This is a genomic window from Streptococcus sp. 68, assembly GCF_013277415.1.
Taxonomy (GTDB): Bacteria; Bacillota; Bacilli; order Lactobacillales; family Streptococcaceae; genus Streptococcus.
In genome coordinates this window covers 53,525-111,195 of the sequence record NZ_VMMX01000011.1, presented here as the reverse complement: position 1 = coordinate 111,195, position 57,671 = coordinate 53,525, and the positions used below count along the sequence as shown (strand labels likewise).

The following is a 57,671-nucleotide window of genomic DNA, read 5'->3' as shown; positions in this document are numbered from 1 at the left end:
GCTAGACTGACCAGCAGGGTCAAGGGACCAATTCGTCCGATAAACATGAGAACCATAATCACACTTAGAGCTAATTTCCCTAAATCTGGAGTTAAATTCGCCGTCACTCCGACTGTCCCAAGAGCAGAAATGGTTTCAAATATGAGGTGGATAAAGGGAGGATTGCCCTTGGCTGTCACCCCTAGTAAAATCAAGCCCAGCAAGAAGGTCATCAAAAAGATAATAAAGACACTAAAGGATTTTTGAACCGTTCGCGGCGCAATCGTCCGTCGAGCGACATTGGCATGAGGTAAGCCTAGAAGCTCACTTCGTGCAAAGACCAAGAGGACAAAAAATGTCGTGATCTTGAGTCCCCCAGCTGTTCCTCCTGGAGCTCCACCTAGAAACATCTGCAAGATATAAATCAATAAGGTAACAGGACGAGCCAGACTGTAATCAATTGTCCCAAAACCAGCCGTTCTCATGCTGACAGTTTGGAAAAAGCTGACCAAGACCTTATCTGCAACAGGGAGATTGCCAATCGTCCCTGCATTGTTCCATTCAAGAACGAGACTGCTCACCGTCCCAAAAGCTAGTAGCCCCACCGTTAGTAATAAAACCAGTTTGGTGTGAAAATGCAGGCGCCCTTTTTTCTTTTTCCCTATATGCGTAGCAAGGTCAAACCAGACCATAAATCCAAGACCACCTGTGATAATCAAGCCTGCGATGACCAGATTGACCAAGGGATCAGTCTGAAAAGCAATCAAGCTCGTACTTCCAAAATTATCAAAACCTGCATTACAGAAGGCGGATATAGCTAGAAAAATAGCACTAAAGAGACCGCGCCCCCAGCCAAGTTGAGGAACAAAACGAAAACTGAGGAATAGAGCTCCCAAACCCTCAACCAAAAAAGTCGTGAGAAAAATAGAATAGACAAACTTTCTCAAAGATCGAGTCTCTCCATAACTAAAACTATCCTGAATAGTTGCACGGCTACGAAGACTAAGCTTTTGCTTGCTCTGGATATAGAAAACTCCAATAAAGGTCATGAGCCCCAGACCACCAATCTGAATCAAGAACATACAAATGAGCTGACCCCAAATATTGTAGGTGGCAGCGACAGGCTGAGTAAAAAGACCTGTCACACAGACCATGGATACGGTTGTAAAGAGATGGTCGAAATAAGTCGCTCGTGAGCTTTCAACTTGGACAAAAGGCAAGCTCAAAAGAAGAGAGCCTAGTAAAATGACCAAGGCAAAACTCAAAAAAATACGACGGGCTGGCGATAAACGAGATAAGCCTAGCTCTATTTTTTCCTTAGATAATTTGAATAACATACATCCATTGTACCATAAAAAGTAGGAGAGTAGCTATATCTGAAAGGCTATTTCAAGACAGAGTTCCAAGGCCTTATCAAAAGCTTGCGAGCCCCAGTCACGACTATCGTACTGGTCCAAGTCAGCTAGGGAATCTGCTGTGAACAACAATTCTCCCCAGAGAACCCCACGCAGTTGGGCTACTGCCGCAAGCGCAGCACACTCCATCTCTACAACAGCACAGCCTTCTTCCTTACGATAAGCCACCTTTTCAGCCGTTTCTCGGTAAAAACCGTCTGTCGTCCAGGTCATGACTTCTTCATAAGGAATCTCTCTGGCTTCCAAAACTTGCTCAATAGCAGCAATAGCCTCTGGCTGCATTTCCATATAACGAGAAGGTGCCACATAGTGGTAACTGGCTCCTTCATCTCGCAGAGCGTGAACAGGGACTAGAAAGGCATTTTCCTCTATATCGGCTAGCACACCACAGGTACCTGTGGAAATAATCTGCTCCACACCATAGCCAATCAACCAATCCATAAACTGGGCTGCTGGAGCTGAACCAACAGGAGCCTGAGCCAGACAAATCTCCTCGCCTTTGTAGTTGATGACATAAACTGGATAGGTCTTGGTAGCAGAAACGAATTCGCCGACACAGTCTACCCCTACCTCCCTCGCATAGCGGTCAATCTCCTCACCTAAAAAAGCATAGACACACTTCTTTGGCAACTGCAAATCCAACCCCTCGTGATTGGGCATGATAACCGCCTGAGGATTATCATCAAACTCTAAAACGGGAATCGCATGTTTCTGAATCATAGCCTGCCTCCTCTAATTTTGTACTATTGTATCAAAAATTGACGGAGTGTCAAGGAGGAGGCTGAGAATAAAAACAATACAATAACAATATTTTTGACAGAGACTCTTTTTAATGGTACAATGGACTTGCTTAAAAGTTCGATGAAATAAGCATATAAGAAAACACCACCGGTTGCCGCCAGTGGTGTTTTTTTGCGCTTGCTCAAGGCGCTCAGGCTATTTCTTTTTCTTGTCGCATTTGCTTGCTACAAATCGGATAAGCCACTCCGATAAGACATTCGCTAGTGTACCAGCAAGAATAGGTAGCAAGACAAGTTCGATGAAAACGCACATAAGATCACCTCCTGCCTGCGCAGTCTAGTGTTTGCGACCTTACTATTGTATCATCTTTGACTGAAAATAAATAGAAAAATCATTGATATCATCTAGTCATCCACAAAAACTCTCTCCTACACTAATACTTCTTGTATCAAAAAGCATCCCAGTTACAAGATGATTTAAAATTGATCAATGAAGCAGACTTGCTAAGATATAGAGTAGGTAAATGTGGGTTGGGTAAAAAATATAGAAGAAGTTTTTATCTCCACTCCCTTTTTCTCCATTATAGAAGAACAAGGGAATGACAGAAAAGAAACAACACCCGCTGTTCCTTTTTACTTCTACTTCACAGGTATTTCCTTAATCACGCGCGCAGGATTGCCACCTAACACAACATTATCTCCAAAGGACTTGGTAATCACGGCTCCTGCTCCTGCGACGACATTATTTCCAAGTGTAACTCCAGGCAGGACAATGACGCCACCACCAGCCCAGAAATTATCTCCGATTGTGATAGGTTTACCGTACTCGATACCTGAATTGCGCTCATGTGGATCCAGCGGATGGAGGGGGGTCAAGAACTGACAGTTGGGACCAATCATGGCATTGTCTCCAATACGAATCGGACAAACATCCAGCATGGTCAAGTTCCAATTAGAATAAAAATTTTCCCCTAGATGGATATTGACTCCATAATCGACCACCAGACGTGGATTGACATATAGATTTTGCCCAGTCGAGCCAAACCAAGCCTTAATGATTTCAGCTCCCTTTAAGGGGTCTTCTTCCTTGTTAAAGGCAGCCTGCTTTTGGCGAGAAGCCTGAGCCAAGGCCCGCAATTCTGGGTCCGATGGACGGTAAACCTCTCCTGCTATCATTTTCTGGTATTCACTGGTCATTGCATTCTTCTCCTTATTCCCTGCTATCATATCAAATTTTCTACATATCTGACTAGGATAAGGAGCACTTCCTACAGTTTATGCTTTGATTTTCAACACATCTTGCCTATCTTGCTAAACGAATACGGGACACAATTCCATCTGGGTCTATGATTTCCAACTGAGTTGATGTCAGCCACTTGATAGGCGCCTCAACTTCTTGTCCTCTTTCGTCAATTGCTAGAAGTTCTTCTTTGCTTGCGACTTCAATGACATAGTAGGCCAAGCCGGGTAATCCTTGTTCATTTCTGAGTAGCCTTTTTCCTCCCCACTCGTTGACCGCTAAATGATGATGATAATCCCCAGATGCAATCCAACTAGCACTAGGTAGACTAAATTTATCCTCTAGTCCTAAAACTTTTTGATAAAACTGGCTTGCTACTTGACTATCCTTGACAGAAAGATGGATATGCCCCATGCGCGTAGTAGAGGCTATCTCAAAAGGTTCTACTTTACGTCCCATCTCATATATTTCTTGAGCAGATAAGGCTTCGGTCACTCCGACAATGCGCCCATCCTCACGAATATCCCAGTCCTCTACAGACTTATCCCGATAAATTTCAATCCCGTTCCCTTCTAAATCTTCCAGATAGATTGCTTCACTGTAGCCATGATCCGCCCCACCGACTAGCTGAATTTGCAGCTCTGCTATATGCTTAAACAGATTTGCCAAATCCTCACGACTTGGTAAAAGGATAGCTAGGTGATAGAGACCATAGTGATCTTGCACCTCCTCTAGCCTGTCTGTTTTCAGTAAATGAACCAAAGCCTTTCCACCAGCTCCTAAAATACTTTCAGATTCTGTCTGAGAAAGGATTCCCAAGCCTAGAATCTGATGATAGAAGGCAGTCTGACTTGCCAAATCCTTAACATTTAAAACTGCCTCTGCCAAATAAATCTTACTATTGTATGCGTAGGTCATCTATTTCTCCCTTGTTCTTTTTATTGTAACTTTATTTATTACAACATTATACTCCTTTTTTACTTGGAGTCAAGTAGAACAACTCAAATAGCAGGACAAAACGATGTTGGGTAAAAAGTCGACTTCAGGAGAAAATGAAGTAAATCTCCCCACAATAAAACGCATAGTACCAATGTTTCTCTGACCTGATACTATGCGCTTTTCTGATTTCAAAGACTTCTTGCCCAGCCTCGTTTCTGTTTATCCTCGTCCGCCAGGGGCTGGACCGCCAGGATCTCCATTCGGACCTCCGCCTCCAGGCATAGAATTGACAATATCAGTTTGTTTTTCATCATTGATGTAGATATCCCCACCTGTGTAGGTTGCTGTTCCATCAAAGTCAAAACCTGATTGTCCTATCAATTTAATGGTTCCACCTGTGACTGTGATATTCCCGTTTGAGTCAATCGGATCTGTGTCCCCTTGACCGACTTCTACAGTTAGATTTCCACCTGTCATAGTAAAGTAAATGTCACTTTGCTGGGCATTTTTATTGGCTGCATTGACCCCATCATCTGTCGAGTAGACATTGATATCTCCACCATTGATCGTAATGGCTTTCCCTTCAATTCCTTCAGTCGCATTCTTGACTGTGTAAGTACCGCTATCAATCACTAGGTTGCCAGAAGCGTGAATGCCGTCATCGCCTGCTGTGACTGTTATGGTATTGTTCGCCAAATACATATTTCCGACAGTCATATCATCATCATTGTCAACTTTGACACCATCTTCCTTAGCATCAATCGTCATGGTCGCACCAGTGATATTAAGTTCATCATTGACATTAAAGGCATCGCCAACTGATGTGATGTTAAAGGTTCCACCTGTGATGTGGAGGGTGTCGTTAGCCTTGATAGCATTGCTTTTCTTGCCATCCACATTGAGAATTCCTGAGCCATTGATGGTCAAATCAACCTTAGAAAAGAGAGCGGTATTTGCCTTTTCATCACTGTTAGAACTTGAGTCAGAGAGACTGTTGGTGGTTCCCTCTGCTAGAGTGAGGTAGACATGACCTGCGCTTGTAGCCGAAATAGCCGCATCTGTATTGGTCATGGTCGCGCCTTTTAGGACAAGTTTCACATCATCAGACTTATCAGCTGCAATTTGAATTTGCACTCCGTCAGACTGACCAGAGATGACATAGGTACCTGCTTTTGAGATAGTCACTGTTGAACCAGAAACTGTCACACCGTCTCCAGAGACACTTGCAGATGAGCCTGACAATTCAATCTTAGAGGCTGTATTTTCATCATAAGATGTATCGTAGTCCTTTTCTGTAAAATAAGAAGATTGACTATTTTTAGCTGAAGTTGTGATGGCAGTGGTATCTGCCGCTGCAGTTGTACTTGACTTGGTCGTTGACTGCCCACAAGCTGTCATCAAAGTCAAAGCTGTTAAACTGGTTAAGATTAGAGTCCATTTTTTTGATTTCATACTTTTTTCCTCGCCTTCATTTAGCTTGAGCTTAGTTTACAGGGAGAGTCTGAAAAAAATCTAAACTTTTTCTGAAAGTTTTCTTAAGTTCAGTTTCAGTTAAGTTATCTTTAACAAAAGTTTTAGGAAAATTCCCTAGACTAGTCACAAGCAAGTTCATACTCAATGAAAATCAAAGAGCAAACTAGGAAGCTAGCTACAGGCTACTCAAAATACTGTTTTGAGGTTGTAGATAAGACTGACGAAGTCAATCACATATATACGACAAAGTGAAGCTGACGTGATTTGAAGAGATTTTCGAAGAGTATCAGCTTACCCAGACACACCTATCTACTAATAAGATAGAGTGCTGAAACAGTTTGATAAAGGAGACAGGATTTATGAAACCAATTGAAACAAGCTTTAAACGAATTGAAACCAAATATGTCGTTGCCAAGACTGACTTGGCTAATTTAATAGAAGACTTAAAAACATACCTCGTCGAGGATGACTATCCAACATCTACCATTTCTAATATCTACTTTGATACAGAGCAATTTGATATGATTCAGGATGATAGCCAAGGTACTAAGCGTAAAGAAAAGATTCGGATGCGAACCTATCTCAGTCAAGTCCAGCCTGATAGTCAGGTATTTTTAGAAATCAAATCCAAGGACAGAACTGGTGTCGGACGAAAATATCGTCTCTTGTCGACTCTCCAGTCTATCACCCAGTTTATGACCAAAGGACAGCTGGATAGCAGCATCAAGGACCAAATGATGATTGAAAAAATCCAGCAACTCCAAGAGGAATATCAGCAAGCCATTATCCCTCGTATGTATATTTACTACGACCGTTTTTCTCTCAAGGAAAAGAAAGAAATTAGCGGATTTCCCTACAATAAAATTCGTATCACCATTGACCAAAATCTAACCTATCGTGATGAGAATGTCAGTTTATTCTCAGGAAAGGACGGTTTCCCTCTACTAAACGAGGACATTGTCATCATGGAAATTAAAGCACCTGGTAGAAAACCCCAATGGCTACAAGATATTCTCGACCAATATGGACTGGTAGAGCAGAAATTTTCAAAATACAGCTGCGCCTACCACAAGTCTCAAGGGCTGGACTATAGCCCACGACCAAGCACAGAAAGTGTAGGTACTACTTATGTCTAATCTTTTTAATTCTATTTTCAACGATACAACCGCCACTGCCAATCCTATCCAGCTCTTTCTGGCTCTCTTAGTCAGCCTGATTTTAGGTTTGGCGCTGACCTGGGCCTACAAACACCGTACCCTCTATACGCGGGAATTTGCGGTTAGTTTGACCCTACTCCCCTGCTTGATGACCTTGGTCATCTTTCTGGTAAATGGCAGCCTAGGAACCTCTATCGCCGTTGCAGGAACCTTTAGCCTCATTCGTTTCCGTTCAGCCACTAGTGGCTCACGGGAACTAATTGCTATCTTCCTTGCTATGATTATTGGGCTGGCAGCAGGGACAGGCTACCTAGCCTTAGCTGTTCTCTTCACCGTCTTTATCTTAGCAGTATGGCTTCTTTTAGAAAAGCAACAAAGCAAGAGCAATCACCAACGTCGCAGACTATTGACCATCACAATTGCGAACCAGGATAAGCAACTTCAAACTATCCAATCTGGGCTATCACAATTCTGTACTGAGTTAGACCTCATCTCGATTGATACTAGCAATGATGGAGAACAAGTCACCACTGTCTACGAAGTGGATTTCAAGGCTCAAACCGATGATTTTCAAATCATCCATTACCTCACTAAAGAACAAGATACTTATCAGGTTTCCCTGACCAAAAATGCCAAGAAGAGAAAGAATTTGTAATTTTCAAATCAAATAGCAAACTAAGAATCTATTGAGTACCACCATTCTTTACCAATCAAAAAAACTCCGTAGTCTCTGACACCATAAATCCGGCTAGAGATTACAGAGTTATTTTTTAATCTAAACTTCCTACAAGGGTATAGTATCTACTGAAAGGATATGGTATTTGTAGGGAATACTTTAAAGGATTCTTACAGGAAGTTAGTATTAACTAGTTACATTAGGTTTAGTTAACCCATTCACCATTGGCATTGACTCTATAGCCATCTACAGTTGTATTGACTGCAAGGGCACCTGAACCGTCAACATAGTACCATTTGTCTGATACTTTGAACCATTGGCTTGCTTTCATAGCACCTGATACTTCAAGATAGTACCATGTATCTCCATCTTTAACCCAACCTGTTGCCATTGAACCGTTAGCATTTAGGTAGTACCATGAGCCGTTGACTTTAGCCCAACCTGTCGCCATAGCGCCACTAGCGTTGAGGTAGTACCATGAACCATTGTATTGTAGCCAACCTGTTACCATAGCTCCATTAGCGTTGAGGTAGTACCATGAGCCATTGTTTTGGAGCCAACCTGTTACCATAGCTCCATTAGCATTGAGGTAGTACCATGAACCGTTGTCTTGTAGCCAACCTGTCGCCATTGAACCATCCGTATTGTAGAAGTACCACATACCATTTTCTTGTTTCCAGCCTGTTTTTGGAGCGGCTGGTTTAGCTGGTGCCACTACAGAATATGAGCTGTATGATGGAACATATGAAGGGTATGAAGGGACATATGTCGGATTAGATGGTCTTGCAGGAACAGAAGGTTGTGCTGGAGTTTCAGTTTTTGGCGGTTGCTGTTGAGTCAAGCGATTATATGCTTCTTCTGATTTACGAGCATAGTCTTCTTCAGCTTGTTGATCATCTGTTTTCTCTGGTTTTGGTTTTTCAGCTGGTTTTTCTTTAGCTTTATTTTCTTCTGCAGCTTTTTTATTAGCTTCATCTATTGCTTCTTCAGCATCTTCAGCAGTTAATCCATTTTTGAAACCTTCTACAATTTTAGCTCTCGTTTCAGCTGCTTCTTTCTTTAATGCTTCAATCGTTTTTTGTTTTTGTGCTTCTAGTTCTGGATCATTTTTCGTATCAGCTTTTTCTAGCTCTTTAATTGTAGCTTCTAAAGCTTTATCGTAATTGGCTAAAAATTCTTTTTGGGCAGCTGCTTCTTCCTTAGCTTCTTTTTCTTCTGCAACTTCCTCTTCTTTAGCTTTTTCTTCTATTTCTTTTTCAGCGGCTTCTGCAGTTAGACCTTCTTTGAAGCGTTTTTCATAATCAGCCTTCTTATCTGCAGCTCGTTTTTTTAATTCATCAATAAACCCTTGAATTTGTTTTTCTAATTCTGGATCATTTTTTGCATTTTTTAAATCTTCTTCTAATTCTTTAACTGTAGTTTCTAAAGCTTTATCAAAATTAGATAAGAATTCTTTTTGAGCAGCTGCTTCGGCTTCTTTCTCAGCCTTTTCAGCCGCCTCAAGTTGTCGCTTGGCAACTTCGAGGTTGCCTTTTTCGGTGTTTAATTCTTTCAACAGAGGGGTGACTTCAGGAATAGACTCATACATTTTTTTTGTATATTCTTCATCCTTAGCTTTCTGTTTTGTTGTTGTTTCATCTACTTTTTTATTCGCTTCATTAAATTTTTTAGTGTATTCCGGTTGGTTTGGATATTTATTTTTTTCTTCTTGTGCTTGTCTTAGTTCAAGATAAGCTTTCTGCAGCTCTCCATTAATTATTTGCCGTTCTTCATCTATTTTTCTAACGGCATTTGCCTTTTCTTCGGCTTTTTTCTGAGCTTCATCGTAATTTTTCTGAGCTTCGGCCACCTTTTTTTCTGCCTCAGCAACCTTGCTCTTTGCCTGTTCTACGGTAGATGAAGCAGATGCTGTAGATGCCACCTCCGCTTTCACAGTTACTGGCGGAGACGCAACAAAACCAGCCCCTAAGATAGAGACACTGGCTAGACTTGTTAAAATCATTTTTTTCTTATTCATCTAAATTTACCTCTTTTCTGATAATCATTTTCAGACTATACTATATTAAGTATACCCCCCCCCGTAAATACTTGTCAAGTGTTTTACATTACAATTGTGTTACATTTTCGTTCGGAATTTTATTTGTTTTATCAAAGTTTTTATGAAAATCGTTTTGAAAACTTTTGTATTTCTTTACATTCTCTTTCATAGAGTCTCTCTTTTATACTCCTTGACTTCAAAAACAGTGCTTGTATTTTCTTTTCGATTGCAGATGAAACTTACATTCCCATATATCAAAAGGTTGATTTTTGAATTAGGAATAGTCTAGCATATTTGCGATAGATGATGACTCGTCCTTGTTTTCAGTGAGTAGCAACTGACTCGAGACACTCCAAAAAAGAGGCCAATGTTCGCCATCAACCTCTTTCTTATCGTTCATTCTTGTTGCTAGTGAGACGGATAACTTACCTCTCAGCCGGCATGTTCAGCCTAGCTTACCCATTCACCATTAGCATTTACACGGTAACCATCTGGTGTTGTTGTGTTAACAGCCAAAGCGCCTGAACCATTTGCATAGTACCAGTGTTGACCTACTTTAAACCAACCCGTCTTCATGATCCCTTCTTCATCAAGGTAATACCAGGTACCATTTTCCTTGTACCAGCCTGTTTTCATAGCTCCTGAGCTATCAAAGTAGAACCATCTGCTACCATCTGTTCCCCAGCCTGTAAACATAGCGCCTGAGTTACTTAGATAATACACCGATCCGTCAACTTCTACAAATCCAGTCTGCATGACACCTAGGTCATTCAAGTAGTACCATTGACCACCTGTTTTCAACCAGCCTGTCTTCACATCACCAGACTCATAAAAATACCACTTGCCATTAGACTGCACCCAGCCAGACTGATCAGACGTAGATTTTCTGAAATCTTTCAGCGGTGTTTCTACAACTATGGCTTTACTTTTAACTGTTGAAAGGTTTGAGGCAGTCACTTCTGTATACTGAACAGCAGAACCATATCCACCAGCCAATTCCTCTGAAGAAGTCGTAGTGCCTAGAGCCAGAGCAACCGTTGCTGCCTTCTGAGGACTAGCTGCATTTTTAAAAGCAGCAAGACCCACATGGGTAAATTTAGGGTTAATCAAGTTCTCATAATAAGATGAAAATTCTTTTGATGTTTTATCTTTCTTTTTCGCCACATATTGCGCCTTTTCAGCATGCCAGTTTTCAATTGCTTTTAGAAATCCATCAGGATTCAAATCTAAAGCTTCTCCACTTAGGCTATTACCAGATGGAAAGGCAGTCCAGTTGTTTTTGCTGGAAAGACGTTCAGCCTTCAGCGCAACAGATACCTCAGCAGCGCGTACAAAAGCCGTTTTTTCATGGTCAACTGACCATTTGACAGGAACATACTTATCTACCAAACCTTCGTCGGCTGCTTCTTTACGAATTTTATTGATAGCATCTAAAATAGATTGTTGATGAGGAGGCAAAAATTCTCCCTTGATTCCAACCAAAACATTGCCACTAGAAGGTTTTAGCACCTCTGAGGTCAATACATTACCATCAGCAGATTGCGTTGCCACCAATCTGTCATTGGCAAAAACATCATTTGTCAAAACTGCTCCTGCCAAGGTCAAAGCCAAGGCACTAGCAAATACAATTTTCTTCATTGTTTACTCCTTATATCTTTTGAATCGTATCTTGATAAATACTTTTTAACACCTAATTATATCATATTTTCCTACTATTTGTCTTTGCTTACCTATTCCTAAATCCCAAAAGTAGGCGCAATAATTCTTTACTTCACAACAAGTTCATAACGTGTCTTACTGGTGAAGGTTTGACCAGCTTTAAGGATGATTTGGTCTTTGAGGTCACTGTGAATGGCATCTGGTAAAGCTTGCGCTTCAAGGGCAATCCCATTGTGCTGTACCATTGGCTGACCTCCTATGATGACACTCTCATCCACAAAGTTTGCTGTGTAGACTACAAAGCAAGGAGCCTCTGTCTTGAAGAGCAGGAAGCGACCTGAGTTTTGGTCATAAAGGAAACCAGCATTGTCATGACCTGCAGGAAGGGCAAATGGATGATCCAAACCAGATACCAGCTGGATTTGCTCATCATCCTCTGCAAAGATGTCTTTCAACAAGGCACCATTGTAGATGTGTTTAATCATATCGCGATCAGCATCTGGAGTTTTAGCAGGAACACCGTCGGGAGCAATTGGGTAAATGCCCTCTGTGTTTAGTTGAAAGACATGACGGTCAATGGTCTGCGTGAAATCACCAGACAAGTTGAAATAGCTGTGGTTGGTTGGATTGACCAGCGTATCCTGATCAGTTGTTACCTTGTAGCTGATTTCATAGGCACCAGTTTCTTCCAAGTGATAGCTGATCCAGATTTTGAGATTTCCAGGAAATCCCCCTGTCCCATCTGTACGCTCTGTGTAGAGGGTCAGACCATGGTCGCTCACTTCAACTAGTTCAAACAAGCTAGAATCCCAACCAGTTGAACCACTGTGGTTACAGTTGCTAGCATTGTTAACTTCAAGGTCATAGTTCTTGCCATTAAGCTCAAAGGTCGCACCTGCAATACGACCTGCCACAGGACCTACGCTAGCTCCATGCTTGGGGCTATTGCCTACATAGCTGTCAAAATCATCAAAGCCCAAAATAACGTTGGCAAAATTTCCAGCCTTATCAGGTGTGACATAGCGCAAGATGGTCGCACCATAAGTCATAACATCAAGCTGGTAGCCACCGTCCGTCTCAAAGCGATAGGCCAAGACATCCTTGCCCTCAACATTTCCAAATACACGCTCTGTGTATGCTTTCATTCTGTTCTCCTTTTACTATTTCTCTCAAGCAAACAAACCATAGAAAGCCTACTGACAATCTATGGTTTACTTGTATGATTTACAAACTCCTTTATCAAGAATTCATAAACACTGTCTTACTTTTGATATTCGTGGATGATAACACCTTGTACCACACGGTTTACTGTACCTGTAGGAGACGGTGTATCTGGTTTGTTTTCTACCTTGAGTGAGGTCAATAGGGCAAAGAGTTGGGCATAAACGATGTAAGGGAAGACACGGTAAATATCATTCAAGACACCGCCACAACCAAGTGCCACTTCTTTGACATTTTCAAGGCCAAAGGCTTGATCACTCAAAAGCACAACACGACGAGCAATCTGATCACCCGCAACTTCACGAACCAAGTCCAAGTCGTACTGACGAGTGTAGTCTGTCGTTGTACCAAAGACCAAAACAACTGTATCTTCGTTGATAAGAGATTTTGGACCGTGACGGAAGCCGACTGGGCTTTCATACATGGTCGCAACTTGGCCAGCTGTCAATTCCAAAATCTTGAGCTGAGCTTCATGAGCAAGTCCAAAGAAAGGACCAGCGCCTAGATAGATGACACGGTTAAAGTCTAAATCAACAAGCTCTTTGACATCTTCTGCCTTGTCTAGGATTTTACGGGCAAGACTAGATACAACTTCAAAACGTTCAGCTTTCACAGCAAATTCTGTAGGATCAAAGACCAAGAGAGCTGTCAACATCATAGACGTAAAGCTGGAAGTCATGGCAAATCCAGCATCATTAGAAGCAGCTGGTTGCAAAAGCAAAAGATTGCGGTCATCGCCATGGGCTTGAAGAGCCAATTTACCATCTGCTGCACAAGTAATCGTCACTTGATAAAGCTCATCCACCAAGGATTTGGCCAAATCAACAGTTGCCACACTTTCAGGTGAATTTCCACTACGAGCGAAAGATACAAGGACAGTTACCACATCTTTTTTCAAATAAGTTTCTGGATTGGCAACGATATCTGTGGTCGCAATAGCATTGAAATTCCATTTGCGTTCGTCATAGACTTCCTTAAAGTATGGTACCAAAGTATCTCCCACATAAGCAGAAGTCCCCGCACCTGTCAAGATAACCTTGATATAGTCATGTTTATCAGCAATCCCTTGTAGGAAGGCTGCAATTTCTTCACGTTGTTCTTGATAAGATTCAAAAGCTTCTTTCCATACATCAGGCTGTTGGTAGATTTCACGTGTAGTGATTTCTGCACCCAATTCGAGCAAGTCTTCTTTTGTATAATGTAGCATTGAGTTCCTCTTTTTCTATTAAATATGGGAATGGGAGTAAGCCCCATTCCCATGTATATTCTATATAAGTTGTTCTGACGATGTTCACGTTGTCACATCTTATTCATCTTCGTCATCATCGAAGCCCGCTAATAAATCATTGACTTTCACAATGCTTTCTGCAGCACGGCTCTTATAGTCCGCATCTGCGCCTGTAAGGCTCGCATTGATAAATTCAATCACCATTGGAAGATTCATCCCTGCATAAAGTTCGATGTCACGACCTTCCATAATCAAACGGCTTATCACGTTACATGGTGTTCCACCGAGAAGATCCGCAAAGACTAGGAAATCATCCAATCCTTCAATAGCAGCTTCAAATTTTGCAGTAAATTCTTCTGGTCCATCTTCTGGAAGAAGAGCCACTGCATGAATATTGTCTTGTGGACCCATGATCATTTCAGTGCTACCTTTAAGTTCTTCACAGAAGCGACCATGACTCACCAAAATTAATGATTTAGCCATAAATTATGCGCCCATTCCAAGTACAAATTTACCAAAGGCAGAAAGAGCCAAAGCAAGTACGATAATAATACCGATAGCTTTAGTAGAGTTCATACCTTTCTTACCAAGCAACCAGAAGATAAAGGCTGTAAAGATTGCTGGAAGCAAACGTGGGAAGATTTGGTTCAAGATGTCTTGGAAGTCAATCATCTTTTCACCGATTGCCCATTTGTAAGAAATTTCAAAGTTAATCATTGTTGCTACAAGAGCACCCATCATGAAGACACCAAGTACAGATGCAGCGTCAATCAAAGCTGTCAAGGTACTTTGCATGTTGTTGATAAGGTTAACCCCTTCTTTGTAAGCAAATTCCAACTGTTTCCAACGGAAGATATCATACGCTACTGCAACTGCAATCCAAAGGAAGATACCCCAAGGTTGACCAGCGATAGCCATAGTTGCTGCGATAGATCCCATGATCGCAGGTACAAGTGAACCAAAGATTGTATCTCCAAGAGGAGCGAATGGTCCCATCAAACCTGTCTTGATACCATTAACGGCGTCTTTTGAACCCACACCATCTTTTTCTTCCATGGCAAGGTCAAAACCAGCGATAATGGTGTGGAAGAATGGTGAAGTATTGAAGAATTGAGTATGAACTTTCATCATTTCTTTCAATTCAGGAGTTCCATCCCCATACATTTTACGCAATTGAGGCAAGATCATGTAAAGGTAACCAGAAGCTTGCATACGTTCGTAGTTCCAACCTAATTGGAAAGTAAACAAGCTACGTTTGTTGATTTGATTAAAATCTTCTTTTGTAAGTTTGTAATTAGAATTCGTCATCTTCGATTTCCCCACTTTCTGATGGTGTAGAAGGTGCTGCTACAGCTACTTTTTGGCTATTTTTGAAGTGAAGCACTGCAAGGAAAATACCTACGATAGAAATACCAATCATAGACAAACCTTTGAAGTTGTTCACGAAACCAATTTTTTCAGCAACTTCAGCAGGTAGAGTACCTACGATACCAGCAACAGCGCCACCAAGACCAGTTACATATGAGTAAAGAACAGTCAACATAGCTGTCAAACCAAATCCCATAGCAAGGTAGTGAAGGTTACGTTTAACTGGAAGGTAACGAAGCAAGATTGCAAATCCAAGACCTGGAAGCATACGTCCTGCGAGTGTCAAACCATCTGCAACCCATTGGTATTTTGTAACGAAATCTACTACGTGTTGTACAAATTCACCACCAAAAGCAAGCGCAAAGAAGACTGGAAGGGCACGAGATAGAGCCCAAGGAATCGCACCAAGTAGGTAGTTGCGTTCAATACCTTTATAGTCAAAGCGTTCGATTGCAGCATCCACACGGTGAGCAAAGAAAGTAGTTGTCATACGTCCAAGAACGTCGAAGTAAGTCAAGAGAGTTGCTACTGGCACAGCGATTGTTGTAATCGCAAGTGCTGTATCAATTCCTTGTGAAACAGAGAAGGCTGTCGCAAGAACCGCACCAGAAGTTGCATCGATGCGAGAGGCACCACCGAAGGTACCAACCCCAAGAACGAATAGTTGCAAGTTACCACCGATAAGCAAACCAGTAGTCACATCTCCCATGATTAAACCAGTAATGAAACCAGCAAATACAGGGGAACCTGCAGATGAAACGATCGTCAACTCATCACAGATTTGATAAGCTGAGTACAAAGTGAGAAGTAAAATTTGCCACCATTGTATCATAACAATGACCTCCTAAAAAATTTTTTCCTATTTTAATAAGCTCAAAAAGTCTGAAATTGGATCATTTGGAACCATTTGAGCAGTAAGTTTAACACCTTTTTCTGCCAGTTTGTGGAAATCTTCCACATCCTTGTCTACTACGTTGATAGAACGTGTGATGGAGCGAGTTTCTGGTGTTTGAGACATATTCCCAACATTAAGGGTTTCAAGTGGTACACCTGCTTCAACCAAACCAAGGAAGCGGTCTGGTTTACGAGCCACGATAAAGAGACGTTGGCTATCGTATTTTCCAGCAAGAATATTGGCTGCCGCTTTTTCAATTGGCAAAATACTCAATTTTACACCTGGTGGTGTCGCAAGTTTCAAACCACTCTTTTCAACATCGTTGTTGACAACTTCGTCGTCTACAACCATAATGCGTGAAACATTTAGTTTTCCAGCCCAAAGATTGGCTACTTGTCCGTGGATCAAACGTCCATCGATACGGCATCCTACAATTGTCATAAGTTTTCCCCCTTTATGTGTTTTAGTGTAGGTTTACGAGTTAAATGAATCTCTTCTTTATATTGACCTTCTGTTTCAAAGATGATGATGCGGTTATCACCTTCCTTGAGATAGCTATGAGGGATATAAAGCGAGAGGGTCGGGCCGACGTTCCAAAAACGTCCTAGATTCTGCCCATTGACAAAGGCAACTCCCTTACCAAACTCAGACAAGTCTAGGTAAGTATCTTTTGGCTCTTGAACTGTAAAGTCATAAGCGTAAAAGGCTGGTTGTCCTTCTGTCCATCCTTTTGAAAAATCAATTTTATCAGGATTATCTAGTGGAAGTGGATAGTGTTTCCAGTTTAGTAAGAAATGCAAATCCTTACAAACCCCTGTCCGAATTCCCTTACGTTGCGTATCCGCTAAGAACTTGTGTCCATAGTTGACACGCCCCATATTTTCTATCAAGACATCAATCCTAGACAGCGCTTTCTTTTCACCTTGATAAAAAATATCTTCCCCAATCTCAGTCTGATATTGGGTTTTAACCCACTGACCATCGACATACAGCTGGGCCCTATCTCGACCATCAATGATACGAATTCTTTCTTCTTCTGCATCCCAGCTTGTCTCTGTTCGATAGAGTAGGTAGCCATAGCTTTGTCCCAACTCCTCCATCTTTTGAGGATAGAGACTTTCTATCGGACTCGACAAGCTATCTAAGGTTTCAAACAAGGAAACTTTTTCAGCAAGTGGAATAGCATCCAACTCCATACTCTCTTTGTAGAGTGGTTCCAACTGCGGATACTCTGGGAAATGTGTTGCCATCATCTTCTTGACTGCCAGATATTTGGCAGTTGGATTTCCTTCTTCATCCAGAAGGGCATCGTAATCATAAGACGTAACTTGTGGCAGGTCCAAAGTCCCTCGAGCTGAGCAACCATTCATGAAACCAAAGTTTGTCCCACCGTGGAACATGTAAAGATTGATGGAACCTTGCTCCAAAACCTCTCGAACTGCATCTGCCAATTCTTTTGGATCCCGTGTGATAATCGGTTCTTTCCAACGATTGAACCAGCCATCCCAGAACTCCATACACATGAGCGGCCATTTCTTACCATGCTCATCAAAGAATTCCTGCATCTGTGAAAAGTTGTAAGGTGCCTTAGAACCAAAGTTTCCTGTTACAAAAAGGTCATCTTCGATTAAGGTTCCAGCTTGCAGAGTAGCTCGCCATGGACCATCTGATGTAAAGAGAGGACAGGTTACGCCACGCTCTTCCATCGACTGTCGAATTGCTCTCAGATAAGCCTTATCTTCTCCATAAGAACCATACTCATTTTCAACCTGCATCATGAGGATATTGCCACCATTGTCCAACAGATGTGGAACCAGTCGTGGCAAGAGCTGATCATAATAGCGACCGACAGCTCCAATATAGGCTGGGTCAGATGAGCGGATTCTCATATCTTTGGTTAAGAGCCAAGCCGGTAAACCACCGAATTCCCATTCCGCACAGATGAAGGGTGACGGACGAACGATAGCGTAGAGACCCAAGTCTTGCGCTGTCTGTAGAAATCGCTCCAAATCCAGAGCTCCTTCAAAATGAAACTCACCCTCACGAGGCTCGTGTAAATTCCAAGCCACATAAGTCTCTACCGTATTAAAACCAAGAGCCTTCAAGTTATAGAGCGAATGATACCAATCCTCTGGAGGAATCCTAAAATAATGAATGGCGCCGGACAAAATCTTGAACGGTTTCCCATCTAAATAGAAATCGTCTCGTATCTCAAATCGTGTCATAAAACTACCTTTTGATTGCAAAGTTTGCGCTTTCACTCGTTGTTATAGTAATTATAAACCAATCTGTTTGAATTGTCAATAGAAATTGTCGGAATATTTGCTAGAATTTCACTATTATACACACGTTCAATTAGTTTCAAACATTTTCAGACCCATTTCAAACGCTCTTTAAATTCGGAATAGAGAACCTAAAATAATTTTGTATAAAATACATTTATAAAATATGAGCAATGCTTATGTAGCTTAATTTTTCAAACTATTTTTCTAATTTTTTATTCAAAAGACTACTATTTTTTTCGCTTTTATGGTAAAATTTTCTGTGGAGAAGGAAAATAGAGGTAAAAATATGGCAATTCCCAAATATCAATACATAAAAGACGAATTAAAAAATAAAATCATCTCTGGGCAGTTTAGCAGTGGAGATAAATTTTACACTGAAGCAGAGCTCATTTCAATGTACGATGTCAGTTCTATCACAGTTGTCCGCGCCTTAAACGACCTTGCTAAAGATGGCTATATTGTCCGCCAACAAGGAAAAGGAACCTTCGTTTCACGTGCACGCAAACACAAGCTTGTAGAGTTTTCAGATGTAGAAGTTTTTGAAACTAAAGATGATAAAGTTACCGTCCTTTCTATTGAGCGCGGAAACAAATTAAACTACTTAGAAAAACTTGGACTACGCGGTGACCAGTTCTACTACAAGATTGAACGTATACGTGAAACAAATGGTGTCGTATACATCTACCACACATCTTACATTCCAGAACAATACATCAACGCAAATTATCCAAATCTTGAATATTATAGCTCTATCTATAACCGTTTCAAATTGGATTACCACATTCATATGAATGATGAACATTTTGAAGAAATCAATGAAATAACATTTCCAACTCCAGAACATGCGGCTTCGGTCCTCGGAGTCGATGAGCAATTCCCAACCGTTTTACAAACCAAGACTACTAAGTTAGAGTCCACTGGCCAAGTTCTCGCATACAGCGAAACTTATAAACGAGCGGATTACTACAAGATTAAATTCATCTCATGTGACCGTGATCACTAAGAAGAAAGCCTGAGCCTAATCGCTTGGGCTTTTTCTATGCTTATTATATAACATAGTAGATTGAAATAGAATATGGACAAATCGATTAGGAAATTCAAATCAATTTCTAGTAATATTTTAGAAGTCATAGTATACTATTCTATATTCAACATATTATAAATATTGGTTATTTTTTTCAAAAGCACTTTAATAAACAAGAAAAACCGAAGTTCTTCTACTCCAGTAAATAGAGTAATAGAACTTCGATTTTATTTTAATTATCCTAAACCAAGACGTTCAAAGATATCATCCACTCGTTTAGTGTAATAAAGAGGGTTGAAGATTTCGTCGATTTCTTCTTGAGTGAGGCGTGATGTTACTTCTGGATCTGCTTCAAGAAGTGGTTTAAAATCTACTTGATTGTCCCAAGAGTAGGCTGTTTTTGGTTGTACCAAGTCATAGGCTTGCTCACGGATCATCCCTTTTTCAATCAAGGTCAACATGGCACGTTGGCTAAAGATAAGACCAAACGTAGAATTCATATTGCGGATCATATTTTCTGGGAAGACTGTCAAGTTCTTGACGATATTTCCAAAACGGTTGAGCATGTAGTCAATCAAAATGGTCGTATCTGGTGTGATGATACGCTCAGCTGATGAGTGTGAAATGTCACGTTCATGCCAGAGAGCGACGTTTTCATAGGCTGTAATCATGTGACCACGGATAACACGCGCAAGACCTGTCATGTTTTCAGAACCGATAGGGTTGCGTTTGTGAGGCATTGCTGAAGAACCTTTTTGCCCTTTGGCAAAGAATTCTTCCACTTCGCGTTGCTCAGACTTTTGCAAACCACGAATCTCAGTCGCCATGCGTTCGATTGAAGTCGCGATACTAGCAAGGACTGCAAAATACTCAGCGTGAAGGTCGCGAGGAAGCACCTGTGTAGAGATTTCTTGAGCACGGATACCAAGCTTGTCGCAGACGTATTGCTCCACAAATGGTGGGATATTTGCAAAGTTACCAACCGCACCAGAAATCTTACCAGCCTCAACACCAGCAGCCGCATGCTCGAAACGCTCGATATTGCGCTTCATTTCGCTGTACCAAGTCGCCAATTTAAGACCAAAGGTTGTCGGTTCAGCGTGCACACCGTGGGTACGCCCCATCATGATGGTGAACTTGTGCTCCTTGGCCTTGTCAGCGATGATGTTGGTGAAGTTTTCAAGGTCACGACGTATGATGTCGTTGGCCTGCTTGTAGAGGTAACCGTAGGCCGTGTCCACCACGTCGGTAGAAGTCAAACCATAGTGGACCCACTTGCGCTCTTCGCCAAGCGTTTCAGAAACCGCACGCGTGAAAGCCACCACATCGTGGCGAGTCTCCTGCTCAATTTCCAAAATACGGTCAATGTCAAAGTCCGCCTTCTCGCGAATCAAAGCCACATCTTCCTTAGGGATTTCCCCCAACTCAGCCCATGCCTCGTCAGCCAAGATTTCCACCTCAAGCCAAGCACGGTATTTATTTTCTTCACTCCAAATGTTCGCCATCTCAGGGCGAGAGTAACGGTTGATCATGTTGTTTCTCCTTAAAAATCTTTTTTATCTATGAGGCTCAGGAAACTTTGCATTATTAGATGCTAAATTAGGGTTTGTAGAAAATAAAATTAGGAAGTAATAATCCTTTGATTACTCTAATCAGCTATCATGCAAACTTCAACCATTGCAATAAGTCAAATGGTATGATTCTCTTATTCTAAAATCTCACACTTCCATTGTTCAAGTCTATTTTCCGCATTTGATACACCCTCTAAATGTTTTAAAACATGTAAATCATCTAAAAGATAAAGCAAAACTAGTAAATCTCTAGCTGTTTTTTTTCGTTCTTCATCAGAAATGGTATCAAAGAAATCAATACTCAAAGTTTTAACCGGATCCTTAAAATGACTTTCACCGTTTAAAACCAGTCTATACATAAGATTCTCAAAATAAGTTCTGTATTCTTTATCAATTTTTTCAACAATTAAAGGATCTGTTGTTAGCTCGGCAATTCCCTTCTTATAATTAAAACTACCATAGGCTTCTAAAATTTTTCTCATTGCATTCCCAACAAAACTTTCCGAAGTAGGTGTACTATTTCCCAATGCATAACCGAAGACTATTTCAAGTAGTTCTGTATAATCGTGAGTACTAGTTTTGAATTCTTGTAATTTACCAGAAACCAATTCTAACTTCTTGTATTTAGATTTTTGTCCACCTTCCTCTTCTTTACAGGATTCCATTATCTCTTTCAAAAAGATATCAAAGTCATATATTGTTTGTTTATCATGGGTCATTAGTAAAACTCTAGTATTACTATTCCCCTTAAAAAATCTAGTTAAACAGTATTTTAAATACGAGGTTATTCCAACTTTATTTTCCATATCAAAACTAGAAATTGGATCGTCAATAACAATAAAATATTCATGACTATAAGCATCTGCTAACTCTCTCTGTTGAATTATCTCAGTAAAGAAATAACATAATGCCAGCGCATTTCGTTCCCCTACGGAAACCCTACTGGGGACCACAGACTTACCTCTTGATAACAGATAGTATTTTCCGTTTTGATTCTGTATAGCTAACCGATTTTTTGAAAAAAATATGTAATTTAAACTTTTATTAATTTCATCAACTGCAATATCTATATTAAGTTTCTTGTCTTCTAAATCAGAAATCTGCTTTTCATAATCCTTTACTCGTTTACTACTGCTATTATAATTATTTTCACAAATTGCTTTTTTATTTGTTTTCTCTTGAAACTTTTTGTATGCATCTTGAATTTCATAAAAAGCTAATTCATTATTTATTTGAAGGAGATCTACTTTTAACTTTTGAATATCCGAGATTTCTGAATTATGTTTGATAATTGCTTGGTTAATTTTTTCAATATCATGCTCTGCTTGACTTAATTCTTGAGAAAAGCTTATATTAGGTAACTCAACTATATTATATGGATTATCAATCTTCTTATCGATTATTGAGTTAATTTCGTTAAATTTAGCATTCAAAGCATTAATACTATTTTGATAAGACTGAATTAATATTGGATCTATCTGTTCATAACCAGAAAAATCTTGATTAATCTCATCAATTTTTTTACCTCTCAATGCGGATTGGTGTTCTTCGACTGCTCTTGATAGTAGTTTAGTTATGCCATTCGTGAGTTCAACTTTAACATCTTCTGATACTGATTGAGTACAGAAAGGACATTTTTTTTGATGTTCATCTTCAAAGAAATCTTTAACTTCTCTCAAATGACGTTCACCTTTTGTGGAATCAGATAATAATGTCAGTAAATACTTATCCCTAGAATTCAACTCAGGTTCTTCGATTTTTTCAGACAATAAAGTTGATAATTCATTGCTATCAAAATTAATATCAGGTAAAGATAGTTCATTATTTATAGTAACTGCGGAATCTCTTATTGAAAAATATCTAGCTTTTTTATTGTTGAATTCAACCTCTAACTCATTTTTATCTAAGATTGGTTGTAAATCAACAAAATTTTGAAAGGTATTATTATGAACGGGAGATGCAGCTCGATTTCCTTTTATCTCCCTATCTCTTTCGGCCCAGTTGCCTACTCCTTTCAAAGAATCTGTCATTTCCTTTTTCCAAAAGTCTGGAGATTTTTCATTTTTTTCATCTAAATATTCTTCATATTCAGCATAATAATCTTGAGATTCAATTTGTGATTCTGATAACTGCGTTCTTAATCTATCCAGTTCCTCATCGATATCAACCTGTTCACCTAAAATTACAATTGTATCTAACCCTTCTTGAGCAATTTTGACTTTCTGATCAACATAGTGTTCATTGAAAACAAATATCGATTTTCGTTCAGTATCACTAAGTACAATATTATTATTATTTTTATCAATAAATGATACTCTATCTGTTCCAAACTCACCATTTTTTAATTGATTTATTCCTCGAGCAATGGTACTTTTCCCTGAACCATTCCTTCCAAACAATAAACTTGCCCTATCGTTTTGTACTGGATTTGTTCCCTCAAAATTTCCTTCAAAGAGTTCTAATTTTGTTTCATCTTCAAAAATACCTGATTTTATATTAATTCCTTTAATTTTTTCAAACATTTTTTCTTTAGACCCCTCTCCCCTAAAACTCTCCCACACTATCTGGTTCATCACTAAATAAAGTCACATGTCCCATCTTGCGGTTGTGCTTCGCTTCTATTTTACCATACATGTGGAGGTGGGCGCTTGGATTTTCTGTGACATATTTTTCAGCAGCTTCGACATGCTGGCCGAGGACATTGAGCATGACGACTGGAGCATGCAGTTTGATAGCTGGCAATGGTGCCCCCAGAACACCCAGAATATGGGCATCAAACTGGGAGAAGTCGCAAGCTTCAATAGAGTAGTGCCCAGAGTTGTGTGGTCGTGGGGCAATCTCGTTGACAATGATATCATCAGCTGTCGCAAACATTTCCACGCAAAGGGTTCCAGACAAGTTGAGTTGCTCAGCGATTCTCACTGCCATAGCTTTGGCTTTCTCGGCTAAACTTTCAGAAATGCGAGCAGGCACAATAGTTTTTGAAAGGATATTGTTTCGGTGGATATTTTCCTGAACTGGGAAAACCGTCACGTCCTTGCCATTTCCTGATACAATGACAGAAATTTCAAGGTCAAAATTGACAAATTCTTCCAAAACACAGTCTGCTGAATCGGCTAGTGCATTGGCTTCTTCCAAGTCTTCTGCCGAGCGAATGACCTTTTGTCCATGGCCATCATAACCACCTGTTGCCGTCTTGAGGACATAGTTTTTCGACAGGTCGATATCTGCCAAGTCTTGGCTAGAAGTCACAACCTTGTAAGGTGCTACAGTGACTTGAGCCTTGTTTGAGAGGAAGTCTTTCTCAAAGATCCGGTTTTGGGAGATGCGAAGCAGGTCGGTCCCTTGAGGGAGTTGCCCATCCTTGATAACAGCATCAAGACCGTCAGCATCTACATTCTCAAATTCATAAGTCAGGACATCGCAACGCTCAGCTAGCTGACGAAGGGCATCCACATCGTTATAAGGCGCCACAATGATTTCCGCCACACGAGAGGCTGGGCAATCCGCAGCAGGATCCAGCGCAATGACCTTGTGCCCCATATAGATAGTTGAGATCGCCATCATCTGACCCAGCTGACCGCCACCGATAATTCCGATTGTTTTAGATGAGCTCATTGGTAGACTCCTCTGCGATTTTTCCTTGTTCTTCTGCAAAATCTGCCAAAGCTGTCGCGATAGCTTGATCCTCTACTGAAAGAAGACGGAGGGCGAAGAGAGCCGCATTTGTCGCACCAGCTTCACCGATAGCCATTGTCGCAACAGGCACCCCACCCGGCATCTGAACGATAGAATAGAGTGAATCCACTCCACTAAGAGCACGAGATTTGACTGGCACACCAATGACTGGAAGGGTTGTTTTAGCAGCGACCATACCTGGCAAATGGGCTGCACCTCCAGCACCTGCGATGATAACCTTGATGCCACGACTACGAGCTTCTTCGGCATGTTGGAACATGAGGTCTGGTGTACGGTGGGCAGAGACAACTTTCTTTTCGTAGGCTACACCGAAGCGGTCTAAGACTTCTGCTGTTTTTTGCATGGTTGCCCAATCGGATTTTGAGCCCATGATGATGGAAATTACTGGTTTAGTCATAATTTTTCCTTTTTTCTTCTTTTTTGATAATGGTCTTAGGTGGTGGGGACGGAAACAAACCTTCGGTTTCATTTCTACAATTTGAACCTAAGTTCTCAAATTTTCCCCGACCAGAACAGATACTGTTCATACTGTTCTGGTCTTTTCACCACGGCGACCATTATCGTACTTGGCGACTACGTCGCTTTTTCTTACATCTTTATCTAATTGCCTTGCTTCCGATATCGGTTCGGTAAAAGAGGCCTTCTGTTTTTTGTTGGGCGAGTTCTTGGTAGATGGTGTCTTGGGCTTCTTTAACGGTGTCTGCTGTGGTGACGAGCATATAGACACGTCCGCCGTTTGATAGCAGTGCTCTGCTATTTTCCGCAAACTTAGCCCCTGCATAGTAGGTGATGATGTCGCCTTCTGTCTTGGCTGGCAACTTGACACCTTTTTCATAGTCTAGCGGATAACCGTTGGATGCGACAACCACACCCAGAGTCACACCCTTGTCCGTCCAGGTGATGTTTGGCTCCTTGCCATCGATGATATCCGTAATATTTTGTGCAAAGTCAGATGTTAAACGAGGCAAGATGATTTGCGTTTCAGGATCTCCAAAACGAGCGTTGAACTCGATGACCTTAGGTCCATCAGCTGTCAGAATAAGCCCTGCGTAAAGGACACCAAGATACGGACGACCTTCTTTGATCATCCCTTCAAGAACTGGCTTGACAATAGTCTCGACCGCTGTGTCAACCACGCTCTGTGGCAAGTGAGGAACTGGCGCATAGGCACCCATCCCACCAGTATTAGGCCCCTTATCGCCATCGTAGGCACGTTTGTGATCCTGAGCCGTTGGCATGATGTAGAATTTGTCCCCATTGACAAAGGCAAAGAGAGAGAACTCTTCTCCTTCAAGGAATTCCTCAATAACCACACGCGCACCTGAGTCCCCGAATTTATTGTCCAAAAGCATGTCGTGAGTTGCTTCGATGGCTTGCTCGACTGTTTCAGCAACGACGACACCTTTCCCAAGAGCCAAACCGTCTGCCTTGACTACGATAGGCGCACCCTGCTTTTCGATATAGGCCTTGGCTTCCTCAAAGTCTGAGAATGTGCCATAGGCTGCTGTCGGAACGCCGTACTTGACCATGACTTCCTTAGCAAAATCCTTGGACCACTCCAGCTCCGCCGCCAATCTTGTCGGACCAAAAGCCTTAAGCCCTGCCTGGTTAAAATCATCTACAATTCCAGCAGCAAGGGCATCATCTGGCCCGATAAAGCTCCAAGCAATATCGTTGTCTTTTGCAAACTCAATCAATTTAGAATGTTCGGAAATAGAGATATTTACCAATTCCAGACCATCCAGAGTCATACCGTCATTCCCAGGAGCTACAAAGACTTTTTCAACGCCTTTTGATTCAAGTAACTTTTTAGCAATCGCATGCTCACGACCACCCGAACCGACAACAAGCAGTTTCATTTCTCAACCTCTTTTGCGAATTATTTACTAATATTATATCATAAACGTTCGTTTTAATCTTATTTCACTCAGCATTTTTACGCAAAAAAGGAAAGAAACTGTTTTCTTCCCTTTACCTTCTTAATGTCTAAAATGTCTCACACCTGTAAAGACCATTGTCAAGCCATATTTGTCAGCAGCTTCGATAGACTCTTGGTCACGGACGGATCCACCCGGCTGGATGATAACCCTGATCCCTGCTTTGGCGATTTCTTCCACATTATCCGCAAATGGGAAGAAGGCATCCGAAGCAAGCACAGCGCCGTCAAGACGGTCTTTAGCTTGGTCAATAGCGATGCGAACAGAAGCCACACGGTTAGTCTGACCTGGACCAACACCCAGTGTCATGTGATCGTTGGTTACAATGATTCCGTTTGATTTGACGTACTTGATAGCCTTCCAAGCGAACTCGAGGGCTGTCGCCTCTGTCTCAGTTGGCTGGCGTTTGGTCACCACTTGCCAGTCAGCTGGGCTTTCTTTGACCACATCTTGGTTTTGCACCAAAAGTCCACCTACTACACCTGTGTATTCTGCTTCCACTTCACTAACCTCTTGAGCATCAAATGGCAAGACAAGGATACGCAAGTTTTTCTTTTTATTGGTCAAAATGGCTAGCGCTTCGTCCGTATAGCTTGGTGCAATGATGATTTCAAGGAAAACGCCGTGCATCTTCTCAGCTGTCGCAGCATTCACCTCACGGTTGAGAACGACAATCCCACCAAAGATAGACACTGGGTCAGACTCATAAGCGTAGTCCCAAGCAGTCTCGATGTCGTCAGCTTGACCAATTCCACATGGATTCATATGTTTGAGAGCCACAACGGTTGGACGATCTTTGAAATCACGAATGATACGAATGGCAGCATCCGCATCACGGATATTGTTAAAGGATAATTCCTTACCGTTGAGCTGTTTGGCTGATGCAATTGAGTAGTCTGTTGGCAAAGCTTTTTGGTAGAAATCCGCGTCTTGTTGAGGGTTCTCACCGTAACGCATAGCTTGTTTGAGAACATAGGTCAAAGTCAACTTTTCAGGCTTACTTTCACCCACTTGAGTTGTAAAATACTCTGCAATCAAGGCATCATAAGCTGCTGTGTGACGGAAAACCTTGGCTGCCAAACGTTGACGCGTTTCGTAAGTCGTTTCACCATTGGCTGACAACTCGTCCAAAACCACTGCATAGTCAGAAGGGTCTACCACAACCGTTACGCTAGCGTGGTTTTTAGCCGCTGAACGAAGCATAGAAGGCCCGCCGATATCGATGTTTTCAACTGCATCAGCGTAGGTCACATCTGGTTTGAGAATGGTTTCCTTGAATGGATAGAGATTGACCACCACAAGGTCAATGAGCTCAATCTTGTTGTCCTTAGCCGCTTCCAAGTGGCTATCCAAGTCACGACGAGCGAGAAGCCCTCCGTGGATATTTGGGTGGAGGGTCTTCACACGACCATCCATCATTTCTGGAAAACCAGTCACATCATCGATGGCAATGGTCTTCACTCCAGCATTATCAAGGGCAACCTTGGTACCACCTGTTGAGATGATATTCCAACCAAGTTTTTTTAGTTCTTGGGCAAATTCAACAATGCCCGCTTTGTCTGAGACGCTGATTAAAGCTTTTTTCGTCATTCTATTCCTCTTTCTTTAGGTCCAAGCGCATAACAACTTCATTATTTTCTTCTATAAATCCTGTTTCCTGAAAACCCAAACTAGTCAACAGGTGCTTCATTTTTTCATTTCCAACCACATAATCTGCAACAATATGACTGCAGACTCTATCCATCTGAGCCTCTTTGATTAGAACTTCCAAGGCTTTTCTACCATAACCTCTTCCTTGGTACTGCTGACCAATCATTATCCGCCAGATAAAGTATTCCGCTTCATCCTTGTCTATTTCCAGCAGGAGAAAGCCAACCACTTGCTTATCCCAATAGATTGCCCTCGGAAACACATCTTCATTTTCCCGGTAGAGCCATGCGTCAGCTAAAGAGCGTACATTTGGAGCCACAAAACGTGCTCGTTCATCAGCTTCAGATATTTTCAAATCCAGCACTGCCTGAAAACTGCTCTCATCTACTAATTTCAGCTCAATCATTTTTTCTCCTTTTGAATAAATAGGGTTTTGAGGTGATTAAAGACTAATCTAACTCATATAAAAGGTAGTTATCAAAATTTATGATTCCTTTGAGGTAATCTCGGTCTGCTTTAGACAACTCAAATTCTGGAAAAGTCGCAATTAAACTGGACAAATAAAAATAATTCGGGTGCCTACGATAAGAAAAACCTGCTTGACCGAATTTCCCTTGACAAAAATCATAGGCAAGTTTCAATTCTTGACTTGTGACACCGTCTAAAATTTTATCTAACTCTGAGAGCTGACTTTTATCAGTATTTTCTATCATAGCTTTCACTGTATTTACTAAAACAAAAAGAAAATCATTAGTATTATCCAGTAGGATTGGTCTGTTAGATAACTTATTCTTTAACTCCATATAGTATTGGTCCATAATCATTTCTTCCTCTCCACTCCCAAACTATCCAACAATTCTGGATACAGTTTGTACTCTGTTTCGTGTATGCGAGTCTCGAAAGTATCTAGGGTATCCCCTTCAAGCCGTGGCACACGCACTTGTTTGATAACCTTTCCTGTATCCACACCTGAATCCACCCAATGAATGGTCACGCCGCTCTCAGCAACGCCAGCATTCCAAGCATCCTCAATCCCATGAGCTCCTGGAAATTCTGGCAGGTAGGCTGGATGAATGTTGACAATCCTGCCTTCATAAGCCGCCAATAAGGTTGGCCCAACGATTTTCATGTAGCCTGCTAGACAAACCAAGTCAATCTGGTGTTCTTCCAAGAGTTCGACAAGGGCCGCTTCGTAGTCTGCCTTGCTCTCAAACTCCTTGAGTTCAAAAGCATAGGACAGAACGCCGAGCTTGTCTGCACGTTCGAGCACATAGGCGTCACGATGGTCTGAAAAGACAAACTCTACTGGAAATTGTTCCGCTATCACCTGAAAATTTGAGCCATTACCAGAGGCAAAAACCGCTATTTTTTTCATTTGATGATGACACTTTCGTTTTCTTTCTTGACGATGTGACCAATTTCATAGACTGGTTCATCCAGCAATTCCTTGACACGACCTACATTTTCAGGGCTGACTGCTAGCATAAGTCCCACACCCATATTGAAGATTTCAAACATTTCTTCATGTTTGATTTTACCATATTTTTCAAGAGCTTTGAAAATAGGAAGCACTGGAACTTTGCTTTCATCAATCTCAGCAGCTAGGTCATCTGCAAACATACGAGGGACATTCTCGATAAAGCCACCACCTGTGATGTGGGCAATGCCGTTGACCAAGCCTTCCTTGATGAGTGGCAAGACAGCCTTGACATAGATACGAGTCGGTTCAAGAAGAACTTCCTTGAGTTTCTTGCCTTCCAATTCTGGCAGGACTTCCTCACCTGTGTAATCCGCAAAGACACGACGGACGAGAGAGTAACCATTGGAATGAATCCCACTTGAAGCAAGTCCGAGAAGAACATCTCCTTCTGCCACCTTTGAACCGTCAATGATTTGAGATTTTTCAGCCACACCGACCGCAAAGCCAGCCAAGTCATAGTCATCTTCGCCGTACATGCCCGGCATTTCAGCCGTTTCCCCACCGATGAGGGCAGCACCAGCCTGCACACAGCCTTCTGCAACACCAGCGACTACTTGTTCTAGTTTAGCTGGTTCATTCTTCCCTGTCGCCACATAGTCGAGGAAATAGAGGGGCTCCGCACCTGCAGCGATGATATCATTGACACACATGGCCACACAGTCCTGACCAATAGTATCGTGCTTGTCGTATTTGATAGCCAGCATGAGCTTGGTTCCGACACCATCAGTTCCTGAAATCAAGACGGGTTCTTTGACACCTGTTTTTGAAAGGTCAAACATACCACCAAAGCCACCCAGAGCTCCCATGACACCTGCACGCTCCGTACGAGCCACGTGCTTTTTAATCCGTTCAACAACTTCATAACCCGCTTCAACATCCACGCCAGACTGGGCATAAGCATTTTTATTTGTCATTTTTATGTTCCTTTTCTTTGAGAAAGATTGCGACGTATTTTTAGATAAACAATTATTTTATCTAAAAATACTAGTCAGGTCTCTAGCTTTGTTCCCATAGGAGAAAGCGTCTACTGACAAATGCTTTAGCTTTTAGTCAGTAGTGAGACGTGGAGCATAAGCATTTTTATTTGCCATTTTTATATTCCTTTTCTTTAATGGAGGATCTATTGTCTATTTGTAAAAACTCGTCTTTTCTTCCAAACTTCTACGATAGTCTTCTTCATAGTCGTAGAGAGGCGTTGGGTAGTCACCATCAAAGTAAGCGACACATAGACCACCATTTGGCGCATCTGTTTCAATACCAATTGAATCAATCAACCCCTCAACAGAAAGATAAGTCAGACTGTCCGCACCAATGATTTGGCGAGTTTCTTCGACCGTATGATTGGCCGCAATTAGCTCCTGACGGGTCTGGATATCAATCCCGTAGAAACATGGATAAGCTAGCGCTGGACTACCAATAGCAACGTGAACCTCAGTTGCACCCGCTTCTTTCAAAAGCTGAACGATCCGACGAGAGGTTGTTCCACGTACAATAGAGTCATCAATCATAACCACACGCTTGCCTTTTACAACACCAGAAACAGCAGATAGTTTCATCCGCACCCCTTGCTCCCGCAATTCTTGAGTCGGTTGGATAAAGGTACGTTGGGTGTATTGGTTCTTGATAAGTCCCATTTCATTTGGCAGACCAGATTCTTCCGCAAATCCCATAGCCGCGCTAAGGGAAGAATTGGGCACACCGACCACAATATCTGCTTCATGCTTGAATTCACGCGCCAATTGAGCACCCATACGTTTACGTGCCGTATGAACATTGACACCATGAATGTTAGAATCAGGGCGAGCAAAATAGATATACTCCATAGAACAGATTGCTAACTGAGTATCATCTGTATAGCTATCATACTGGATGCCCTTGTCATCAATGATCACAATCTCACCTGGCTTCAAATCACGAATCCATTCAGCACCAATAACCTCAAAAGCACAGGTTTCAGAGGAAACCACCACCGCTCCGTTGGCCATTTTCCCGATAGAAAGTGGACGGAAACCATTGGGGTCAAGAGCCGCAATCAACTTGTCCTCAAACAGCAAGATATAGGCAAAACCACCTTTGACAAGGCTGAGCGCTTCCTTGATTTTGCCCATCAGGCTAGGATTATGACTGCGACGAATGAGGTGAGCCAAGATTTCAGAGTCCGAAGTCGCACTGAAAATCGCTCCTCTATCTTCCAATTCTTTCTTGAGAGAGGCAGCATTGGTCAAGTTTCCATTATGAGCCAAACCAAACTGCATATCGTGAAAACGGAAGAGGAAAGGCTGGATATTATCTACAGAAGCTTCGCCAGCAGTCGCGTAACGCACATGCCCAATCGCACCAGTTCCCGTCAATTTATCCAAATTAGCAGGATTTCTGAAGACTTCTGATAAAAGTCCCATGTCACGATGGCGCTTCAATTGTCCCTGATCGTTGGAGAGGATTCCTGCCCCCTCCTGACCACGGTGCTGAAGACTATGGAGACCAAAATAGGTCAATTTAGCAGCATCTGGATGTCCCCAAATACCGAAAACACCACATTCTTCATTAAGAGATTTTACTTCGTATGTCATTTTATATACCTAATTTTCATTTGTGTATCATCAAGAGCTAGATTTACCTGACTTTTACATTACTGATACTATCTATTAGAAAATCTGCAAGTCTTATTTTCCAGTAAAGTATTTAACCGCTGACGCGAAGAGGTGCTGGTCTTTATTTCCTGGTATGTTTTGGAAAAGACCGTCTTCATAACGTTCTGAGTGTCCCATCTTACCGATGATTTGGCCGTTCTTGCTGGTAATTCCTTCGATGGCATGGACAGAACCATTCGGATTGTACTTAGAGTCCATACTTGGTTTTCCATCAAAGTCAACGTATTGGCTAAAGATTTGACCATTGTCACGGAGCTCCGCAAATTCCTCAGCCGTCACGACAAATTTCCCTTCACCGTGTGAAACAGGAATGGCGTGGATGTCACCCACTTGCACCCCAGTCAACCATGGTGAGTTGGTATTGGCAATCCGAGTTTCCACCATCTTGGCCACGTGTTGATTGGCATCATTGTAGAAGAGGGTTGGACTAGTACTATTAGCATCCTCGAAATTCCCGTATGGAAGAAGACCTGATTTGACCAAAGCCTGGAATCCATTACAGATACCGATAATCAAGCCACCACGCGCGATAAAGCTATCAATAGCCACACGGACTTTTTCATTGAGCAGAATATTGACAATGAACTTGGCTGAACCATCTGGTTCATCCGCAGCTGAGAATCCACCGGCAAAGAAGAGAATGTTAGCCTTGCCGATGTTGTCAACCATAGTTTCAACTGACTTGACAATAGCCTCTTCATTCAAGGTCACAAATGGCATCAAGTTGACCTCTGCGCCTTCTTTTTCAAATGCCTTAGCTGAATCATACTCTGAGTTTGTTCCTGGGAAGACTGGGATATAGACCACAGGTTTTTCAACCTTTTCTTTTGCTTTAATCACAACATCTGATACCACAGCTGGTACTTCAGCTAGTTCTTTGGCTTGGGCAAACTCTGTTGGGTAAACTTTTTCCAGTTTTCCTTGGAAGGCACTGTCAAGCTTGTGTCCATCTAGCTTCACACCGTTGACAAGGAGTGTAAAGTCTGCACTTGTTTGACCGATTTTCTCTACTCCAGTGATTTCTTCAGGAGAGGTAAAGACAAATCCGCCCAATTGTGCTGTCAAAGAACTTTCAAGTTCAGGCAAGGTTACCTCTGCACCAATATGATTTCCAAAAGTAGCAAGAGCCAAACTTTCAACCACACCACCGTATTTGACAGCTGATGCAGATGTCACTTTATGAGCCTTTTGAAGGGCTTCAAACTGAGCAAAATTTGACTTAATCAAGTCAAAATCAATCTCTGCAGCAAGAGCTTGACCTGGGATGTAGTAGATGTTTTCCCCAGCAGTCTTGAACTCAGGAGAAAGTACCTTCCGGCTATCTGCCGTCGTCACCCCAAAAGCGACCAAGGTTGGCGGTACTGTCAATTCTTCAAAAGTACCAGACATGGAGTCCTTACCACCGATAGATGGCAAACCAAGCTGAATTTGTGCCTCGATAGAGCCTAGGAGAGCTGCTACTGGCTGACCAAAACGCTCAGCTTGTTTGTCCATGCGCTCGAAGTACTCTTGGTAAGAGAAGCGAGCCTTAGACCAGTTGGCACCAGCAGCAACCAAACGAGCAGTTGCTTCAATAACCGCATAAGCAGCACCGTGGTATGGAGACCATTCTGCAATATAAGGATTAAACCCTTGAGCCATGACAGACGCAGTATGAGTCACACCGTGTTGGACTGGCAATTTCTGTACAGATGCCTCAGTTGGTGTGAGTTGATAGCGACCACCAAGTGGGTGATTAACCGTTGAACGACCGACCGAACAGTCAAAGATGGTCTGCAAGCCTTTTTGACTCGCATGGTTGAGGTCAGATAGAACCGCAAGGGTATCTGCTTCCAGTGTGTCAGCGCTTGTTGTACGCTCTTCTGGGAGTTTGACATCCTTGTCCACAACCTTTGCATCGACAACGACACGTACACCATTGGTATCAAGGAAACGACGCTCCAAGTCCACAATTGTCTCACCATTCCAGTGCATAACCAGATTTGGTTTTTCAGTGACTGTCGCAACCACAACAGCGTCAATATTCTCTTTGTTACATTCTTCAACAAAGGCATCTACGTCTTCAAGACGCACCACAACCGCCATCCGTTCTTGTGATTCAGAGATGGCAATTTCGGTACCATTCAAGCCCTGGTATTTAAGAGGCACCTTGTTAAGATCAATTTCAAGACCGTCTGCTAATTCACCGATAGCCACACAGACACCACCAGCACCAAAGTCATTAGATTTCTTGATAACACGAGTGACATTGCCATTACGAAAAAGGCGTTGAATCTTGCGTTCTTCGATAGCATTCCCTTTTTGAATCTCAGCACCAGCAGTCTCTACAGACTCAACCGTTTGAATTTTAGAAGAACCCGTCGCACCACCGACACCGTCACGCCCAGTCTTACCACCGAGGAGGATAATGACATCGCCCGCTTCCGGTTTTTCACGGACAACATTGCCCTTGGGAGCCGCACCAACAACGGCACCAAGTTCCATACGCTTAGCAACGAAACCTGGGTGGAAATATTCACGAACGTAGGTTGTTGCAAGCCCAATCTGGTTACCGTATGAAGAATAACCATGAGCCGCTGTTTTAGAAATGACTTGTTGTGGCAGTTTCCCAGCGCGAGTTTCTGAAATCGGTGCTGTAATATCACCAGCACCTGAGATCCGCATGGCTTGGTAAACATATGAACGTCCTGACAATGGGTCACGAATGGCTCCACCAATACAGGTAGCAGCCCCACCAAATGGCTCAATTTCCGTTGGGTGGTTGTGAGTTTCATTCTTGAACATTAGGAGCCATGGCTCTTTCACACCATCAACATCCACTTCGATTTCTACTGAGCAAGCATTGATTTCGTCTGACACTTCCATGTCGTCTAAACGTCCATTAGCACGCTCATAACGACCAAAAATAGTCGCCATATCCATCAAGGTTTGAGGTTTTTCAGAACGCCCCAACTCCTCACGCATGGCAATATACTTGTCATAGGTTGACTGCAATTGTTTTTGGAATTTAGAAGCTGAAAAGTCGATGTGTTTCAACTCTGTCTCAAAAGTCGTATGACGGCAGTGGTCAGACCAGTAAGTGTCCAAAACCTTGAGTTCTGTTTCCGTCGGCACGCGCCCGATTGACTTAAAGTAGTCTTGAATAAAGAGCAAATCATCCACTTCCATGGCCATCCCTTGTTTAGCCTTGTAGCGAGCAAAGTCTTCTGCTGTATAGCTTTCAAAGAAAGTCAATTTGGGAATAGTCTTGTCTGACGCAGAAAATTCCTGCTTGGCAATCCCTGTCGTGATATCCTTGAAACGAGAATCAACTGGATTAAGCAAGTAGTTTTTGACCGCTTCTAACTCAGTCGCATCAATATCTTTATTGACCAAATAAAGTTGGGCTGTATTAACTGTCACATCACTCGAACTTCCCAGCAAAAGCAAGGCTTCCTGTGAAGAAGCTGCACGTTGGTCAAATTGCCCAGGTAGGCTTTCAATAGCAAAGAAAGCATAGTTAGCCAGATCCGCCTGTACAGCAACTTCGTCCCAGACGTGGTCTGTCACCTGCTCAGAGAAGATGTGTTTCTCTGCAGGTGCAAACAAGTCCTCTGCCAAATCAAATACATCATAAACTTGCACAATGCGAATACTTTTCAAAGTTGACAGTCCCAAGTTATGCTGGAGTTCTCTCACCAAACTCTCTGACTTAACCTGAAAATCAGCCTTTTTTTCAACAAAAATACGTTTATCCATCAATCCTTATTCCTTTATTTCAGCTCTTGCAATGTTCCCAAACAGCCTTGAGGTTGTTATTTCAATTTCTGCAACTTTTCCCAGACAATCTCGTAAACATCTGTTAGTTCTCCCAATCCTCTACGGAAAACATCCTTATCCATGTGGTTGCCATCCGCATCCCACAAGCGACAGTTATCTGGTGAAAATTCATCTGCTAAGATAATCTTGCCATCCTTGTCAAAACCGAACTCTAGCTTAAAGTCAATCAACTTAAGCCCAATCTCAGCAAACCAGACCTTCAAGAGTTCATTGATTCGACGAGTTTCTTCCTTCAAGTAAGCGATTTGCTGGTCATCCGCAATCTGTAGGAATTTCACATGCTCGTCATTGATGAATGGATCATCCAAGTCATCATTTTTGTAATAAAACTCGACAATCGGAGTCTCCAAGGCGATTCCCTCATCCACACCAAAACGTTTTGAAAAGGAACCAGCAGTATAGTTGCGAAGCACGACTTCCAAAGGAATAATCTCAACCTTTTTATTGAGTTGTTCCGTATCTGAAAGTTTCTCCACAAAGTGAGTCGCCACACCAGCCGCATTTAATTTCTCAAAAATAAAAGATGAAATCTGATTATTCAACACTCCCTTACCTGCAATCTGCTCCTTCTTAACACCATTGAAAGCAGTCGCCTGGTCCTTGTAAGTTGAAATAATAAGATTTTCATCCTCAGTTGTATAGATATCTTTAGCTTTTCCCGAATAGATCAATTGTTTTGACATTTTAAAGTTCGCCTTTCGTATTACTTGAGCACATTCTACCATAAAAAACCTAAAATTACAAGAATTTAACCGAATAAATAACGATTGTATGACGAAATTCATAAAGAAAAAACCGCAAGAAAAAACTTTCTCACAGTTTTAAAATCATTTAACTCTAAAAACACGAACATTACTCTTTGTTCAAAAATTGATCTAAATAATAACGTAGGTAACTTTTCTTGCCCGTAATCATCTGTAGGCGACCTTCCACCCCATACCGAAGTTTTTCAGCCTGCTCCGAAGTTAGAGTAGTTTCCGCCTCAATTTTAAAGAAATTCCCTTTTTCAGTCTTAGTAGCTGTCGTATCAATACTTGTAATAGTAGAATCTAGGAAAAGTTGATTCTTGGCATCATGAGTCGTAGTATAGCGAACAGAATCACCGACCTTGATCCTTGCTACATCTTTTGAACTTAGATAAGCTGTGAGTTTGGCTTTCCCTTCTTTTTCCAAGGACGGATAGAGTTGGGCTAGTCGAGTCCCCTCTGCTACCATGGTAGAATCACTGGTCTCAGGATTAAGATGAAGCACCCCATCCTCACTCGCCGTAATTTTCCCCTTGTCTAAAAGATTTCCCTGAACCTTCTTACCTGACTCTGCCTCCAAGATTTTCTGGTCTAGAAGGGTCAATTCCTGACCAACCTTTGCCAAGTGTTGGGATTTAAGGGATTCCAATTGACTACTTAAACCAGACGCGTAGGCTTGCTGGGTACCTGAACCTGCATACTGGACACGGTAAGTAGCAAGACTAGATTCTAACTGAGAAAGCTGCGCTTCAATCTGCGCAACCGCTTGTGCCTTAGATTGCGGATTTTCCTCGCCCTGAGACTTGTAGGACTGGTAGAGAGAGTAGGCTAGATTCTGACTGGCCAAGGAAGCGCCTGTTTCAATAGCTGACTTAGCTGTCTGGTAATCGCGAATTTTAGCCTCTGTTTGACTGATGAGGTTGCCGATTTCGGCTTGGGTTTGGCTAGCTGCTGCATTCTGGGACGCGATGGTCTCATTTTGTTGCGATGTACTAGCCCTAAGACTGCCTGCTTGACTGATGTAGTCGCGAAAGGTGGCTTGGTAGCCAAATTTATCCTCCTCTGGAAAGTGGTTCTCCCCTTCTTGCAGGCTCTTTTGCAGATACTCCAATTGCTTTTTTTGATCCTTGAGCATGTCCAACTGACTGGCATAGGACTCCGCTTGGACACCCTCTGCCCCTTCTTGATATTGAACCAACAGTTCTCCCTTTTTAACCAGCTTATTTTCTTCCAAATGATTGACAAGAATACGATTGTTGCTAGTTGACTGGATATTTGCCTGGATACGACTAGGCTCAACAGTAGCTCTAGTAGACAAACTCATCTCCTTCTCTGCAAATGTTGCAAAGCCAAGCAAAAACACGAGCAGAAGGGACATGGGTACAATCACCCGACTGGAAAAATTATGGTAACGACGATTATAAAACTCCGCACTTTCTAAAAATTCTGGTTTCATCCTCTCCTCTTTCTAGCTATTCACCAAATGGGCGTAAAATCCACCCTGTGCAAGCAAATCAGCATGCTTTCCTTCTTCGACAATCTTGCCCTGATCCAAGACAACAACCTTCTCTGTCCGCTCAGCAATAGTCAAACGGTGAGCAATGAAAATCAAGGTCTTGTCTAAAGCCATGAGATTATCGACAATTCGCTTCTCTGTCAAAATATCCAAACTGCTGGTCGCCTCATCCAAAATCAAGACCGGCGCATCTGTCAAGAGAGCACGCGCCAGAGCAATTCTCTGACGTTGACCACCTGAGATTCCTGCCCCATCCGAAGTCAATTCTGTCTGGTAATTCAGTGGCATGCGCTCAATGTCCTCCCGAATCTCTGCCAACTCGACCGCCCGTAAGATATCCTCTTGAGTCGTCCCTTCCTTGGCCCCAAGGAGAAGATTCTCCAAAATCGTTCCGTTAAAGACATAAGGCTGTTGAGGCAGATAGTTGATATACTGACGCAGAGCCTTTTTATCAATCTGATTGAGATTGACACCACCCAGACTAATCTCTCCCTGACTTGGGTCGTAAAAATTAACCATCATCTTGGCCAAGGTCGTCTTACCTGACCCTGAAATTCCCACAAAAGCCACCTTAGAACCTTGGGGAATGGTCAAATTGATGTCTGACAAGACATCTCGACCATAGCCATACTTGTAGTAAACCTGCTTGAAGGTCATATCTCCCTTCATCAAGCTCAGATCCTCAACTGTTTTCTTCTCCTCAAACTCAGAAGCTACCAGATAAACCTCATTCAGACGGTTATTGGCAACCTGCGCAGTCTGAAGTTTGGTTTGCAGATTGATGATATTTTCCAAAGGATTGGTAAAGTAAACCAGCAAGGTATTATAGGTAATCAACTGCCCCAAACTCATCTTGCCATCCATAACCAGAACAGCCCCCATCCAGAGAATGCCGACATTGAGCAAGAGATGGGCAACCTTTTTCAGAGCCTTTTGCTGACTCTCTGCCCGACTATAGGTAAAAGATTTTTTCAGATAATCCACAAATTCCTTGTCAATCTTTTGGTAACGCTGACTCTCACTGGTCAAGGACTTGATAGTCTCAATACCGTTGATGTCCTCAATGATAGAAGAAGACAGAACCGCATTGGCTTCCATGGTATCCCGATTCATCTTTTCAAACGGCCTCATAAAAGCAAAGATAATCACTGTGTAGATAGGCAGCGCCAATAAAGTCATGAAAAAGAGATTGGTATTTTGTGAAAATAAAACAAGAGAAATAATGACGACCGTTGATACATCTAGGAAAATCGAAAGAATGGTTGAAGCCAGTGCATCGATAATACTGTTAGCATCTGTAAAACGAGACACGATTTCCCCTGTCCTGCGTGTCGCAAAGAAGGACATAGGCAGGTGAAAAACATGCTTGATATAGGACAAAATCACATCAATCGACAAGCGTTGCCCCAAAACAAGCAAGAGATACTCCTGAGCATAAGACAAGATCTGCTGAAGAATATAAACAATCACCAGCCCAATAGAAATAATCCCCAGTGTCGAACGCATCTGATCTGGCACATAAGTATCAATGATAGACTGCAGATAATAAGAACTCACAATGTTAATCAAGGTTACCAAGAGTGTTGCCAAAACGATATTAGCAATCAAGCCACGCTGCTTCACTAATATAGGGATAAAAGAGAGCAGACCATTCTTTTGATCCTTATGAGGCTTGTAGTCTGGACTAGGGGCCATAAACAGAGTCACTCCTGTCCATTCTTCCGCAAAACGCTCACGTGGCAGTTTAGTCAACTTCACCCCAGGATCTGGGTCGGCAATATGAATGCTATCCTTATCCTGTCCAGTCACCACATAGTAGTGGAGCAATTTTCCTTCCTTAAGCACATGGGCAACAAAAGGAAAAGTCAAATCTGGTAAGTCAAAGAGCGTCATATCCGCCTTGATCGCTCGTGTCTCAAAGCCAATCTCCTCTGCCACCTTGACCAAGCCCAAAGCCGTCGTCCCATCCATGGTCGTCTTGGCCAATTCTCGCAAGTGAGCCAAAGAATAATAGCTACCATAGTAGCCAAAAACCATGGCTAATGAAGCTACACCGCAGTCCATCTGATCCACCTGCGGACGATAGTGACGTTTCCCAAATTTCATATTCATCTCCTTTTTCCTAAACTCAATGAAAATCAAAGAGCAAACTAAGAAACTAGCCNNGTTTTGAGGTTGTAGATAGGACTGACGAAGTCAGTCACATATATACGGCAAGGCGACGTTGACGTGGTTTGAATTTGATTTTCGAAGAGTATAAACTCATCTGATAACAACTATCTTACCTCAATTTCCAAACAAAAACTGGACTTCCTCCCCAAATGCGCCTATCTCCCTCCCAACTGCACTTTTTGGATAAAAAATAGGCAGAACAAGCGTCCTACCTACTAAAAATATGGTATGAAAGGAAATTGATTTTTTACTGTCACCCTAGGCAAGCTTGGGACAAATAAATCATTGATAGTAAACTTTACGACATCCTATTTAAAGTTAATTCAATTTTTAATGTCCCTGCTATTTCTAAGCCACCTCTGGTATGATCTATTCATAGTCAGAATAGATAACACCGTTCTAAATTACGATTCATCGTTACTCCTTTTTTGATTCGTTGCTACAAGACTCCTATTTCCCCATAGATTGTCTACTACTTCAAATTTATCCATTCTTTTTTTCTTTACTTCTATATAAAAGAATGAATATCATCACAAATAATGCAATCGTTGGTATATTGAAACTATCAAGCCAAGTAGGTAAAGATACTTTATTTATGTCAGCTACTAATCTGATGATTATATAAGACATTGAACTAAGTAATACCATGATTTCAGGCCAAACTTTCAGTATTGATTTAACAAATTTCATATTAAACTCCGATGTGATGCATTCTGAGATTATACTCTAGTCATTTTAGCACAGACTAACAAGTCATTCCTAACTGCTCACTCTACTTGCTTTTTATTGACCTTATATCCTAGATAAAAGAGCCCAAATAAAACAGGGTAAATTTCTGGATAAAATAGGGTATTGATTGGATTTTTCAAAATCAAATACGTTGCGATGTAGATAATGAGTGATACGGTAAAATACCCTTCAGCAAAACCTAATAAGAATTGTTTCATAATAGACTCCTAATTACCTGACAAGAATGGCGGAAAAACGCTGCCATTCACATACACAAAATCCTTTTGATTCATGTTCTTCATTTATAGTTTTGATTATTTTTTGACAAATCTTTGCGAAAAATACCAAAATATCCTGCGAAAAGCAAACCAACTAAAGTCCATTGCCAATTAAAGGATACTAACGAACCTGTACGAATCACATGAAGCGCGACATTAAGAGTTATTCCCAACAAAGGAAATATCGTGGCTAGTTTAGGTAACAATGTATTGAGATTAAGGTTGCGATTATTCATTATCTAACGCCCACGACGAGCCAAATCTGAACCAAATGTGTAACCAGCCCCAAATGCGCCAAATGCAATAGCACTTAGGCCAAATATAATCGAAATAGGTTCAATTCCTCCTTCAATTACTTGCAAATCTTTCTCATCAACTACTTGAAATTTATCCATTCTTTTCTCCTTTACTTCTATATAATAAAATGAATACCATTAAAAACAATGAAATTGTTTGTATATTAAAATCATCAAACCATGTAGGTAAGGGTAGCTTATTCACATCAGCTACCAACCTGATAATTGTATAAGATATTGAACTAAGTAATACCATAAGCTCAGGCCAAATCTTCAACATTAATTTAACAAATTTCATATATATCTACAAAATTATGGTCTATTAGCATAATATCCTGCAGCTATGCCCGCACCTGCTGAAACTGTAGCAAGCGCAGCTACACCTCCAATTAATTTCCAACCAATAACTACACCACCAATAATAATTGGTGCAATTCCCCCATCTACATTCATCAACTCTTCTTCTGTAAGAGCTACAAAGTTCTGTTCCATTTTGTCAAAATTTGTCATCTTTTTTCTCCTTTATTTCTATTTTTTAGTTTACGATTTCTGGCTCTTAAACCATTTTAAAAACCAGAATAGATAAATTACTGAATTCCTTTTCGTCTCACTTATCTATTTGAGAAGTGATTTAAAATGAACAGGTAAATTTCATTTATTTTAAATACCATTTGATAAACCATGGCAATAAGATTGGTAAATACATCGCGTAGTCTCCTTCCTTTTCGTCTCACTTATCTATTCGAAAAAAATTTCGAAAATGTACAACTAATTAAATTTATTTGAAAAATAATTTAGTAAACCACGGATAAAAAATTGGTAGATACATGAAATAGACTCCCTCCTTTTTCTTCTCACCTATCTATTCGAAAAACAATTCAAAAATGTACAACTAATTAAATTTATTTAAAAAATAATTTAATGTACCATGAATAGAAAATCGGTAGATACATAAACCAGACTCCTTTTCTTTTCCTCTTACTTATCTATTCGAGAAAAATTTCGAAAATGTACAACTAATTAAATTTATTTAAAAAATAATTTAATGTACCATGAATAGAAAATCGGTAGATACATAAACCAGACTCCTTTCTTTTTCTTCTCACTTATCTATTCGAAAAAAATTTCAAAAATGTACAACTAAATTAAATTTTATTTAAAAAATAATTTAATGAACCACGGATACAAGATTGGTAGATACATGAACTAGGCTCCTTTCTGTTTCCTCTTACTTATCTATTCGAGAAAGAATCCAAAAAAATAAGAATATCAGAAAATTTTCCGACATTCTTATTGATAAACTCATTCAAATCTAACAGATATTAGACATTGAGATGTTTTTTAAGGGTTCTTCTGGCTGTTCGTGATACGGGGAAATGCAAGCCTTCTAACAAGGTCACTTCTGTGGCAGTCATCTCTTCAATGGCTTGTAAACTGACTAAAGTATTGCGATTAGCATAGACAAAGTAATCTTTTTCAGCCTTGGCAGCGATATCCTTGAGACTGCCATAAATGGTCTTGATAGAATGATTGGCATAATAGACCTTGATACGATGGGATTCCACTGAGGTTTCAAAGGCTAAAATCTCATGGTAGGGCAGAGTAAAGCCTCGTCTTCCCTCAAAACTATAGGTGAAGAGACGCATATTTTCTCTCTTGTCCACTGCCAGTACATAGTCCAGACAGCGCTCCATCTGATGACGGTAATCCTCCTCAGGCTGATCCTTGGAAATAAAATCCAAGGCAGACAAGTGGTAGCGAAAAGCTAGAGGCAAGGCCTCCGAGTGTGTGGACACAAAGACAATACTTGTAAAGGGATCCCGCTCCCGAACCTGTTGAGCAACCTGAAAACCCCGTTCACGCTCTCCATCAATCTCTAAATCCAATAAATAGAGCTGATAATGGTCAAAATACTGAGAATACTTTTCAACATCTCCATAGTTTTTAGCAATATCAATTTCCAATCTTAAATTGCGAGAGCGACCGATATCTAGTAAAGTCTGCTCTATCCGTCCCTGCTGAACTCTATCATCTTCCAAAACTAAAATTCTCATTCCTCTCCCCCTCGTTTCTCATCCTTAAACGGCAATTCTAAATCTTGTCTAAAAGTCGTCTCTCCTAGCTGGGTATCTAAGTTTAAATCATAATGAAAAACCATATCTTCCAAGGTCGCTAAGCCCAGTCCACTGTGGTTACCCTTGGTAGAGTAACCCTTTTGACTGAGAATGATGGGATTCAGTTCTTCTTTCTTACGAGTGTTTTCAATGATAAAACGGACACTCCTATCACCTGCCAACAAAGCAACCCGAATCTGCGGATTTTCAGCCTCACTGGCTGCCTCTAAGGCATTTGTCGTGAGGATAGAGAGGATACGGATAGCCTCCAACATCGGCAATGCCAGCTCTTCGACAACCCCCACCGTCTCCAAACTAAAATGAATTCCCTGATTATCTGCCACAATCATAGCTTTTGCCAAAGTATTACGAATGGCTATATCATGGATATTATGAAGATTAAAGGCCGTGTAATCTGCCTTCCTCAGCTTTTCATTGGTCTTTAGAAAGACATCTTGATAAATGGTAGACACCTCAGCCATGTCTTGATTAGCTATGGCAGGCTCCATGCTGGCGACAATCCCCGCAAAATCATGACGGAAACCTCGAACTTCATCATAGAGATGACCTAGCTTGTCCACCATCCCTTGCAAGGAACGATTTTCTTCTTCCTGTCTCTGAATGGTCTGCTCATCACGATAAACCTGCTCTAAGTGTCTGATATAAAAGAGCCAGGAGAAAAAGAGAATGAAAATCAGGAGAGAAATGGTCGTGTCAAAGCGAACGTAAAAAGAACTATTTCTATTGGTCATGAACGAAGAGAATATCCTAAATCCAGTCAGAGGTAGGATAATGAAAAAGCTCTTACGATAGTGGGTTTTAAAAGTATCTGAAAAGAATAAATCCAAATCCAAAGACCAACGCTTCATAATTTTACAACATAGAAAGATTGATAATAAATCAAATATAGATATATATAAAGTAGAAAACGAATCTACGAAACAACAATGCTCACCAGATAATACACGAATCCAAATTGTCAAAAATAAATAACGAATACTTTGAAAGAAGAGAAAAAGATAGAGCGAAAGAAAAAGAGATTCCCCTTTTCCCTTGTGCAATACTAATAAAAAAATACAGTAAAAGTAGATAAGAACTCCTATATGAAATAATTCTCCAAATGTTTGACGAGCAGATAAACTAATTAAAAATATAAGTATCCAATAACGTTTTTTATAAAATTCTGGGGAAATTTGAGCGCCCAAATAAATAGTAGGCACTATGGTTGAAACGACTACCAACAGTAGATATATCACAGAAAATAAGAATTCTAAAATAAGCATAAATAAATCTAATCTCTAACTAATACTGTGAATTTAAGCAACGTGTCTACCCGTACCAAATAATTTATTGCACCATTTTACAGTATCTTCAAAAATCCCTCCACCATTCACTTCCTCCAATACCTCTGAGGTTAACTCTTCAAATTGTTCCAATTCTACAAATGTATTTTTCATTTCCATGACAGACTCCTTTTCATTATTTTATAGATAACTCTATCCCCTGCTTCATCTACAAAAGGCTTTAGTTTCCTTTTAAAATACAAGAAATCTAAAGCCTCCTGAAAATGGTATATTGGTTAGAGTGTTAACAATTAGTTGTGAAGATGTTATTTTTATTTAACCACAACCACTTTATAATATTCGTTTGAGTGTGGAGATTCAATTTTAATTTTTTCACCATATAAACCATCGATTTCTTTATCCAGATAATCTGAAACTCCTGATGGCAAGCGTTTCATCTTAAGAATTTCACCAGATTGATCCGCATAGGCTAGGAAGTGATAGTGGGTTGTAGCCATACCATCATCAATTAATACAAAGTAACCTGTTTTGAGCTTACCTTGCTCATTTTCTAAATAGTATAGTTTATTGTTATTGATTGTAAAGTGGGTAGCTCCAAGACGAAGTCGTGCACCTGGATTTTCTAAATAGACATCATTGCCAACTTTTTTAATCTCTGAATAGGTTGTCATTGCTGGGATATTAACCACACGATGTCCATTTTCATCAAAGTAGTAGCGATTTGGTAAGTTTTGGAAGTTCTGTACAACTGCCTTAGGATCAATTTCTTGTCCTTCTTCTTTATTATCCACTAAAGCTAAGGTAGTATTTGCAACTTCATCCCCATATTTGTTAGAGAACTTCTTGAACTCTGGTCTGATATACCAAGTGTTTTTTTCAATAATAACATCGTCACCTTTAGCATTTAGCAAATATTCTTGCCCATCTCCAAGTTTGACAATATCATGAATATTGTATCCAGCATCTTTTCTATTTGCTAGATAGCCATCCTTACCAATGACATAACTTTCCCCATCACTGGCTGGAACAGCTCTATCTGCGACCATAGCACCTGATTTTTCAAAGTAAGACCATTTACCATCTATGAACTCCCAACCTGTCATCATAGAACCACTAAAATGAAGATAGTACCATGTAGACCCTTCTTTGTACCAACCTGTACGCATGGCACCACTATTAGCTAGTGAGTACCATGTGTTGCCTTCCTTGTACCAGCCAGTACGCATAGCTCCACTATCTGCTAGTGAATACCATGTATCACCGTCTTTGAGCCAGCCTGTCTGCATTTTACCAGTGCTGTCGAAGTGATACCATGACCCAGCATTTTGTACCCATTTATCCTTAGCTAGACTGCCATCTTGTGAAAGATTCCAGTCAGCACCATTTTTAACCCAAGTATCTGCAGCCTGTGCTTGGTTAATAGACAAAAGCAGACCAGCACCTGCAAGCAAACCAAGAGTAAGTAATTTAGATTTTTTCATAGCTATTTCCTCCTTTATCGAACAGCTATAAGAGGGCTTCCCCTCTTTATTTAGCTATATTTTAATACTTTTCATTATCAAAGTCAATAATATTGTGAAAAATTAGACAATATTACCAATATCTACGAATTGTATTTTGAGTAATACCGTATTGATTCATATAAGAAACATATTGACCTGGATATGGAGCATGAACTACCTTTCCACCACCAACATAAATACCTACATGGTCATTTGTCTCTTCACTATTATACAAAATCAAATCTCCAGCTTGTTGAGAACCATTACTTACATAACTTCCTCCTGTTGCTTGACCATAGGTTACTCTAGGAATACTAATATCAAACTTAGCATGAATAGCCATCGTAAATCCTGAGCAATCTACGCCACTATTCAAATCTGCCCCACCCCAAACATATGGAATTCTTCCTACAAATGTCTCTGCGTATTCACCAAGTGCCTGCCCACGATTTTCTACCCATACACCACTTTCTCTAAAGAAATATGGTGTACCATTCACACGTTGATAACCAGTGACCATAGCACCACTAGCAGATAAGTAGTAATAATTGCCATCAGGTTGAATCCAAGTATTTTCTTTCATCCATCCTTGGTCATCAAAATAGTACCACTTGCCATCTAATTGTTCCCAATTTTTAGCATAACCACCTGAACCGTATTTAAACCACCATTTACCATTGGTTTGCATCCATGTTCCTTTCGGATCACGATATTGATTGAAAGCTTTCTTCTCTTGATTGCCCTCTGCTTGAGTTTCTTTATCTTCAAAACCAATCAATTTTACTTGATCAGCTTCTTCAGCTTTTATCTTACCTTGATTAACTAATTGAGCAATCGCTTCTTTCTCACTTGCTGATGGGGAATCAGCATAGGCTACCGTAGTATTTGCTAGGAGAACGCCTCCTGCAAGAACTAACAAACTAGAATAAAGATATTTTTTCATCATAAAAATCCTTTCTTTTTTCTCCTTTTTGGAGATTGATTTTTCTGACTCTATTATATCCCTTATTTGTCCTCAGATTTCTACTGTCCCTAGAAAGACTAAATCTGTTCCTAAACGGTCACTTGAACCAAAGAAAAATTCCAAAACAAGCGCCTTGGAACTCCGATTTCTATTTTCCTTGAATGATTTTAACCACATCTCCTACACTTTGGAGTTGGTCAATTTCCTCATCGCTGATTTCGATATTAAATTCATCTTCCAGTGTCAAGATAAACTCCATCAAGTCAACTGAGTCCGCATCCAAATCGTCTTTCAGACTCAAGGATTCTGTCACGACAAAGTCCTCTCCCTGTCGCTCTTGGATAATGGTCACAATACGGTCAAAAATTTCTTTTTCTGTCATCTCTTTTATTCTCCTGAAAATTCACGCGCAGTCTGGGCAACTACGTCTGTCTCTAGCATGGTACGAATCTGGCGAATCGTACTATACACAGCCTTGGCATCACTTGAGCCATGAGTCTTGACAACCGGTGCCTTGACACCAAACAAGACCGCTCCACCAACATCTGAATAGTTGAGCTGTTTTTTCAAACCTCTGAGGCTATCTTTGAGAAGGAGGGCGCCTAGTTTCGCTCGAAGACCACCACCTGTAATAGCTGTCTTGAGCAAGTCCATGATTCCCATGGCTGTCCCTTCAATGGATTTGAGCACAGCGTTTCCCGTGAAACCATCTGCGACGACAACATCCGCAACACCATTCATCAAATCACGCGCTTCCACGTTTCCGATAAAGTTCAAACTCTCATCAGCCGCTAGTAATTCATAGGTTTCCTTACGAAGCGGGTCACCCTTGCTACTCTCTGTTCCATTATTGAGCAAGCCAACACGTGGTTGCGCAATCCCTCGGACATTTTTTGCATAGAAGGAACCTAGAACCGCATATTGATGGAGGTGCTGGGCTGTATTCTCCGCATTGGCACCGAGGTCTAGCATGTCAAAACCTTTTCCATCTACAGTCGGCAAGGTCGACATAAGGCCTGGTCGGTCAATGTTCTTGATACGACCCACGATGAAAAATCCTGCTGCTAGTAAAGCACCTGTATTCCCAGCCGAGAGTACAGCATCTGCTTCACCCTCTTTGACAGCCTTGGCTGCCAATACCATACTGGCATTTTTCTTCTTCCGAATAGCTCTCGTAGGTTCATCGTCTGAATCAATCTTCTCATCCGTATGGATAATGCTGACGCGCTCTGTCGCTGTCAGATATTGCTTGATTTTAGCTTCATCTCCGTAGAGTTGAACCTCGATATCTGAAAAGTCAGCTAGGGCTTGATTGACACCCTCAACGATGGCCTGAGGTGCGTAATCGCCCCCCATGGCATCTACTGCGATTTTTTTCATTTCTTTTCCTCTTTTAGTAATTGTCCCCAGTCTGCTAGGGAATCAATAAATTTCTTTGATTTTAGGTGAATCCCAACATACTCTTCGTAGAGTTGATCCATAAATTGGCGTAGCTCTTGCTTGATTTCAGGCTTGAGCGAAATGGTCTCCAAAGTCTCAAAATCAATGGCTTGAAATTGATTGAGCAGATAAGGGATATTGGGATTGAGATGGCAACGTCTCTCATCCTCATGATAATGATCTGGACAGAGGCAGGCTCCATATTTGAAAGAAAAGTCAAAAGCCTGACCAACCCGATGGCAGAAGACACACTCATTAAAATTGAGGCTAATCCCAAATCGAGTCAAGATTTGAATTTCAAAAATATTAGTCAAAACCTGATAATCCAAGCCCTCTTCCATCAACTCCAAAGTCTTTTGTAAAAAAGCAAACAAGGGAGCATCCTGCTGATTGTCCTGCAAACTAGCATCTGCAAGAGCTGCCACATAGGTCGCATAGGCCATGACAAAGAGATCGCTATTAATCTTGGGAAAAGTCATCACCTCATGATAGTCCTCAATGTAGCTAAGCCCGTCATCATTGATTCGTAAGAGAAATCGTGCCAGCACCAAGGGCTGAATAACAGGAGCCAGTTTGGACTGGCCAGCATGTTTGACGAAAAACATCCGCTTACCAGCCTGCTCAGTAAAAATCTTGACTAGCTTGTCATCCTCACGAAAATTGCGATTGTAGAGCACCAAGCCTTGACTCGTGATAGACTGAATCATGCTTCTCTCATGTACTCCTCAAGTCGTTTCATGGCTTCTTTGATCGTCTCCATGCTGGCTGCATAAGACAGACGCACATAGCCTTCTCCGTAACGCCCAAAGGCAGCTCCAGGGATAAAGGCAACGGCCTTCTTCTGAGCAAAATCCTTGAGAAAGTCAAAGGAATCTTGATTATAGCCCGCTGGAATCTTAGCAAAGATATAAAAGGCACCGTCTGGTTTGATAATCTCAAAACCAAGAGCAGTCATTTTCTCGATAATATAGTCCCGACGCTGGATGTATTCCTTCTTCATAGGCTCCGCATCGTTTTTACCAGCCGTCAAGGCTTCTACCGCAGCGTGTTGCGCCATAGTATTTGCGGCAGTAACCAAGTACTGGTGACTCTTGATCAATTGGGCTGTAAAGGCTGCAGGAGCGAAAATCAACCCCAAACGCCAACCTGTCATAGCATGCGATTTAGACAAACCATTGATAATGATAGCCTGATCTCTCAACATAGTTCCTAGAGACACATGGGCTTCCCCTGTGTAGGTCAATTCTGAGTAAACCTCATCACAGACAACGAAAATCTCATACTTGCGTAAAACAGCTGCCAAGGCTTCCAACTGCTCCCGACTATAGGTAATTCCTGTCGGATTGGCTGGATAGTTGAGAATTACCGCCTTGAGCTTGTCACCTTGCTCCAAAATGGCCTTCTCCAACATCTCAGGAGTCAAAACAAACCCATTTTCAGTTGTATCAATCTCGACAATCTCTGCCCCAACTAGATTGACAATCGGTTCATAACCCGGATAGGCAGGAGCTGGCAAGAGCACCTTGTCTCCCTCTTCCAAAATAGCTGTCAAAGTAGCAGATAATGCCTCTGTCGCCCCAATTGTAACCAAGATTTCATTTTCAGGAGCATAGTCCAGTTGGTACTTTTCCTTAACAAAGTCACTGGCTGCCTGACGTAGAGTCAGCAGACCACTCATCCCTGTATAGTAGGATTGGTTCTGATCAATCGCTCGCTTGGCCGCCTCCTTAACATGATCTGGTGTTGTAAAATCAGGTTCCCCCAAAGTCAAACGCAAGACCCCATGAATCTCCGAAATAGCCTGGTCAAACTGACGAATCAACGAAACTTGAATCTTATCTAACTGTTTATTAAAGCGCTTAGTTAAGTCCATAGATACCTCCTACTTTCAAAACGTATCTCTATTATACTACAAAAGCCCCCCGACCGCAAAAATACATGATAGAATAACGCTAGCATGACAAATTGAAGTATGTTAAAATGGATTTGTCGCAACTCCACTAACGAACTTAGTTTGGAGGTGAGTTTTTGCTAATCTTCGTTACAGTTATTCTAGCACCGTTACTGATTACTATTATCGGTAATGTCATTTCTGAGTGGATAGTCAGAAAGTGGTTAGATAAGCGCGACAAAAAAATATAACCTGAGTTTAGTTTTAATGTAACTGGACAAAAAGAAATACCAGAGGTGGAGCTCTGGTATTTTTGTTTTTGCCAAGACTTCGTTACAGTTCTTGTAAGATTATTATTACATAATTAGCACTACTTGTCAAATAATTATTAGGCTCCACTTTCTATTTTACTTTTCCTGTTTATAGGTCTATAATAGTAACAGATTCTATTTGGAGGTTTTTATGTCATTTCTATCAAAAAATGGAGCAGGCATCTTTGCCTGCCTTCTCATTTCTATCGTATCTTGGTACTTAGGAGGATTCTTCCCTGTGATTGGCGCGCCTGTATTTGCGATTTTCATAGGCATGCTCCTACATCCCTTTCTCTCGTCTTATAAACAACTGGATGCTGGATTGACCTTTAGTTCTAAAAAATTGCTCCAATATGCCGTTGTCTTGCTTGGTTTTGGTCTCAATATCTCGCAAGTCTTCGCAGTCGGACAATCTTCACTCCCTGTCATCCTATCCACCATCTCAATAGCTCTGATTATTGCCTATTTCTTCCAGCGCTTCTTTGCACTGGATACAAAACTGGCTACCTTGGTTGGAGTAGGTTCTTCAATCTGTGGTGGTTCTGCCATTGCAGCAACAGCGCCTGTTATTCACGCCAAGGAAAAGGAAGTAGCCCAAGCCATCTCCGTTATCTTTTTCTTCAATGTCTTGGCTGCGCTCATCTTTCCAACCCTAGGAACCTGGCTTCACCTATCCAATGAAGGCTTCGCCCTCTTTGCAGGAACTGCGGTCAATGATACTTCCTCTGTAACCGCCACAGCCAGCGCTTGGGACAGTCTCTACCAAAGCAATACCCTCGAGTCTGCAACCATTGTTAAACTCACACGTACTTTGGCCATTATCCCTATCACGCTCTTTCTATCCTACTGGCAAAGTCGCCAACAAGAAAACAAGCAAAGCCTACAACTGAAAAAAGTCTTCCCACTTTTTATCCTTTACTTTATCCTTGCCTCTCTCCTCACTACACTACTCACCTCTCTAGGTGTGTCTAGTAGTTTCTTTACCCCTCTCAAAGAACTCTCTAAATTCCTTATTGTCATGGCCATGAGTGCTATCGGGCTCAAAACCAATCTGGTAGCTATGGTCAAATCCAGCGGAAAATCCATTGTTCTCGGAGCCATCTGCTGGATTGCCATCATCCTCACTAGTCTTGGTATGCAGACCCTTATCGGCATTTTCTAATACTCTTCGAAAATCTCTTCAAACCACGTCAACGTCGCCTTGCTGTAGGTATGGTTACTGACTTCGTCAGTTCTATCTACAACCCCAAAACAGTGTTTTGAGCAGCCTGCGACTAGTTTCCTAGTTTGCTCTTTGATTTTCATTGAGTATAACACAAAAGGTAGCCCACCAGCTACCTTTTTCTTATGCTTCCTTAATCAAGCGAGTATGTTCTCTCTTGATGCAGCGATTCATCACAATGTCATCGCATCCACCAGCACGCAAAATCTCTTCCGCTTCTAGACTTTCAAGTCCTAGCTGTGCCCAAAAAATCTTAGCATCAGCCTTGAGAAAATCACGCGCCACATCTGGCAAAAATTCACTGCGACGGTAAACATTGACAATATCTACAGGAAAAGGAATCTCTGCTAGACTAGCATAAGCCTTTTCACCCAAGATTTCGCCACCTGCCGCCTTGGGATTGACTGGAATGATTTTATAACCTCGAGCCTGCATTTCCTTGGTCACTCGATTGCTGGTTGTTTCCTCACGGTCTGATAAACCCACTACAGCAAGGGTTTTACTCGTTGCTAGATACTGACGAATCACACCATCACTTGGATTGATAAATTCTTGACTCATAGAAATCCTCCTTTTTCATCAGTATAGCACAATTTGAAAAGGCTTGCAGAATTCTACTACAAAAAAGGAGGACTAGCCCCCTTTTTATTTAGCCTCGTACCAGGTTGCCCCTTCATTTTCGTCTGCAATAAGGGGAACACTGAGTTGAATGGCTTCTTCCATGGTTTCTTTGACCAATTTTTTCATCTCTGCTAGTTCCGATTTAGGAACTTCAAGGACGATTTCATCGTGCACTTGCAGAAGCATCTTAGTCTGATAACCACCTGCAACCAAGGCTTTATCTAGCTGAATCATGGCAATCTTGAGAATATCTGCTGCCGAACCCTGAATAGGAGAATTGATGGCTGTCCGCTCCGCAAAACCACGAATATTGAAGTTGCGCGAATTGATATCTGGCAACTCACGACGACGCTTGAAGAGGGTCTCTACATAGCCCTTATCACGCGCCTCACGCACCACTTCATCCATGTAGTTTTTAATACCTGGAAAACGTTCAAAGTAGGTATCAATGTAGGCTTTGGCTTCCTTACGGCTAATTCCCAAATTATTAGACAAACCAAAGTCTGAAATCCCGTAAACCACTCCAAAGTTAACTGCCTTAGCATTGCGACGGTCGTTTGCAGTCACATCCTCAGGACGCTCAATGCCAAAGACCCGCATGGCTGTCGAAGTATGGATATCCGCCCCCTCTTGGAAGGCCTTAATCAAGTGCTCATCCTTAGAGATATGAGCCAAAACGCGTAATTCAATCTGTGAATAGTCCGAGCTGAGCAGCACACTATCCCCCCACTCTGGCACAAAAGCTTTCCGAATCAAGCGCCCTTGTTCCAATCGGGCAGGAATATTTTGCAAGTTTGGATCCACACTAGACAAACGCCCAGTCTGGGTCAAATCCTGAACATAGCGAGTATGAATCTTGCCATCAGCTAAAATCCAGTCCTGCAAGCCAATTACATAAGTGGATTGAATCTTGGCAATCTGACGATAGTCTAGGATTTTCTTAACAATCGGTGCAATCGGAGCTAGACGCTCCAAGACATCCACCGCTGTCGAATAACCTGTCTTGGTTTTCTTAGTGTATTCTAGAGGTAGCCCCAATTTTTCAAAGAGAAGCACGCCCAACTGCTTAGGCGAGTTGATATTAAACTCCTCACCAGCCAATTCGTAAATCTCCTGAGTGAGTTTTTCAATGACAAGCTCATTTTCAGCCTGCATCTCAAGCAAGGTCTCTTTCTTGACCGTAATCCCAGCAATTTCCATCTTGGCAAGGACAAAAGCCAAAGGTTGTTCCATATCATAAAGAAGCTCTAACTGCCCATTTTCGCTGAGTTTTTCAAGTAAAATAGGCTCTGTTTCGACCAAAACAGCAAGCTTACGAACTAAATGCTCCAAGAATTTCTCACGTTCAGGAAGAGCCTTCTTGACTCCCTTACCATAGAAGGTCTCATCATCAACCAAATAAGTCTGACTATAAAGACTAGCGATAGTCGCAATTTCATTGTCCTCCACAGTCGAAAGGAGGTATTTAGCCAAACGGCTGTCAAAAGCAGGCGCCTGCAAATCCACACCAAAGCGATTCAAGAGAACTTTAGCCTTCTTAAAGTCATAAACTCTCAGAGGTGTTTTTTCTAAAAAGTCCTTGAAAATCGGCTCTTGCAACAGCTCAAGCTTGTCTGTGGCATAGAGCTTATCCCCACAAGACCAGGCAAAACCAACCAAATCATCCGTATGGTAATTCTCACCAAAAAGCTCAAAATGGAAGATAGACTCTTCACTCAGCATATCTTGACTAATTTGGTCAACGATAGTAAAGTTCAAACTCTCAGCCACATCAGCTGACGACACATTTAAAGCCTGCTTGAGCTGTTTGAAGCCCATCTCATCGTAGAATTTCCCAAGATTTTCCACATCTGGACCACTATAGACCAAATCCTCCAAACCAATCTCAATCGGTGCCTTGGTATCAATGGTCGCTAATGTTTTTGACAAAAAGGCCTGTTCCTTATCATTGATGAGATTTTCCTTCATCTTAGAAGCCTTCATCCCATCGATATTTTCATAAATTCCCTCAAGCGAACCATGCTCCAGCAAGAGCTTGATACCTGTCTTTTCACCAATTTTGGTCACCCCAGGAATATTATCCGACTTATCACCCATGAGCGCCTTGAGATCGATAAACTGCGTCGGTGTAATGCCCATCTTTTCCATGAGATAATCTGGCGTAAAGGCCTCAAACTCAGCCACACCTTTCTTGGAAATCTCAACCACCGTATGCTCATCCGTCAGCTGAATCAAGTCCTTGTCCCCACTGACAATGGTAATGTCAAAACCATCCTGTTCAGCTAGCTTATCCAGCGTCCCGATGATATCATCAGCTTCATACTGAGCCAACTCATAGTGACGAATCCCCATATGATCCAGTAACTCACGAATGAAAGGAAATTGCTCACGAAACTCATCAGGAGTCTTAGCCCGACCACCCTTATAGTCCGCATACATCTCTGTACGGAAGGTCGTCTTTCCCGCATCAAAAGCCACCAAAATATGACTGGGCTCCACCCGCTCCAATAAATGGCTCAACATCAATTGAAAGCCATAAATCGCATTGGTATGCAAACCAGCCGCATTCTTAAAACGGTCCAACTGCTGATAGAGTGCAAAAAACGCCCGAAAAGCAACAGAAGACCCATCAATCAATAATAATTTTTTCTTATCCATACACCCATTATAAAGGAAAGCACCAAAAAATACCATTGGGAAGAGCCAGACCAAGCATTTTTCATACTTTTTCCGAATAAATAGATAGAGCCAGTGAATCTAGTAAACCTAGATTTAAAAATGTGCTATAATGAAAGGAGAAGAAATATGACTTTACGTCATCCGGGCATCAGCCCAACCAATGATTTGGTAGCTAAAAAAATCTTTAGCAATCCAGAAATCACTTGTCAATTTATTCGCGATATGCTGGACTTACCAGCAAAAAATGTAACTATTTTGGAGGGAAGTAATATTCATGTCTTGCCTTCTCTGCCCTATTCAGCACAAGATTTCTATACAAGTATTGATGTCTTGGCGGAGCTAGACAATGGCACTCAGGTAATTATTGAGATTCAGGTACATCATCAGAATTTTTTCATCAATCGCCTGTGGGCTTACCTGTGTAGTCAGGTCAATCAAAATCTTGAAAAAATTCGCCAACGTGAAGGTGATACCCACCAGAGTTACAAACATATCGCACCTGTTTACGCAATAGCTATTGTGGATAGTAATTATTTCCAAGATGATCTAGCTTTCCACAGTTTTAGCATGCGAGAAGATACGACGGGTGAAGTCTTAACCATCACCAATAATGGACAAGAAAACCATCTAGTCAAGATGGCGTTCTTAGAACTAAAAAAATATAGAGAAACCAGCAAGGACGAGGTTCGTAAACCGTGGTTGGAGTTTTTCGGGAACAAACCCTTTACCCAAGAACCAGAGCGAGCCATCAGCCAAGCAGACCAACTGCTGGACTACAAGAGCTGGTCCGAGGAGGACAGGAAAATGTTTAGTCAACTACGTATGCGTGAAGAACAAGCCTTGTTAGCACAGGACTATGCCTTGGAAACTGCTAGGGCTGAAGGTCTTGAACAGGGACTGGAGCGTGGGAAAGTTGAAGGAAGGGAAGAAGGGAAACTTTTTGCCTTCTTAGACATGGTTCGCCAACATGTTCTAACTTCCGAATTTGCGAGTGAGCAATTGGGCATGACTGTCGCTGAGTTTGAAGCATTGTTATAAGATTATACAATCACTAATAACATAAAAGCGAACAAGAATGAAATATTGTCTTGTTCACTTTTTATTTTCTACTATCCAACAAAGCCCTCACGCGATTATATACCACAAAAAGAGAAGGCAACAAGTCCTTCTCTTTCATATTTTTAACTAATTAGTTTTTGCGTTTCACAAATGGAAGGGCACCAAGGAGCAAGCCTAGGAATCCTAATGATGCAATTGCAGCATTATCTTTGCCACCAGTGTTTGGAAGTTCTTTCTTATCTTCTGCTTTTGCAGCTGGTGCTTGATAAGTGTTGTCTTGACTAGTACCTGCTACAGCTGGAGCTGTCGGTGCTGGTGTTTCAGCTGTTGGTGCAGCTGGAGTATCTGCTCCAGGAGCTGGTGTTGCAGGTGTTTCATTTGCTGGTGTAGATGGTGTTGTTGAACCTGGTGTAACAGATGGTCTGTTAATAATATAGCGATCACCTGGATACTCCCCACCATTTGCCTGATGGTCTAGGTTACTGTTACCTGAATCAGAACCAGTTACCTTATAGATATGTCTTAAAATACCATCTTTTGTATATGAAACTCCTGTATAAGTGTATCCAGGGATATTTCTAGGTGCATGTGTACCTAACTCACCTTCTGCAATTGGGTTTTCTCCTGTTTCGTCAAAGAAACCAGTTACTGGACCTTCGTATGGGTTAACTTCATTTACCGCT

At 41.4% G+C, this 57,671-nt stretch carries 51 protein-coding genes (2 of these 51 running past the window's edge); 5 read left to right on the top strand and 46 right to left on the bottom strand.

Going from position 1 to position 57,671, the window contains the following annotated elements; translation table 11 throughout:
• The 5 genes from HT720_RS07045 to HT720_RS07020 all read right to left on the bottom strand — a co-directional run.
• Nucleotides 1-1,316: the 5' portion of a potassium transporter TrkG gene (locus tag HT720_RS07045; RefSeq protein WP_173275204.1), read on the bottom strand. It extends 64 nt beyond the left edge of the window; the window shows 1,316 of its 1,380 coding nt (coding positions 1-1,316); its start codon is at nt 1,314-1,316; the stop codon falls past the left edge of the window.
• A gap of 33 nt (nt 1,317-1,349) precedes the next feature.
• Nucleotides 1,350-2,114, bottom strand: coding sequence for a nucleoside phosphorylase (locus HT720_RS07040; RefSeq protein ID WP_173275201.1), 765 nt, complete (start codon nt 2,112-2,114; stop codon nt 1,350-1,352).
• Between the two features lie 659 nt (nt 2,115-2,773).
• A complete protein-coding gene (locus HT720_RS07030; RefSeq protein WP_173275304.1) occupies nt 2,774-3,331 on the bottom strand; it encodes a sugar O-acetyltransferase in 558 nt (185 codons plus the stop codon).
• 106 nt (nt 3,332-3,437) lie between these two features.
• On the bottom strand, nt 3,438-4,292 hold the full coding sequence (locus HT720_RS07025) for a VOC family protein (protein ID WP_173275199.1): 855 nt from the start codon (nt 4,290-4,292) through the stop codon (nt 3,438-3,440).
• Nucleotides 4,293-4,532: 240 nt separating this feature from the next.
• Complete coding sequence (locus HT720_RS07020; RefSeq protein WP_173275196.1) at nt 4,533-5,765, bottom strand: carbohydrate-binding domain-containing protein; 1,233 nt, start codon at nt 5,763-5,765, stop codon at nt 4,533-4,535.
• A 380-nt stretch (nt 5,766-6,145) separates the two neighbouring features.
• Between HT720_RS07020 and HT720_RS07015 the strand changes: the two genes are divergently transcribed.
• Nucleotides 6,146-6,922, top strand: a complete 777-nt coding sequence (locus HT720_RS07015; RefSeq protein WP_173275193.1) for a polyphosphate polymerase domain-containing protein — start codon at nt 6,146-6,148, stop codon at nt 6,920-6,922.
• Nucleotides 6,915-7,598 (top strand): DUF4956 domain-containing protein, encoded by a 684-nt coding sequence (locus HT720_RS07010; protein ID WP_173275192.1) that lies wholly within the window; start codon nt 6,915-6,917, stop codon nt 7,596-7,598. The genes HT720_RS07015 and HT720_RS07010 overlap by 8 nt, the downstream gene beginning before the upstream one ends.
• A gap of 226 nt (nt 7,599-7,824) precedes the next feature.
• On the opposite strand, the gene HT720_RS07005 is transcribed toward HT720_RS07010, so the two are convergent.
• The 9 genes from HT720_RS07005 to HT720_RS06965 form a co-directional block, all read right to left on the bottom strand.
• Complete coding sequence (locus tag HT720_RS07005) at nt 7,825-9,636, bottom strand: hypothetical protein (protein WP_173275191.1); 1,812 nt, start codon at nt 9,634-9,636, stop codon at nt 7,825-7,827.
• Between the two features lie 471 nt (nt 9,637-10,107).
• Complete coding sequence (locus HT720_RS07000; protein ID WP_173275189.1) at nt 10,108-11,295, bottom strand: CAP domain-containing protein; 1,188 nt, start codon at nt 11,293-11,295, stop codon at nt 10,108-10,110.
• A gap of 128 nt (nt 11,296-11,423) precedes the next feature.
• Nucleotides 11,424-12,461, bottom strand: a complete 1,038-nt coding sequence (locus HT720_RS06995; RefSeq protein WP_173275187.1) for an aldose epimerase family protein — start codon at nt 12,459-12,461, stop codon at nt 11,424-11,426.
• A gap of 116 nt (nt 12,462-12,577) precedes the next feature.
• Nucleotides 12,578-13,744, bottom strand: a complete 1,167-nt coding sequence (locus HT720_RS06990; RefSeq protein WP_049512629.1) for an SIS domain-containing protein — start codon at nt 13,742-13,744, stop codon at nt 12,578-12,580.
• 99 nt (nt 13,745-13,843) lie between these two features.
• On the bottom strand, nt 13,844-14,248 hold the full coding sequence (locus HT720_RS06985) for a PTS sugar transporter subunit IIA (protein ID WP_080976817.1): 405 nt from the start codon (nt 14,246-14,248) through the stop codon (nt 13,844-13,846).
• A 3-nt stretch (nt 14,249-14,251) separates the two neighbouring features.
• A complete protein-coding gene (locus tag HT720_RS06980; RefSeq protein WP_084889631.1) occupies nt 14,252-15,073 on the bottom strand; it encodes a PTS system mannose/fructose/sorbose family transporter subunit IID in 822 nt (273 codons plus the stop codon).
• On the bottom strand, nt 15,060-15,965 hold the full coding sequence (locus tag HT720_RS06975) for a PTS mannose/fructose/sorbose/N-acetylgalactosamine transporter subunit IIC (protein WP_000617018.1): 906 nt from the start codon (nt 15,963-15,965) through the stop codon (nt 15,060-15,062). The genes HT720_RS06980 and HT720_RS06975 overlap by 14 nt, the downstream gene beginning before the upstream one ends.
• Nucleotides 15,966-15,992: 27 nt before the next feature.
• The gene (locus tag HT720_RS06970) at nt 15,993-16,469 is read right to left on the bottom strand and encodes a PTS system mannose/fructose/N-acetylgalactosamine-transporter subunit IIB (protein ID WP_000156973.1); all 477 of its coding nucleotides are present in this window, start codon (nt 16,467-16,469) and stop codon (nt 15,993-15,995) included.
• Nucleotides 16,466-18,253: a beta-galactosidase family protein gene (locus tag HT720_RS06965; protein ID WP_173275185.1), complete on the bottom strand. Its 1,788-nt coding sequence runs from the start codon at nt 18,251-18,253 to the stop codon at nt 16,466-16,468. Before HT720_RS06965 ends, HT720_RS06970 begins: the two co-directional genes overlap by 4 nt.
• A 346-nt stretch (nt 18,254-18,599) precedes the next feature.
• Between HT720_RS06965 and HT720_RS06960 the strand changes: the two genes are divergently transcribed.
• Nucleotides 18,600-19,316 (top strand): GntR family transcriptional regulator, encoded by a 717-nt coding sequence (locus HT720_RS06960; protein ID WP_061425594.1) that lies wholly within the window; start codon nt 18,600-18,602, stop codon nt 19,314-19,316.
• 257 nt (nt 19,317-19,573) lie between these two features.
• Here HT720_RS06960 and purB read toward each other — a convergent pair whose 3' ends face one another.
• From purB to HT720_RS06820, 29 genes are all read right to left on the bottom strand, one after another.
• Nucleotides 19,574-20,869 (bottom strand): adenylosuccinate lyase, encoded by a 1,296-nt coding sequence (gene purB / locus HT720_RS06955; protein ID WP_173275183.1) that lies wholly within the window; start codon nt 20,867-20,869, stop codon nt 19,574-19,576.
• Nucleotides 20,870-21,042: 173 nt separating this feature from the next.
• Nucleotides 21,043-23,430 carry an AAA family ATPase gene (locus tag HT720_RS06950; RefSeq protein WP_173213937.1) on the bottom strand — a complete coding sequence of 796 codons (2,388 nt, stop codon included), beginning with the start codon at nt 23,428-23,430 and terminating at the stop codon, nt 21,043-21,045.
• Between the two features lie 22 nt (nt 23,431-23,452).
• A complete protein-coding gene (purK, locus tag HT720_RS06945) occupies nt 23,453-24,526 on the bottom strand; it encodes a 5-(carboxyamino)imidazole ribonucleotide synthase (protein WP_173213939.1) in 1,074 nt (357 codons plus the stop codon).
• Complete coding sequence (gene purE / locus HT720_RS06940) at nt 24,513-25,004, bottom strand: 5-(carboxyamino)imidazole ribonucleotide mutase (RefSeq protein WP_038804287.1); 492 nt, start codon at nt 25,002-25,004, stop codon at nt 24,513-24,515. Before purE ends, purK begins: the two co-directional genes overlap by 14 nt.
• A 199-nt stretch (nt 25,005-25,203) precedes the next feature.
• The gene (gene purD, locus HT720_RS06935; protein WP_173275181.1) at nt 25,204-26,466 is read right to left on the bottom strand and encodes a phosphoribosylamine--glycine ligase; all 1,263 of its coding nucleotides are present in this window, start codon (nt 26,464-26,466) and stop codon (nt 25,204-25,206) included.
• A gap of 120 nt (nt 26,467-26,586) precedes the next feature.
• Nucleotides 26,587-28,134, bottom strand: coding sequence for a bifunctional phosphoribosylaminoimidazolecarboxamide formyltransferase/IMP cyclohydrolase (gene purH / locus HT720_RS06930; protein WP_173275179.1), 1,548 nt, complete (start codon nt 28,132-28,134; stop codon nt 26,587-26,589).
• Between the two features lies 1 nt (nt 28,135).
• Nucleotides 28,136-28,600 carry a GNAT family N-acetyltransferase gene (locus HT720_RS06925; protein ID WP_119942201.1) on the bottom strand — a complete coding sequence of 155 codons (465 nt, stop codon included), beginning with the start codon at nt 28,598-28,600 and terminating at the stop codon, nt 28,136-28,138.
• Between the two features lie 43 nt (nt 28,601-28,643).
• The gene (locus HT720_RS06920; protein WP_002224354.1) at nt 28,644-29,012 is read right to left on the bottom strand and encodes a hypothetical protein; all 369 of its coding nucleotides are present in this window, start codon (nt 29,010-29,012) and stop codon (nt 28,644-28,646) included.
• Between the two features lie 2 nt (nt 29,013-29,014).
• On the bottom strand, nt 29,015-29,569 hold the full coding sequence (gene purN / locus HT720_RS06915; RefSeq protein WP_173275177.1) for a phosphoribosylglycinamide formyltransferase: 555 nt from the start codon (nt 29,567-29,569) through the stop codon (nt 29,015-29,017).
• Nucleotides 29,566-30,588: a phosphoribosylformylglycinamidine cyclo-ligase gene (purM, locus tag HT720_RS06910; protein WP_173275174.1), complete on the bottom strand. Its 1,023-nt coding sequence runs from the start codon at nt 30,586-30,588 to the stop codon at nt 29,566-29,568. The genes purN and purM overlap by 4 nt, the downstream gene beginning before the upstream one ends.
• A 213-nt stretch (nt 30,589-30,801) precedes the next feature.
• Nucleotides 30,802-32,244: an amidophosphoribosyltransferase gene (gene purF, locus HT720_RS06905; RefSeq protein ID WP_049522364.1), complete on the bottom strand. Its 1,443-nt coding sequence runs from the start codon at nt 32,242-32,244 to the stop codon at nt 30,802-30,804.
• 93 nt (nt 32,245-32,337) lie between these two features.
• Nucleotides 32,338-36,063, bottom strand: a complete 3,726-nt coding sequence (locus tag HT720_RS06900; RefSeq protein WP_173275171.1) for a phosphoribosylformylglycinamidine synthase — start codon at nt 36,061-36,063, stop codon at nt 32,338-32,340.
• A gap of 56 nt (nt 36,064-36,119) precedes the next feature.
• Nucleotides 36,120-36,827 carry a phosphoribosylaminoimidazolesuccinocarboxamide synthase gene (gene purC / locus HT720_RS06895; RefSeq protein ID WP_173219019.1) on the bottom strand — a complete coding sequence of 236 codons (708 nt, stop codon included), beginning with the start codon at nt 36,825-36,827 and terminating at the stop codon, nt 36,120-36,122.
• A gap of 169 nt (nt 36,828-36,996) precedes the next feature.
• Complete coding sequence (comB, locus tag HT720_RS06890; RefSeq protein WP_173275168.1) at nt 36,997-38,346, bottom strand: competence pheromone export protein ComB; 1,350 nt, start codon at nt 38,344-38,346, stop codon at nt 36,997-36,999.
• A gap of 12 nt (nt 38,347-38,358) precedes the next feature.
• Nucleotides 38,359-40,512, bottom strand: coding sequence for a peptide cleavage/export ABC transporter ComA (gene comA, locus HT720_RS06885; protein WP_173275165.1), 2,154 nt, complete (start codon nt 40,510-40,512; stop codon nt 38,359-38,361).
• Nucleotides 40,513-41,061: 549 nt separating this feature from the next.
• Nucleotides 41,062-41,268: a bacteriocin immunity protein gene (locus HT720_RS06880; protein WP_173275162.1), complete on the bottom strand. Its 207-nt coding sequence runs from the start codon at nt 41,266-41,268 to the stop codon at nt 41,062-41,064.
• A gap of 77 nt (nt 41,269-41,345) precedes the next feature.
• Nucleotides 41,346-41,525: a hypothetical protein gene (locus HT720_RS06875; RefSeq protein ID WP_173275159.1), complete on the bottom strand. Its 180-nt coding sequence runs from the start codon at nt 41,523-41,525 to the stop codon at nt 41,346-41,348.
• 80 nt (nt 41,526-41,605) lie between these two features.
• Entirely contained in the window at nt 41,606-41,821 is a 216-nt protein-coding gene (locus HT720_RS10410; protein ID WP_009014477.1) for a hypothetical protein, read from the bottom strand.
• Between the two features lie 3 nt (nt 41,822-41,824).
• Nucleotides 41,825-41,980 (bottom strand): smi_0061 family bacteriocin-like peptide, encoded by a 156-nt coding sequence (locus HT720_RS06870; protein ID WP_000357248.1) that lies wholly within the window; start codon nt 41,978-41,980, stop codon nt 41,825-41,827.
• Nucleotides 41,981-42,193: 213 nt separating this feature from the next.
• Nucleotides 42,194-42,391: a class IIb bacteriocin, lactobin A/cerein 7B family gene (locus HT720_RS06865; RefSeq protein WP_000180825.1), complete on the bottom strand. Its 198-nt coding sequence runs from the start codon at nt 42,389-42,391 to the stop codon at nt 42,194-42,196.
• Between the two features lie 812 nt (nt 42,392-43,203).
• The gene (locus HT720_RS06860) at nt 43,204-43,935 is read right to left on the bottom strand and encodes a response regulator transcription factor (RefSeq protein WP_049512835.1); all 732 of its coding nucleotides are present in this window, start codon (nt 43,933-43,935) and stop codon (nt 43,204-43,206) included.
• Nucleotides 43,932-44,747: a GHKL domain-containing protein gene (locus tag HT720_RS10255; protein ID WP_000184941.1), complete on the bottom strand. Its 816-nt coding sequence runs from the start codon at nt 44,745-44,747 to the stop codon at nt 43,932-43,934. Before HT720_RS10255 ends, HT720_RS06860 begins: the two co-directional genes overlap by 4 nt.
• A 564-nt stretch (nt 44,748-45,311) precedes the next feature.
• Nucleotides 45,312-45,458, bottom strand: a complete 147-nt coding sequence (locus tag HT720_RS06850) for a smi_0057.1 family bacteriocin-like peptide (protein ID WP_173213969.1) — start codon at nt 45,456-45,458, stop codon at nt 45,312-45,314.
• A 152-nt stretch (nt 45,459-45,610) separates the two neighbouring features.
• Nucleotides 45,611-46,780 (bottom strand): N-acetylmuramoyl-L-alanine amidase family protein, encoded by a 1,170-nt coding sequence (locus HT720_RS06845; RefSeq protein ID WP_173275155.1) that lies wholly within the window; start codon nt 46,778-46,780, stop codon nt 45,611-45,613.
• 112 nt (nt 46,781-46,892) lie between these two features.
• Nucleotides 46,893-47,744, bottom strand: a complete 852-nt coding sequence (locus HT720_RS06840; protein WP_240149485.1) for a C40 family peptidase — start codon at nt 47,742-47,744, stop codon at nt 46,893-46,895.
• Nucleotides 47,745-47,913: 169 nt separating this feature from the next.
• Entirely contained in the window at nt 47,914-48,147 is a 234-nt protein-coding gene (locus HT720_RS06835) for an acyl carrier protein (protein WP_000136446.1), read from the bottom strand.
• A 5-nt stretch (nt 48,148-48,152) separates the two neighbouring features.
• Nucleotides 48,153-49,145 carry a phosphate acyltransferase PlsX gene (plsX, locus tag HT720_RS06830; protein WP_173275149.1) on the bottom strand — a complete coding sequence of 331 codons (993 nt, stop codon included), beginning with the start codon at nt 49,143-49,145 and terminating at the stop codon, nt 48,153-48,155.
• Complete coding sequence (gene recO / locus HT720_RS06825; protein WP_050261986.1) at nt 49,142-49,912, bottom strand: DNA repair protein RecO; 771 nt, start codon at nt 49,910-49,912, stop codon at nt 49,142-49,144. The genes plsX and recO overlap by 4 nt, the downstream gene beginning before the upstream one ends.
• Nucleotides 49,909-51,078, bottom strand: coding sequence for a pyridoxal phosphate-dependent aminotransferase (locus HT720_RS06820; RefSeq protein ID WP_173275146.1), 1,170 nt, complete (start codon nt 51,076-51,078; stop codon nt 49,909-49,911). The genes recO and HT720_RS06820 overlap by 4 nt, the downstream gene beginning before the upstream one ends.
• 480 nt (nt 51,079-51,558) lie before the next feature.
• On the opposite strand from HT720_RS06820, the gene HT720_RS06815 reads away from it, so the two are divergent.
• Entirely contained in the window at nt 51,559-52,569 is a 1,011-nt protein-coding gene (locus HT720_RS06815) for a YeiH family protein (protein WP_173275144.1), read from the top strand.
• Nucleotides 52,570-52,752: 183 nt separating this feature from the next.
• Here the strand turns inward: HT720_RS06815 and HT720_RS06810 are convergent, their stop codons facing one another.
• Nucleotides 52,753-53,190: a CoA-binding protein gene (locus tag HT720_RS06810; protein WP_023932883.1), complete on the bottom strand. Its 438-nt coding sequence runs from the start codon at nt 53,188-53,190 to the stop codon at nt 52,753-52,755.
• Between the two features lie 84 nt (nt 53,191-53,274).
• Nucleotides 53,275-55,908, bottom strand: coding sequence for a DNA polymerase I (gene polA / locus HT720_RS06805; RefSeq protein WP_173275141.1), 2,634 nt, complete (start codon nt 55,906-55,908; stop codon nt 53,275-53,277).
• A gap of 147 nt (nt 55,909-56,055) precedes the next feature.
• Between polA and HT720_RS06800 the strand changes: the two genes are divergently transcribed.
• Complete coding sequence (locus HT720_RS06800; protein WP_173275138.1) at nt 56,056-56,967, top strand: Rpn family recombination-promoting nuclease/putative transposase; 912 nt, start codon at nt 56,056-56,058, stop codon at nt 56,965-56,967.
• Nucleotides 56,968-57,118: 151 nt separating this feature from the next.
• On the opposite strand, the gene HT720_RS06795 is transcribed toward HT720_RS06800, so the two are convergent.
• A protein-coding gene (locus HT720_RS06795) for an LPXTG cell wall anchor domain-containing protein (protein WP_240156328.1) crosses the window boundary here: on the bottom strand, nt 57,119-57,671 show its 3' portion. Its footprint extends 998 nt past the window's final position; the window shows 553 of its 1,551 coding nt (coding positions 999-1,551); its start codon lies beyond the right edge, outside the window — the gene reads right to left on this strand; it ends in the stop codon at nt 57,119-57,121.

Excerpts from the sequence above, each read along its gene's own strand:
- HT720_RS07040 (WP_173275201.1), bottom strand. The coding sequence starts at position 2,114 with ATGATTCAGAAACATGCGATTCCCGTTTTAGAGTTTGATGATAATCCT.
- HT720_RS07030 (WP_173275304.1), bottom strand. The coding sequence starts at position 3,331 with ATGACCAGTGAATACCAGAAAATGATAGCAGGAGAGGTTTACCGTCCA.
- HT720_RS07025 (WP_173275199.1), bottom strand. The coding sequence starts at position 4,292 with ATGACCTACGCATACAATAGTAAGATTTATTTGGCAGAGGCAGTTTTA.
- HT720_RS07020 (WP_173275196.1), bottom strand. The coding sequence starts at position 5,765 with ATGAAATCAAAAAAATGGACTCTAATCTTAACCAGTTTAACAGCTTTG.
- HT720_RS07015 (WP_173275193.1), top strand. The coding sequence starts at position 6,146 with ATGAAACCAATTGAAACAAGCTTTAAACGAATTGAAACCAAATATGTC.
- HT720_RS07010 (WP_173275192.1), top strand. The coding sequence starts at position 6,915 with ATGTCTAATCTTTTTAATTCTATTTTCAACGATACAACCGCCACTGCC.
- HT720_RS07005 (WP_173275191.1), bottom strand. The coding sequence starts at position 9,636 with ATGAATAAGAAAAAAATGATTTTAACAAGTCTAGCCAGTGTCTCTATC.
- HT720_RS07000 (WP_173275189.1), bottom strand. The coding sequence starts at position 11,295 with ATGAAGAAAATTGTATTTGCTAGTGCCTTGGCTTTGACCTTGGCAGGA.
- HT720_RS06995 (WP_173275187.1), bottom strand. The coding sequence starts at position 12,461 with ATGAAAGCATACACAGAGCGTGTATTTGGAAATGTTGAGGGCAAGGAT.
- HT720_RS06990 (WP_049512629.1), bottom strand. The coding sequence starts at position 13,744 with ATGCTACATTATACAAAAGAAGACTTGCTCGAATTGGGTGCAGAAATC.
- HT720_RS06985 (WP_080976817.1), bottom strand. The coding sequence starts at position 14,248 with ATGGCTAAATCATTAATTTTGGTGAGTCATGGTCGCTTCTGTGAAGAA.
- HT720_RS06980 (WP_084889631.1), bottom strand. The coding sequence starts at position 15,073 with ATGACGAATTCTAATTACAAACTTACAAAAGAAGATTTTAATCAAATC.
- HT720_RS06975 (WP_000617018.1), bottom strand. The coding sequence starts at position 15,965 with ATGATACAATGGTGGCAAATTTTACTTCTCACTTTGTACTCAGCTTAT.
- HT720_RS06970 (WP_000156973.1), bottom strand. The coding sequence starts at position 16,469 with ATGACAATTGTAGGATGCCGTATCGATGGACGTTTGATCCACGGACAA.
- HT720_RS06965 (WP_173275185.1), bottom strand. The coding sequence starts at position 18,253 with ATGACACGATTTGAGATACGAGACGATTTCTATTTAGATGGGAAACCG.
- HT720_RS06960 (WP_061425594.1), top strand. The coding sequence starts at position 18,600 with ATGGCAATTCCCAAATATCAATACATAAAAGACGAATTAAAAAATAAA.
- purB (WP_173275183.1), bottom strand. The coding sequence starts at position 20,869 with ATGATCAACCGTTACTCTCGCCCTGAGATGGCGAACATTTGGAGTGAA.
- HT720_RS06950 (WP_173213937.1), bottom strand. The coding sequence starts at position 23,430 with ATGTTTGAAAAAATTAAAGGAATTAATATAAAATCAGGTATTTTTGAA.
- purK (WP_173213939.1), bottom strand. The coding sequence starts at position 24,526 with ATGAGCTCATCTAAAACAATCGGAATTATCGGTGGCGGTCAGCTGGGT.
- purE (WP_038804287.1), bottom strand. The coding sequence starts at position 25,004 with ATGACTAAACCAGTAATTTCCATCATCATGGGCTCAAAATCCGATTGG.
- purD (WP_173275181.1), bottom strand. The coding sequence starts at position 26,466 with ATGAAACTGCTTGTTGTCGGTTCGGGTGGTCGTGAGCATGCGATTGCT.
- purH (WP_173275179.1), bottom strand. The coding sequence starts at position 28,134 with ATGACGAAAAAAGCTTTAATCAGCGTCTCAGACAAAGCGGGCATTGTT.
- HT720_RS06925 (WP_119942201.1), bottom strand. The coding sequence starts at position 28,600 with ATGATTGAGCTGAAATTAGTAGATGAGAGCAGTTTTCAGGCAGTGCTG.
- HT720_RS06920 (WP_002224354.1), bottom strand. The coding sequence starts at position 29,012 with ATGGACCAATACTATATGGAGTTAAAGAATAAGTTATCTAACAGACCA.
- purN (WP_173275177.1), bottom strand. The coding sequence starts at position 29,569 with ATGAAAAAAATAGCGGTTTTTGCCTCTGGTAATGGCTCAAATTTTCAG.
- purM (WP_173275174.1), bottom strand. The coding sequence starts at position 30,588 with ATGACAAATAAAAATGCTTATGCCCAGTCTGGCGTGGATGTTGAAGCG.
- purF (WP_049522364.1), bottom strand. The coding sequence starts at position 32,244 with ATGACATACGAAGTAAAATCTCTTAATGAAGAATGTGGTGTTTTCGGT.
- HT720_RS06900 (WP_173275171.1), bottom strand. The coding sequence starts at position 36,063 with ATGGATAAACGTATTTTTGTTGAAAAAAAGGCTGATTTTCAGGTTAAG.
- purC (WP_173219019.1), bottom strand. The coding sequence starts at position 36,827 with ATGTCAAAACAATTGATCTATTCGGGAAAAGCTAAAGATATCTATACA.
- comB (WP_173275168.1), bottom strand. The coding sequence starts at position 38,346 with ATGAAACCAGAATTTTTAGAAAGTGCGGAGTTTTATAATCGTCGTTAC.
- comA (WP_173275165.1), bottom strand. The coding sequence starts at position 40,512 with ATGAAATTTGGGAAACGTCACTATCGTCCGCAGGTGGATCAGATGGAC.
- HT720_RS06880 (WP_173275162.1), bottom strand. The coding sequence starts at position 41,268 with ATGAAATTTGTTAAATCAATACTGAAAGTTTGGCCTGAAATCATGGTA.
- HT720_RS06875 (WP_173275159.1), bottom strand. The coding sequence starts at position 41,525 with ATGAAACAATTCTTATTAGGTTTTGCTGAAGGGTATTTTACCGTATCA.
- HT720_RS10410 (WP_009014477.1), bottom strand. The coding sequence starts at position 41,821 with ATGAATAATCGCAACCTTAATCTCAATACATTGTTACCTAAACTAGCC.
- HT720_RS06870 (WP_000357248.1), bottom strand. The coding sequence starts at position 41,980 with ATGGATAAATTTCAAGTAGTTGATGAGAAAGATTTGCAAGTAATTGAA.
- HT720_RS06865 (WP_000180825.1), bottom strand. The coding sequence starts at position 42,391 with ATGACAAATTTTGACAAAATGGAACAGAACTTTGTAGCTCTTACAGAA.
- HT720_RS06860 (WP_049512835.1), bottom strand. The coding sequence starts at position 43,935 with ATGAGAATTTTAGTTTTGGAAGATGATAGAGTTCAGCAGGGACGGATA.
- HT720_RS10255 (WP_000184941.1), bottom strand. The coding sequence starts at position 44,747 with ATGACCAATAGAAATAGTTCTTTTTACGTTCGCTTTGACACGACCATT.
- HT720_RS06850 (WP_173213969.1), bottom strand. The coding sequence starts at position 45,458 with ATGGAAATGAAAAATACATTTGTAGAATTGGAACAATTTGAAGAGTTA.
- HT720_RS06845 (WP_173275155.1), bottom strand. The coding sequence starts at position 46,780 with ATGAAAAAATCTAAATTACTTACTCTTGGTTTGCTTGCAGGTGCTGGT.
- HT720_RS06840 (WP_240149485.1), bottom strand. The coding sequence starts at position 47,744 with ATGAAAAAATATCTTTATTCTAGTTTGTTAGTTCTTGCAGGAGGCGTT.
- HT720_RS06835 (WP_000136446.1), bottom strand. The coding sequence starts at position 48,147 with ATGACAGAAAAAGAAATTTTTGACCGTATTGTGACCATTATCCAAGAG.
- plsX (WP_173275149.1), bottom strand. The coding sequence starts at position 49,145 with ATGAAAAAAATCGCAGTAGATGCCATGGGGGGCGATTACGCACCTCAG.
- recO (WP_050261986.1), bottom strand. The coding sequence starts at position 49,912 with ATGATTCAGTCTATCACGAGTCAAGGCTTGGTGCTCTACAATCGCAAT.
- HT720_RS06820 (WP_173275146.1), bottom strand. The coding sequence starts at position 51,078 with ATGGACTTAACTAAGCGCTTTAATAAACAGTTAGATAAGATTCAAGTT.
- HT720_RS06815 (WP_173275144.1), top strand. The coding sequence starts at position 51,559 with ATGTCATTTCTATCAAAAAATGGAGCAGGCATCTTTGCCTGCCTTCTC.
- HT720_RS06810 (WP_023932883.1), bottom strand. The coding sequence starts at position 53,190 with ATGAGTCAAGAATTTATCAATCCAAGTGATGGTGTGATTCGTCAGTAT.
- polA (WP_173275141.1), bottom strand. The coding sequence starts at position 55,908 with ATGGATAAGAAAAAATTATTATTGATTGATGGGTCTTCTGTTGCTTTT.
- HT720_RS06800 (WP_173275138.1), top strand. The coding sequence starts at position 56,056 with ATGACTTTACGTCATCCGGGCATCAGCCCAACCAATGATTTGGTAGCT.